This window comes from uncultured Roseobacter sp., from assembly GCF_947496515.1.
GTDB lineage: Bacteria > Pseudomonadota > Alphaproteobacteria > Rhodobacterales > Rhodobacteraceae > Roseobacter.
Genome location: NZ_CANMDB010000014.1, coordinates 1 through 55,130, shown reverse-complemented (window position 1 = coordinate 55,130; position 55,130 = coordinate 1). Strand labels below are relative to the sequence as shown.

The following is a 55,130-nucleotide window of genomic DNA, read 5'->3' as shown; positions in this document are numbered from 1 at the left end:
TGTCGCTCTTGTCACCGGAGGCAGCCGAGGCATCGGCGCGTCGATCTCAAATGCGTTGAAAGACGCAGGCTACAGCGTCGCCGCAACCTATGCGGGCAATGACGAAGCCGCCGCGAAATTCACGGACGAAAGCGGCATAAAAACCTACAAGTGGAATGTCTCGGACTACGGCGCCTGCAAGGACGGAATCGCATCGGTTGAAGCGGACTTGGGCCCTATCGACGTCGTCGTCGCAAACGCGGGCATCACCCGGGACGCGCCCTTCCACAAGATGACGCCGGAGCAGTGGCAGGAAGTGATCGACACCAACCTGACCGGCGTTTTCAATACCGTGCACCCGATCTGGCCCGGCATGCGGGAGCGCAAGTTCGGGCGTGTGATCGTCATCAGCTCGATCAACGGCCAAAAGGGACAATTCGCGCAGGTGAACTATGCGGCAACAAAGGCAGGCGATCTGGGCATCGTGAAATCCCTGGCTCAGGAAGGTGCGCGCGCGGGGATCACCGCCAACGCGATCTGCCCCGGCTACATCGCGACCGAAATGGTCATGGCTGTTCCAGAAAAAGTCCGCGAGTCGATCATCGGTCAGATCCCTGCGGGCCGTCTGGGCGAGCCGGAAGAAATCGCGCGCTGCGTGGTGTTTCTGGCCTCCGATGACGCCGGTTTCATCAACGGTTCCACTATTTCCGCCAATGGGGCACAGTTCTTCGTCTGATCACAAAAGGGCCGGTGATACGCGCCGGCCCTTTTCTACAGGCTTGCATCAGGTTTGGCGTGCCGCGGGGAACAGCCAAGCCCAAGCATCCTTGAAGACTTCGCCGCGGACCTCATGGGCACGCTGCATGGCATCCCGGGTACGGCTATCTGTGGTTGCTTCAAACATCTTGTCTCTCCTCAGATGATCTGTTCTGAACCCAAGATGGCAACTCCCAACCATCCTGACAAACGAGACTTCTCATCGCTTCAGATAAGCTGTACTTAACTGAACATGGCAGACCGGCTACCCCCCCTCACCGCCTTGCGCGCCTTTGATGCTGCTGCGCGACACATGTCTTTTGCGAAGGCGGCAGAGGAATTGTCTGTCACACCGGCAGCGCTCAGTTTTCAGATCAAGTCGCTGGAAGAGCATCTGGGCACAGCGCTGTTCAGGCGCCTGAACCGTGCGGTGGAGTTGACCGAAGCGGGTGCTGCCCTAGCCCCGGGAGCCGCTGACGCTTTTCAAACGCTGGCCAACGCCTGGCGTCGGGTCCAGCGGCTGCAAGATGACCAATCGCTCACGATCACCGCAGGGCCTGCGTTTACCGCCAAATGGCTTGCGCCGCGGCTGTATGAATTTGCGCAGGCACACCCGGAGATTGAGCTGCGCTTTTCCGCGTCGCTGCGGATCATGGACTTCGGGCGCGACGCCATCGACGTGGCAATCCGCTTTGGTCGGCGTAGTGATGATCAGCTTTACAGTCTGCCGCTTGCGGATGAATGGTTGGCGCCGGTTATGACCCCCGCGCTGGCCGCGCAATTCCCGGATCCTCAAAGCCTGACCAAGGCGCCGCTCATCTTTGACGATTCGATCAAGTTTCTGGATCCACCCTGTGATTGGAAAGCCTGGTTTGCGGCCGTGGGCGTCGATCATGATCCGGACCACGGCCCCCGTTTCAGCCAGGCCGACCATGCGGTGGACGCAGCTCTTGCCGGTGTGGGCGTGGTGCTGGGGCGGCGGGCTCTGGTGGTCAAGGACATCGACGAAGGCCGGTTGGTGAGCCCCTATGGTGTGGCCATCGCAACCGGGGCACGGTTCCGGTTCCTCTGCCCCAAGGGCACCGAGAACCGCCCACATGTCAGAGCCTTCCGCGACTGGATTTGTGCGGAGATCGAAAAGATGGCCCATATCACAGCGGGGCTGACGATCATCGACCCGGCGGACACGGCCCCATGACCCAGGCCCGAGCGACCGGTATCGGATTTGGCGCGGTCATCCTCTGGGCGCTACTGGCGCTCTTGACCGTAAAATCCGCACCGACGCCGCCGCTCCTGCTCAACACGCTGTGCTTTGCCATCGGGGGCAGTTGCGGCTTGGTCTGGATGCTCTGGACAGGGGGGCTATCGCGACTGCGCGCTGTGCCGCTGAGAGTCTATCTCTTTGGTACATTGGGACTTTTCGGGTACCACGCGCTCTATTTCTCGGCCCTACGTCTCGCACCCGCGGCCGAGGCCGGGTTGATCGCCTATCTTTGGCCATTGCTCATCGTCGTGATGTCAGGGCTGCTTCCCGGTGAACGGGTCCGTCCCGGTCATCTGCTGGGTGCGCTGATCGGGTTCGCCGGGGCGGCACTGATCATCGCGGGAGACAGTGGCGGCCTGTCCGCGGGGCATCTGCCGGGGTATGCCCTTGCGCTCATCTGCGCGCTGACATGGTCCAGCTACTCCGTCCTCTCACGATACGTCGGTGCCGCCCCCACCGAGACGGTGGCGATTTTCTGCATCGGGTCAGCAGCGCTGTCGCTTCCGCTTCACCTGATGTTCGAACAGACAATCTGGCCGCCCTCGCTCACCGCATGGGTCGCGACGATCCTGCTGGGTCTGGGGCCGGTCGGCTTTGCCTTCTTCATATGGGACATCGGCATGAAGAAAGGCGACATTCAACTGCTAGGCGCCGCATCTTACGCGGCTCCCCTGCTGTCAACGCTGGTACTGATACTGGCAGGCACCGCCGCATTTTCGCCCCAGCTGAGCGTTGCGGCTGTTCTAATCACCGGCGGCGCGGCCATTGCCGCACGCGCCAGCTTTCGGTCTCCTGACTAGATCGAAGGGCTGTTACAACAACACGGACGCAGAGCAGCCCCGTCGGTCGGCGCAGGGTCGTCTGGGTTGTCTAACTCGACAACCGCGTGATTTCTTCTTTGAGACGTAACTTCTGCTTTTTCAGGTCGGCGATGGCGAGGCGATCGGATCCGGGGGCGCGCTGCGCCTCTTCTACGGCTTCGCTCAGGGTCTGGTGCTTTTTCTTCAGCTGGTCGACATGCGCAGTAACGCTCATTCATTCCTCCTGTTTGCAAGCTAGACGTTCAGTTGAGCACACCTCGTGCGCCGAGTCACGCCTCTACCGTGAGTTGGCCACCCCACCCGTTAAAATTGTATTAACATGCCTCAGAATTCCAACGCAGCCCCGTCACGCAGCACCGCCCGCACCTCCGCGACATAGCTTTCCGCGTCCGAGACGTGATCCGCGCCCTCGTGCATGATCAATGGGCTGTGCAACGTGAACGCAGCCCGACCATTCTTTCGGGCACGCAGGATGATGCGGTCCGCGGACCGCCCGGTTCGTGCAGCGATCGGCAGCACCTCTACACTGCCCATCCCGGACGGCAGCGCATCGAGGATGTCGGGCAGACGTTCAGCCAGATGGATAAGGTGCAGATAACCCTTTGGCCTGAGACGTTTGCACGCGGCTTTGACCCAGAACGACAACGGCGTCGTCTCGCCAAGAGCGCACTCACGCTCGGTGCCAAGGGCTGACCGGCTCGCCCTGCGGTCATAGTAGGGTGGATTGGTCAGGACGTGATCGAACTGCCGTTGCAAAAGCGTCGGGGGCAGCGCGGCGATATCCGCGGTGATGACTTCGAACGCGGGACCGCCGTTGCGCCTGGCAAGTGCTGCATCGCGCGGCTGGATCTCGACCCCCGTCAGCCGGAGCCCCGGCACACGCGCGCGCAAGCACAAAGCCGCCGCCCCCACCCCGCACCCCAGATCCAGCACCGTCTGACCCTGGCTCGCCGAGACACTGGCGGCCAGCAGCACCGAATCGTTCCCTGCCCGAAAGCCATCGCGCGGCTGCCACAGCTGCACGCGGCCGCCCAGAAAGGCATCCCGCGTGACCTCTTCCGTCATCGTCCCAGAGGAATGTCGTTATCGGTCATCACGCGGCTCGCGGCATCGTGATCTTCGGTGCGCACCATCAGCCTGCGCGGGAAGATTCCGATGCCTCCCTCCAGCACGCTCATATTTACGTCCAACTCAAAGCAGTCTATATCCTCCCCTTGGAGAAGGGCGGTGGCAAAGGCGATGATCGTGGGATCCGTGCTGCGCAAAAGTTCCTTCATATCAGGGATCTAAGGGCAAGCCGATCTGGATGTCGAGCCTGCATACGGGAAGTTGATGCTACACACCGAGAATTCCCAGAAACCACATGATCGCATGGCAGAATACCTCACCGAGGAAATGGCTGCGGTCAATCGTCTCATCCGCGAGCGCATGGCGTCCGAGCATGCGCCCCGCATCCCCGAAGTAACCGCCCATCTGGTGGATGCAGGCGGCAAACGGTTGCGCCCGATGCTGACGCTGGCGGCAGCACGGCTCTGTGGCTACGACGGGCCTTTTCACATCAACCTCGCCGCCACGGTGGAGTTTATCCACACGGCGACACTGCTGCACGATGATGTGGTGGACGAAAGCGGCCAGCGTCGCGGGCGGCCGACGGCGAACCTGCTCTGGGACAACAAATCATCGGTACTGGTCGGCGATTACCTTTTTTCCCGCAGCTTTCAGCTGATGGTGGAAACGGGTTCGCTGCGCGTGCTCGATATTCTATCAAACGCATCTGCCACCATTGCTGAAGGAGAGGTTCTCCAACTGACGGCAAGCCAGGATCTGGCAACCACCGAAGCGATCTACCTGCAGGTGGTGCGCGGCAAGACCGCCGCACTATTTTCGGCTGCGACAGAGGTCGGCGGGGTCATCGCGGGCGCGCCAGAGGCGCACGTCCGCGCGCTATATGCCTATGGGGACGCACTTGGCATCGCCTTCCAGATCGTGGATGATCTTCTGGATTTCCAAGGTGATAGCGGCGCGACCGGCAAGAACCTCGGGGATGACTTCCGCGAACGCAAGCTGACCCTGCCGCTGATCAAGGCCGTGGCCAGGGCAGATACGGAAGAGCGCGCGTTCTGGCAGCGCACCATCGAAAAGGGACAGCAGACGGACGCGGATCTGGCGACCGCACAGGCCCTGTTGCGCAAGCACGGTGCGCTGACGGATACCGCTGCCGCGGCCCGCGCCTGGGCCGCCAAGGCGCGCACCGCGTTGGACCCTCTCCCATCCCATCCGATCAAGGCGATGTTGAGCGATCTGGCCGATTACGTCGTCGAACGCCTCAACTGAGCGTCGTCGGGACCACCCACCAAGCGGGATGGCTGGCAGACAAGGCGTGCGCCGCCGATCTGGCCGCGGCCAAAGTTGGATAGAGACCGAAGCATGTGGAGCCTGAGCCCGACATGCGTGCGAGCAACACATCTTTCGTGCCACCCAACGTCTCAAGCACATCCGCAATGACAGGGCTCAGCGCGCAAGCGGGCTCTTCGAGATCATTGCGCTGCGCGCGGAGCCATGACAGCCAATAAGCCCCGCCAGCCCCTTTTGGCGGCAGGTTATCCATCGGCGGATTGGACTTCCGAGCAAGAAGCGAGAACACCGCTGGCGTGGCGCAATGGGCACCGGGGTTCACCAAAACAACGAAAAGAGGCATGACGTCAACGCCGTCCACCCGGTCGCCGATCCCCGAGATCTGTGCTGCCCGACCGAAGCGGCACACCGGCACATCAGCCCCCAACGACAGCCCACTTTCGTCGCATTGCAGCGCCCGCAGCACGGCACCTGCGTCCGACGATCCGCCGCCGATCCCCGCGCCGTGGGGCAGGTTCTTCTGCACCGTGATGTGACCGGACCACCCGGCAAGTGCCGCGGCACGCCATGCCAGATTTCGGGTATCATCCGGGACATCGGCTGCGAAAGGGCCCGTTACGTCGAGCATCATCTCGGGCCCTGCCGTCAGCTCCAGCACGTCGCCCAGATCCGCGAACATGACCAGACTGTCGAGCAGGTGATACCCATCGGGACGCTGTCCCGTGACATGGAGCGTAAGGTTGACCTTGGCCGGCGCAAAAACCCGCAGACGCGTGTCGGCGACCTCAGTCTTGCGCAACTTGCAGTGGCTCCGCACCTTCTTCGGCCAGAACGACGTCCAGTCCCACCTGCAGCTTGCGGCGGATCCGGTCCGGGTCGGCCTCGCCCAGCGGGTCGTCCTTATCGACGAATGACAGCGCTCGCGCCCACTGGAATTCCGCCTCACGCTTACGACCAACTGCCCAGTACACATCGCCCAGATGGTCGTTGACGACAGGATCTACTGCCATCAGCTCTACGGCGCGCTCCATATGTGGCACCGCTTCCTCGTAGCGCCCCAACCGGTAGAGTGCCCAGCCCAGCGAGTCGATGATATAACCGCTGTCGGGGCTCGCCGCGACGGCGCGCTCGATCATTTCCAGCGCTTCTTCCAGCTTGGTTTGCTTTTCAACCAGGGAATAGCCCAGGTAGTTCAAGACTTGCGGCTGACCGGGATTGATCTCCAGCGCGGCCCGAAAGTCAGCCTCTGCAGCCTCCCAATTGTCCTGCCGTTCGTGCGAAATCGCGCGCGCGTAGTGCAGAAACCAGCTCGGCCCGTTGCTCTCCCGTGCAAGATCCACCGCACGGTCGTATGCCGTCACCGCCTCGCCGAAGCGGTCCTGCTCGCGCAAGGCATCCCCGAGTGCCGAGTGGACGGACGGAAGGTGACCATGGCTGCGCGTCAACTGCTCCAACACCTCAATGGCCGCGTCGGTGCGGTCTGACTGGCGCAGCGCGGCGGCACGGCCCAGCTCGGCGACGTTGTAGGCCGGGTCATTCGGCGGGACCCGTTTGTAGACCGCGATGGCTTGATCGAACTGATCCAGTTCTTCGAAAAGCTCTGCAGCCACCAACAAACCATCCACATGGTCCGGCCGCAAAGAGAGCGCGGTTTGCATGTAGAGAAGCGTGAATTCGGGGCCTGCCTCGCTCCGCAGCGCGGCGGCGACCGAATAGAACACCTCCGCAAAGCCGTCACGCACGGAGGTGATATGACGAAACGGCACGGGCGTGTCATCGTTCAACGCGTCGATCACCAGATCAATCTCGGAATCCGTGGCACCTCTGAAGCTGCGCTGCAGTAGCGCGAGCGCCTCATCGTCACGGCCCAGCTGTGAGAGGATCTCGGCCCGGGCCAGCACTGCGCGGCGGGTCTGGACGACCACGCCCTCGGTGTCGGCACTGAAGATCGCCTCCGCCCCCTCGAAATCACCGACGGTCGCCAGCGCCATCGCCTTGTGATACAAGGCAAATCCGCGCAGGCCCTGACGCGACGCGATATCATCAAAGGCGGCCAGCGCATCCTTGGCGCGACCGTCCCCGAGCAGCGCCCAGGCCTTTACCAGATCATCCACCAAAGGGCCGATGCCCTGTTGCTCAGCTGAGGTTTTTGCCTGCAGCGCGGCGTAGTCTTCTTCTTCAATCGCACGCGCCATCAGGACCAGATCCGCAATCTGGGTCGTCTGTCCCCGGGCGGCCATCACTTCGGCCACTGGTAATGCACGGTCCAGACGACCCAGCGCCACCTGTGACATCAACAGGCTCTCCATCAACGCAGGATTGCCTGGATCACGCGCCAGCGCCTGCGTGAAATACCGGACCGACTGATCAAAATCGCTCTGCATGGCGGCGGAGCGCGCGGCGAGGTAAGGCCCGGCGATCGATTGCGCCGTCGCGGGCACGGCAAGGGACAGCGACAACAGGATGGCGGCGGGAGAGAGCAGTCTGGCGAACACGGAAAGCTACAACCTTTTCCAGCTAAAAGAACAACGACGTTCTCCGCAGGCTAGCAGCTTCACCCGCAAGCGCAATGCCGCCACAGTCTCATTGCGGACAATTGATCGGCCACCTGTGCAGGTCGCTGCCTACATATTCGGATAATTCGGCCCGTCCCCGCCCTGCGGTGTCGTCCAGACGATGTTCTGGGACGGATCCTTGATGTCGCAAGTCTTGCAGTGAACACAGTTCTGAAAATTGATCAGGAAGCGCGCGTCTTTTCCGGCCTCTTCCACGAACTCATAGACCCCGGCGGGACAATAGCGTGCCGATGGGCCCGCGTATTTCGGCAAGTTGATCTTCACCGGCACATCGGCCTCTTTCAGCGTCAGGTGCGCGGGCTGGCTTTCCTCGTGATTGGTGAAAGAAAACGCCACGTTTGTCAGCCGGTCGAAAGACAGCTTCCCGTCGGGCTTGGGGTAGTTGATGGGTTTGTGCGTGCTGGCTTCTTCGGTTGCGTCCGCATCGCTCTTGCCGTGGCCAATGGTACCGAATAGCGAAAACCCAGCCGTATTGGTCCACATATCCACACCACCCAGCACCAGACTTGCCGTCAGCCCGTATTTCGACCAAAGCGGTTTGACATTACGTACCTTGCGCAGATCCTGACCGATGGACCCGGTGCGAACCTCGGTTTCGTAGGTGTCGAGTTCATCGCCACTGCGACCGGCGGCAATGGCATCCATGGCGGCTTCTGCCGCGGCAATGCCTGACAGCATCGCGTTGTGATTGCCCTTGATCCGCGGCACGTTCACCATGCCCACCGAGCAGCCCAGCAGCGCCACGCCGGGGGCGACCATCTTGGGCATCGACTGGAACCCACCTTCTGAAATCGCCCGCGCCCCGTAAGCCACGCGCTTGCCACCCTTTAGCAGGTCCGCCACCATTGGATGATGCTTGAACCGCTGGAATTCCATGTAGGGAAAAAGATGCGGGTTTTTGTAATTCAGGTGAACGACAAAACCCACGTAAACCTGATTGTTCTCTAGGTGGTAGATGAACGATCCGCCGCCTGCGTTCTTGTTCAACGGCCAGCCCATGGTATGAGTGACGGTACCTTCGCGGTGCTTGTCGGGATCAATCTCCCAGATCTCCTTCATGCCCAGCCCGTATTTCTGCGGCTCGTGCCCGTCGGAGAGGTTGTATTTGGCGATCACCTGCTTGGAGAGAGAGCCCCGCACGCCTTCGCCAAGAAAGACGTATTTGCCGTGCAACTCCATCCCGGGCTCATAGCCATCGCCGTGGCTGCCATCGGGGTTCTTGCCGAATTCGCCCGCAACAACACCTTTTATCCCGCCGTTTTCATCGTAAACCAGCTCGGAACATGACATCCCTGGGAAGATCTCCACACCCAGTTCTTCAGCCTGCTCTGCCATCCAGCGGCACACATTACCCATGGAAACGATGTAGTTGCCGTGGTTGTTCATCAGCGGCGGCATCGGAAAGTTGGGGATCTTTAGTTGCCCCGCCTCGCCCAGCATATAGAAGTTATCTTCCCTGACGGGCACGTTCAGCGGCGCGCCCTTGGCTTTCCAATCCGGTACCAGCGCATCAAGACCAACGGGATCCAATACGGCACCAGAGAGGATATGCGCGCCCACTTCGGAACCCTTTTCAAGGAGGACGACGTTGCAATCGGGGTCGAGCTGCTTCAGCCGGATCGCCGCAGACAGGCCCGCAGGCCCTGCACCGACGATCACCACGTCATATTCCATTGTTTCACGCATTGCGTCCGACATCCCCACGGCTCCCTTTCACTTGGGCAGGCTTCCCCCACAGTCGCATTTGGCTAGCTTACGTCATGCCCCAATGCAATCGGAACTGAGCGTCAGATGCGCACAATACTGCGGTGAAGCGTCACGGCGCGGGCTTCTCGCCCAACAAATAGCGTGGACCGACCCCGTTTTCGCCCGCTCTGTCCCGCGGATTGTAGAGCGCACAATGAGGCAGGCTGAGGCAACCACACCCGATACATCCATCCAGCTTGTCCCGCAGTTGGGTCAGGGTCTCGATCTTCTCACTCAACCGTGCGCGAAAGCCCGCGCTGATCAGAGCCCAATCCGCTTTGGTGGGCGTCCGTCCCCCCGGCAACCGGTCGAGCTCCGCCCGGATCTCCGGCAGGGTAAAGCCGAACTGCTGCGCGATCATCACAAAGCTCAAGCGCCGCAGGTCGGCGCGCTCAAACCGGCGCTGGCCACCGGCATTGCGCCAGGGCCGGATCAGCCCCTGCGCCTCGTAGTACCGGATCGCGGATACGGCGAGACCGGTGCGCGCCGCCAATGCGCCGATGGACAGGCCTTCACGAGGTGCCATCAGAAATTCCTTGACCTAAAGTTAGCTTCAGGAATTAGCTTACATGTCATCTGTCGAATCCCTCAAGGAGAAAATGATGATGACAACGCTCGAGCACGCAAACCTGACGGTCTCTGACGCCGCCAAAACGGCCAGTTGGATGAGCACGCTGTTCGGCTGGCATATCCGCTGGCAAGGTGCGGCCAAGAACGGCGGGCACACCATCCACATCGGATCAGACGCCCAGTATCTGGCCCTTTACACCCCCAAGACCGATACCACCCCGGGACCGGACAGCTATAACATGCGCGGTGGGCTTAACCACCTCGCAGTCGTGACCAACGACATCGAGGCCATGGAAACAGCCGTTCTCGCCGCCGGTTTCACCCCGGAAAACCACGCAGATTACGAACCGGGCCGGCGCTTCTATTTCCACGATGACGACGGCATCGAATACGAGGTTGTGCAATACGACTGACCCCGGTCCCAAGCCAATCCAGACCCAACCCCCTTGCATTTCGTCCGCGCTTTGGGTCTGTTGGTGCGTGATTTACACCAGCGGCCCCCGGCAGATATCCCGGTGGGCCGCCTCATTTCGTGGACCGCCGAGATGGACAAGATACCGATGACCCCCAAGGGCCACACCGCACTGGAAGCCGAGCTCAAGCAGCTCAAATCCGTCGAGCGCCCCGCCATCATCAAGGCCATTGCCGAAGCGCGAGAGCATGGCGATCTGTCGGAGAATGCGGAATATCACTCCGCACGTGAGAAGCAGTCCTTTATCGAAGGACGCATCAAGGAACTTGAAGGGGTGCTCGGTCTGGCCGAGGTCATTGATCCGGCAAAGATGTCGGGCACGATCAAATTTGGTGCCACTGTCACCCTCGTCGATGAGGATACCGACGAGGAAAAGACCTGGCAGATCGTCGGCGAGCATGAGGCCAATATCGAAAAAGGGCTGCTGAACATAAAATCGCCGATTGCCCGGGCCTTGATTGGCAAGGACGAAGGCGACAGCGTAGAAGTGCGCACACCCGGTGGCGAAAAAGCCTATGAGGTGCTGAAAATCGTCTATGCCTGACGGGAGCTGCGGCGATGGCTGATACATCCGACACGACGGACAGCGCGCAGGCGCGGGCCAGACCAACGCCGCTGGGCATCTACGACCAGCCCCGTGGCGAGGGGATCACCAGTGTCGAAATAGGGGCCATCGCGCTGTCAGTCCTGTGGATCGCGGGAACGGGGTTCCTGCTGATGAGGACCCCAACGGGGGACGATCCGTTACCGCTGGTGATGACACTTCTCGCATTGTGCCTGCCTGTTGGCATGATCTGGGTCGCCGCCACGGCCATTCGATCCAGCCGCAACATCCGCGCCGAAAGCCAGCGCTTGCAGGCGGCCATAGACGCGATCCGCCAGGCCTATATCGCCCAAAACCAAAGCGGGATCCTCGGGCCCGAGCCTGCAACGGTCGCCCGCAAACTGGACGAGATCGCCGCAGCCGCCCGCAAGACGGAAACCGCGCTCGCCACATTCGCCACGCGCCGCGACCCGGAGCCCGCGACGACACCCACAGCACCCGTCGCCACTCCCGCAGAGGATCAGCCAGCGCTGGCGCTCGGGACACAGGCCGCTGACCTCGCGCCACCCCTGCCGGTGTCTGATTTCGTGCGGGCACTGAATTTCCCCGAGACCGCCGAAGATACCGAGGGCTTTGCGGCGCTACGCCGGGCGCTTCAGGACCGGAATGCGGCCCAGCTGATCCAGGCGGCGCAGGATGTGCTGACCCTGCTCAGCCAGGACGGCATCTACATGGACGATCTGGTGCCCGATCGCGCCCGACCCGAGATCTGGCGTCAATTCGGTCAGGGCGCGCGGGGGCGGCCCATCGCGGCACTTGGCGGTGTGCGCGACCGGTCCTCTTTGGCACTTACGGCAGGCCGGATGAAACAGGATCCGATCTTTCGCGATGCCGCGCATCATTTCCTGCGGCTTTTCGACAAAACCTTTGCCGTGTTCGAGCGCACCGCAAGCGATGCGGAGATTTCGGCACTGGCCGAGACGCGCACATCGCGCGCCTTCATGCTGCTGGGTCGGGTCGCGGGCACCTTTGACTGACGGTGGTAGCTACAGCCCAAAACTGCCAAAGGGAATGTAGTGCACCGGTGTGCCAGGCGTCACCTCCACCGCCTCGTGGGGCAGCTCCACCAAACCATCAGCCCAGCTGAGCCCGGAGATCCGCCCCGATCCCTCGGAGGCGAAGACCTCCGCACGCCCCCTGCGGATCCTGGCGCGCAGGTATTCCGTCCGGCCCGGTTTCTTGTGCTTCGAGAAAGCGGCGGGCACCTGAAATCCCTGCGGCTCGGGCCACTCCGCGCCGGCCAACAGCGCCATCGCTGGTCCGGCAAAGACCAGTGCACAGACCATCGCTGCCACCGGATTGCCCGGCAGACCAAAGACCGGCATGCCCGACCAGACGCCGAGCGCCAGCGGGCGGCCCGGCTTTACCGCAATCCGCCAAAGCGTCATCGCCCCCGCCGCGGTCAGCAGGGCCGAGACATGGTCCTCGTCTCCCGCGGAGGCTCCGCCACTGGTGATCAGCACATCCGCTTGCCGGGCGGCGGCGTCAAAGCGCGCTGCGACGGCATCGCGCGCATCGGCCACCTGGCCCAGATCAACCGGCTGGTGCCCCAGGCGGCGGATGATTTCCAGCAGCATGGGACGGTTGGCGTCGTATATGCGGTCCGGCGGGGCGGGCTGCCCCGCTTCGATCAACTCCGTTCCGGTGGACAGAACGGCGACCCGCAAAGGAGCATGGACGGCGACCTCTGCTGCGCCAACGGCGGCGAGAAGGGCCAGCTCCGCCGGGCCAACCCGTGTCCCTTTTGGCAGCGCAACGTCACCGGCAGCCACGTCTTCGCCCGCCTGCCGGGTGTTCGCGCCGGGTTTGATTGGCCCACGAAAGGCAATCTGACCTTCGTGGAGTGTGACATCCTCCTGCAGTACGACCGTATCGACCCCCTGCGGCAAGGCGGCACCCGTGAGGATGCGCACCGCGTGGCCTTCCGGCACGATGCCCGGCGCGTCGCCCGCAGCGGCCCGGCCCCCCAGAGCCGGCAACCGATGCAGCCCCGGACCGCGCGCCCCGGCAAAGCCGTAGCCATCGACCGCAGTGTTGGGCAAGGGCGGGCTCGCACGGGGGGCCTCAACATCTGAGGCGAGGATGTGCCCAGCTGCCTGCCCAACCGGCAAACGCAGGGTGCTTGTTACCGGTCGTAGCCGCTCTTTCAGCAGCGCCAGTGCGTCATTCACCGGGGTCCAAGTCACCCCCGGTGGCAGAGCAAAGCAATCATTGTTCAAACATGGTGGCAGGCCTGCTGCAGCCTGCAAAACCGCCTCGTGACCGATTCCAAAAATCCAACCTTCAGGCGTCCTCGGCACAGCCAGTATAGCGTTCAAGGTATCAGTCTCCAACGCGGATACACTGCGTGCAACCTCAGAGACTTGCCAGGCGTCCTTGATCATATCTTTGGGCGCCGCACCCAACGTGAGCGATGGCCAGATCTCAACGAGAACCAAAGGTTTATCCACAGGTTCAAAGGGCCATGCCGCGGCTCCGAACCGGCGGCGCAAACGGGCCAGAACAGGCAGACCCATGAGCGTTTGGGACCCCACCGAACCAACACCGCCCAACTGCCAGCAAGAGGATGTGCCGGAGGTTTCACGCTCTGCCTTGCGCCATTCCGCAAAGGGATTGTGATAATTTTCCCGGCGCCGGGGAAGCCCATCAATGTCACGCTGTAAGCCGTTGAACCAGAAAGGACCTCGCCCACCAAACTGACGGTTGATCCGGGCTGCCACGTCAAATCGATTGTTACTGCGGGGGGCATCCTCAATCCGGTCCTCCAGCCAATCCCAGAGCGCCAGAGGATCCGCCTGACCGGTGATCTGCTCTGCAAAACCCTCAGGGTAGCCAAAGGGTAAATCAAACCCCGCCAGAACCCGCCGGTTGGCGCCGGCTTCTGCCTCAAAGAGTGTGGAGAGCCATACTTCTGCCTCCGCCCTGTTGCGCAGGTAGACCGGTGTCTCGCTGCGCCCACCCCGAGCGATGCAGGCCCAGATCGCATCCTGGCGCGGGCGGGGGCCTGTGTCATTCCCCCCCGACCAGTCCACCATGACAACCGTATCAAAGGCGCTCACAATCCGACCTCGGACAGGATGAAATCCGCAATGGCTCTGGTGTCGTTCAGATCGAACACGGGCCGGTCCAACTCCAGAGCAACATCGCTGGCCACCGCCCGCACGGTCGCATCCTCGGGTGCTATCAGCGGGTTGCCGGTCTCGGCCCGGTGCGCTTCGATCTTGGGGTGGGCATCGCGCTTGTAGCCTTCGATCAGCACCAGATCGACCGGCGACAACCGTGAGAGCAGCGCCTCCAGCGTCGGCTCCGCCACACCCCGCAGTTCGTGCATGAGGGCGACGCGCTTGCGCGAGGCCAGCAACACCTCGCGCGCACCCGCCTCGCGGTGGCGATAGCTGTCCTTGCCCGGCTGATCCACGTCAAAGACATGATGCGCGTGTTTGACGGTCGAGACGGAAATGCCGCGCCCGCAGATCTCCGCCACCAACCGCTCCATCAGACCGGTCTTGCCTGCGTTCTTCCATCCCACCACACCATAAAGCCTCACAACAGGGCCTCCGCCCGGGTGAGATCCCCGGGCGTATTGACGTTGAAAAACGGATCAAACCCGACGACCGGGAACGTCGCCGTTCGCGCGTTATGGGCATCGGTCCAGAGCACCACCTTGCGCAAGCCGCCTGCCAGTGCGGTGCGCAGATCCTCCCGCAATGCGACCGGCCACAGCCCGAATGTCGGGTGCCGTGCCGTGCCTCGCGCCGGGTCCGGCGTCGCGGCGAGCGCGAGAGGCGCGGCCATCCCTTCACTCGCCAGCAACAGCTGCGGTACCAGATCCTGTGGGAAAAACGGCGTATCAGCCGCGGCGGTCACGATGGTATCGGCCCCCTGCTCCGCGGCCCAGTCGAGCCCGGCCAGCACGCCCGCCAGAGGCCCCGGGAACCCTGCAACACGATCGGCCAGAACGGGCAGTCCGGTTGCGGCGAACCGCGCGGGATCACCATTTGCGTTCAGTGCCACCCCGGCGACCTGCGGCTCCAACCGCGCCACGACACGCGCCAGTAGCGTCTGTCCACCCAGCCGTAGCAGCCCCTTGTCGCCACCGCCCATGCGCGTGGCTTGCCCCCCCGCGAGGATCACACCGAGAGGCTGTTTCACTCCGCGCCCTTCCGCCCGGCGCGCCGCGGCTCCTCCGCGATGCGCGCAGGGTCAGCGTCCCGGATCAGCCGGTCCTCCCCGGACAGGCAGACGAAACGCTGCCCTTTCAACCGACCGATCAGGGTAAGCCCGACCTCGCGCGCAATCTCCACCCCCCAGGCCGTGAAGCCGGAGCGGGACGCGAGCGCCGGAATCCCCATCAGTGCCGTCTTGATCACCATCTCGGACGTCAGCCTGCCGGTTGTGTAGAGGATCTTGTCCGCTGGCGCGATATTGTCGGAAAGCATCCATCCCGCGATCTTATCCACAGCATTATGCCGCCCCACATCCTCCATGTAGACCAACGGCCGGTCCTTTACACACAGAACCGTGCCATGGATCGCACCGGCCTCCAGGTAGAGCGATGGGGTCCGGTTGATCCGCGCGCTCAGGCCATAAAGCCAGGAAGTCCGCAGCGGTGTATCCGGCAGCACGACGTCCTCCAGCCCCGCCATCATGTCGCCAAAGACCGTGCCGACGGCACAGCCGCTGGTGCGGGTCTTCTTGCGCATCTTCTGCTCGAAATCCGTCTCGCGCGCGGTGCGCACCACCACGGTTTCGAGCTCTTCGTCATAGTCGACCTTGAGGATATCGTCATCCGCGCGCAACATCCCCTGATTGCGCAGAAACCCGAGCGCAAGATAATCGGGATAGTCGCCGATGGTCATGGCCGTCACGATCTCCTGGCCGTTGAGAAAGATCGTCAAGGGCCGCTCCTCCACGACCCTGGTCGAGACCTCGGCGCCCGTGTGATTTGTTCCCGTAACCGGACGCGTCAACCGGGCGGCCCCCGGGTCGGGTGCGATCAGATAGTCGTCGATCTCCTGCAGTCTGGCCAATTGCATCCTCCCCCGCGGTCGTCTACCGATTGGGCGTCATAGTAGAAGCATCTCATGCCCTCCACCACACCGAAAACACGCACCCGGGCGTCCGCCTATTGGAAAGGTCTGGCCGATGGTGCGCCCTTTCTGCTGGTGGTGATGCCCTTTGCCACGCTCTTCGGCGTGCTGGCGACCGAAGCCGGGCTCAACGTGCTGGAGACGCTGCTCTTCTCGGCAATGGTCTTTGCGGGTGCGGCGCAGTTCACCGCCCTGCAGCTCATGCAGGAGAATGCGCCGACACTCGTGGTGCTGGCCTCGGCGCTCGCCGTCAACCTGCGGGTGGCGATGTATTCCGCAGCACTTACCCCGTGGATCGGCGCGGCCCCGCTCTGGCAGCGGGCAATCGCCGCCTATTTCATCGTCGATCAGTCCTATGCCTGCTCTGTCATGCAGTTCGAAAAAGAGCCCGGGATGACGATCCCGCAGCGCATGGCCTATTTTATCGGGGTGCTGACCTTCATCGTGCCGCTATGGTACATTTGCACAGGCTTTGGGGCCGTCGTCGGCACGCAGATCCCCGACAGCTGGGCGCTGGATTTCGCGCTGCCGATCACCTTTCTGGCCATGGTCGCGCCGATGCTGCGCAGCGCGCCGCATGTGATCGCCGCCTTGGTGGGCATCGTGGTCAGCCTGCTGGCCGCTGGCGTGCCTTATTCGCTGGGGCTCATCATCGCGGGCACACTGGGCATGATCACCGGTGCCCGGGCGGAGCAGTGGTTCGAGGCACGAAAGGTCCCGCGATGATCGACCCTGTCACCCTCTGGACCGTCATGATCGGCCTCGGCCTGGGCAGTTTTGCACTGCGCTTTGCGTTTCTCGGGATCGTGGGCGACCGACCCATGCCCGCCTGGTTGCTGCGGCATCTGCGCTATACCGCTGTCGCGATCCTCCCCGCCATGGTCGCCCCTCTGGTGGTCTGGCCTGCCGCAACGGGTGGAGAGCCTGATCTCGCGCGTATGGCCGCGGCAGCGGTAACGCTGGTGGTGGGGCTGATGTGGAAAAACGTGCTCACCGCGATCCTGTCGGGCGCCACGACGCTCTTTGTCCTGCTGTGGCTGACGGCGGTCTGACGCGTTTTACACACCTCAGATCACCACGCAAGTTTACCCGGCGTTTGAACGCCCCGCCCGCGGTACCTATTCCTGCGCGGCGCGGATCCCATCGCGCACATCGCCCGCGTCGTTTTCATAGTAGCGATCCGTGACCACATCCGGTCTTTGCTCCAGCTGCCGCATCAGGCGCACCGGGTAAAAGGTCGTCTCAATCCCCTCAAACCCCGGCACCTGCCGCAGAATCGATGCGGTCGAATGGGCACAGAACGCACTGCCCACGGCCCCGTTCTGCTGCACCAGTTGCAACGCGCGCGCCGCTTGCGCATGCGTTACCGCTATCTCCTGACTGACCACGTGATAGGTGCTGCGGGCATGCGCGCTCTTGTAAGCCTGGACCCAGGCCGGGCTCATCCCGTAGAGCACGTCGCCCCGCTCAGCGACCAGCGGATGCTGGAAAGACCCCGCGGGATCAAAGATGACCTGCTGGCTCCCCGACACCATCAGCGCCGTATGCCCACCCTGGCCGGTGGTGTTATTGATCACCGTGAACAGTGTCAGTTTCGGCGGACCAGCGGGGACGTAGGCGCGCGCCGCAGCTTCCTCAACCGTGACCTCATTGGGCGACGTTGTCGCACAACCTGCGAGCAGGATCAGCAGGCCCAGCGTCACAAGGGCTTTCATCTATGGTGCCTCCGACGGCCGGGCTTGGGGGTTCGTCAGGTGATGAAGATCGCCATCAGCACAATGATCGCGATGATCACGATGACCGTGCGCGTTGTCCATTGCATGAAACCATCAAAGGTCTTTTCCTGGGTCTCGACGTTCATCTCGCCGTGCTTGTGATCTGCCATTGCCGCAGTCCTTCTTGCCGTGATGGCACAGCCCTACTGGATTCGAACCGGCCTGTCACCTGCCACCGCCGGTCCCATTGCTAAAATGCCGCAGGGTTGATGCGGCTCACGCCTCGTCTGCGATGTCCTGTGCCAGACGAAACCCGATCCGGCGCGCTTGCGGCTTCTCGGCGGGCTTGGGCAGGGCGCGCAGCATCACGTTGAGCTGGCTGACGTGCTGGATGAGCTGGGTTCGCCCGCCAGCCCCGTCAGAGCCGTAGAAGGTCACCATATCGGGGTCGAAATACCCCATCCCCTCGATTCGCAGGACACCCGCGTCGCCACCCGTGAATCCAATCGCGACTTCCTGCGTGTTATCAAGCTGTTCTTCGAACTTCTTGATGTAAAGGATGAGCCTCTCATACGCCCATTGCGCGGGTGATTTCTGTGCCGCCGGTTTCGCCGCCACCTTTTTCGGCACGTCGATCTTGGCAGGCGTCGGCGTCGCGTCGTCGCAGTGCACCTCGTGGCAGCGCGGCAGAGCATCGGCCTCTGCCGCCTCGGCGCTTGTCTTTATCTGGTCTTCCAAGCGGATCAATCCTTGCGCTGGTACACCCAGGCATCATCGTCGCGCAGGCTGCGTGTGGCAAGCCCGGTCTGATGCAGGTGGCTGAGATGCGCCACAGCCTCGACCAGCGCCAACCCGTATTCGCCCGCCCCGATGCTGCGTTTGAACAACGGCGCGAAACACTCCCCCGCCGCCTTCGGCGTCTCAAGATACTCCAGCAGCCGCGCCAGCGCGCCGTGGTGGTTCCCGATCAACTGCTGCATCCGCAGCGGCAGTCCTGTGAAGGGCAGCTTGTGCCCCCCCAGCACCAGATGGTCGGGCCGCGCCAGCTCTGCCAGACGCTCGCACGCCTCCAGCCAGTCGGCGATGGGGTCGGCCATAGGCTCCGTCGGGTAGACGCCGATGTTCGGGCTGATCGAGGACAGGATCTGATCGCCCGCCAGCACCGATGCGTCATCCCGGCTCCAGAAGGTGGCGTGTTCGGGCGCGTGCCCGTTGCCGATGTGCACGTCCCAGCTGCGTCCGCCCATCTCGATCCGGTCATCCTGCTGGATCCGCGTGTACCCCAGCGGCAGGGGCGATACGACATCGGCAAAGTTGAAAGGCCGTTCCGTCGCGCGGGCGTCGTAGATGTCCGTGGCCATGCCCGCCCGGCGATAGAATGTCAGCGTTTCTGCCGGTGGCAATGCCTGCTCGTCCAGCGTCAGCATCCGCGCCATCAGCCACGCGGTCCGGGTCATCACCAACTCGGCGCCCGTTTCCGCCATCAGCCACCCGGCCATCCCGATGTGATCAGGATGATGGTGCGTCACCACCACCCGCCGCAGCGCCCGCCCCGCCAGAGGCCCCTCCAGCAGCGCCCGCCAGATCGCCTTGCCCCGCTTGGACGCCATGCCTGTGTCCACCACCGTCCAGCCATCGCCATCGTCCAGCGCGTAGACGTTCACGTGATCCAGCTTCATGGGCAGCGGCAGCCGCATCCACAACACACCGGGTGCCACTTCGATGGCCTCGCCTTCTTTGGGCGGCTCTTCCCACGGGGTGCGGATACCGTCGCCCGGATGATCTTTCATCAGGCCGCGAACTCCTGCGGGGTCAGTGAGTAGAGATCGGTATCGCCCGCCTGCGCCTGTGCCAGCAGGCTCGCATGTTCCGGCAGCAGCCGACCGATGTAGAACCGCGCCAGCTTTTCCCGCGCGCCGCCCCGGTCATGCAGGGCCGAGGCGAGATGGATGTGCCCGCCCAGCACCCGGGCGAAGGCGCGCAGGTAGGGCACTGCACCCGCGAAACGCACCCGGTGGTTCTGCGCGATCATCCAGTCGGTGGTCTCGCGCAGGCTCTCGCTGGCCTGCCAGACCGCTTCCGCGAGGCGCGGGAAGACTTCGCGCGCGGCCTCGGCGCTCGCCTCGACCTCGTCAAAGAGCCGGTGCGCCGCTTCGCCCCCGTCCATCATCTTGCGGGCCACCAGATCCATCGCCTGAATGCCGTTGGTGCCTTCGTAGATCGTTGTCACCCGCACGTCACGGGCGAATTGCGCCGCCCCGGTCTCCTCGACAAACCCCATGCCGCCGTGAACCTGAATGCCCATGCCCGCAACCTCATTGCCGATGTCCGTGCCAAAGGCTTTGGCAATCGGCGTCAGGAGTGCCGCCCGTGCCTTCCACTCCGCCGCACCTGTGGCCTGACCCATGTCTATCGCCACGGCACAGGCCAGCGCGATACCCCGCGCGGCCGTGGTCTCGGCGCGCATGGTCATCAGCATCCGCCGCACATCCGCATGGTCGATGATCGCCCCGGTCTCGCCCTCGGTGCGGCCCTGCTTGCGGTCCGTCGCATAATCGAGCGCGTGCTGATAGGCGGCCTCGGCCACGCCGATGCCCTGCCCGCCAACGCCGAGACGTGCGTTGTTCATCATCGTGAACATGGCCGCCATGCCGCCCTGCTCCGGCCCCACCAGCCAGCCGGTGGCACCGTCGTACTGCATCACGGCAGTGGGTGAGCCGTGCAGACCCAGCTTATGTTCCAGGCTGACGACCTTGAGGCCGTTGGCCATGCCGACGCGCCCCTCCTCATCTGGGATGTATTTCGGTACCAGAAAGAGGCTGATCCCCTTGGTGCCCGCTGGGGCGCCCGGCAGCCGCGCCAGCACCAGATGGCAGACGTTCTCTGCAAGATCGTGATCGCCCCAGCTGATGTAGATCTTTTGCCCCGTTACCGCGTAGGTCCCGTCGCCGTTGTCTTCTGCCTTCGTGGTCAGCGCGCCCACGTCCGATCCCGCCTGCGGCTCGGTCAGGTTCATGGTGCCCGTCCACTCCCCCGCGATGAGCTTGGGCAGGTACAGTTCCTTGATCGCATCGCTCGCGTGGTGTTCCAGCGCCTCGATCTGCCCCTGGCTCATCAGCGGTGCAAGCTGCAGCGACAGGCACGCGCCCGCCATCATCTCGTTGACAGCGGAGGTCAGCGTCATCGGCAGCCCCATGCCGCCGTAAGCAGTGTCAGCCGACATACCGACCCAGCCGCCTTCCGCGATCGCCTGCCACCCTTCGGCATAACCCGGCGAGGTCCGCACAACGCCGTTCTCCAGCCGCGCGGGATGCAGATCCCCCGCCCGTTGCAGCGGTGCCAGAACATCGGTGCAGATCTTGCCTGCCTCCGTCAGGATCGCCTGGGTCAGATCCGCGCTCGCCTCCGCGAACAGATCCGTTGCCTGAACCCGGGCGAAATCCACCACATGATCGAGCAAAAAGGTAAACTCATCTGCGGGCGCGCGGTAGGGCATCTGGGGTCTCCATCTCAAGGCGCGGCTTGGCAAGGCCCGCCGGGCGCGGTAAGGCTCATGCCGTTGAACATGAGCCGCATCGCCCGACCCGGCAACCGAAACGCGGCGTCACGGAGCCGTGATGACCGATCCCTCGCGCACCCGCATTGACACGACCCTCGCCCGACCAGAGCGGCTGAGCCCGGATGCAGGGGGCATCGCCCGGGCCGCAACCCTGTTGGAGCAGGGAGCGCTCGTGGCCTGGCCGACGGAAACGGTGTACGGCCTCGGCGCCGACGCCCGAAATGGCGCGGCAGTGGCAGCGATCTACGCCGCCAAGGGACGTCCCAGCTTCAACCCGCTGATCGTGCATCTGCCGGAGGCGCAGGCCGCTTTCACCTATGCCGAATGGACCGCCGACGCCGCCCGTCTGGCGGCGGCCTTCTGGCCCGGCCCCCTGACGCTGGTACTGCCGCTGCGCGCGGATCACGGGCTGTCCGAATTGGTCACGGCGGGCCTGCCTAGCGTGGCGCTACGCGTCCCCGCCCAACCCACGGCCCGCGCGCTGCTGCGGGCTTTTGGCGGGCCAGTCGCGGCCCCTTCGGCCAACCCCTCCGGGCGGATCAGCCCGACCAGCGCGGACCATGTGCTGGAGGGTCTGGGCGGCAGGATCGCCGCTGTGCTGGATGATGGCGCCTGCCCGGTAGGTGTGGAGAGCACCATCGTCGGGCTCACCGGAACGCCTGCCTTGCTGCGCCCCGGTGGCCTGCCGGTCGAAGCGCTCGAGGCTGCTCTGGGCGCGCCCTTGCTCCGGCCCGGCCCGCCCGATGCCCACTCGGTCACGGCACCGGGCCAGCTCGCGTCGCACTATGCACCCCGCGCACCACTGCGCATGAATGCGGATGCGGCCCGCCCGGGCGAGCTGATGCTGGGCTTCGGGCCCATGGCCTGCGATGCCAATCTCTCCGACCGCGGTGACCTGCAGGAGGCCGCGGCAAACCTCTTTGCGCTTCTACACCGCCTTGACGCCAGCGGGCAGCCTATCGCCGTGGCACCGGTGCCGATGGCAGGCCTCGGTCGGGCCATCAACGACCGTCTTGCACGCGCCGCGGCTCCCCGCCCCGACGATCCACCTGAAACCTGATCCTAGGCCCGCCCCGACACCGAGGACAGCCCGAGCGGATCAATCCCGAGACTGCCCAGCGCTTTGGACCATTTCCGCGCGGGATCAGCCTCAAAAACCAGCGCGGGGGCCGCGTCCGCCGTCAGCCAGCCGTTGCGCGCGATCTCGCTCTCCAACTGCCCCGGCCCCCAGCCCGCGTAACCTAGCATCATGAGCGCCTGCCGCGGCCCCGCGTCGCGCGCGATGTCCTCCAGAATGTCGAGCGTGGCGGTCATGCCGTAACCGCCCGGGACCTTTTGGGTGTGCAGGCTCGACTGGTAGTCATCCGAATGCAGCACGAACCCGCGGCCTGTCTCGACCGGCCCCCCGAAATGCACCGGCATGGCCGCGGCCCGGGCGGACGGCCCGATCTCCAGCTGATCGAGCACATCGCTCATGCGCACGTCCCGGCTCGGCTTGTTGAGGATGAGCCCCATAGCCCCCTTGGACGAATAGGCGCACAGCAGCACAACCGCATGCTCGAACCGGGCATCGCCCATACCGGGCATGGCCACCAGCAGCTTTCCGGTCAGATCCAGCCTGTCATCTGAATTGGTCTTGCGCGCCATGGGCAAAGCATGGGCCCTGCCCCGCTCGCGTGCAAGTCCAATTGGTCCGGCATCGCCGAAACATGGCTGACCGGATCGTGACTTGGCATTTCACTGGCGGCCACGCATATCTGTTCCCATGAAATCACTACGCCTCGCCCTCGCCCTCGCCGGTTTAACCGCCCTGCCCGCCACCGCACAGGACAGCTTTGAGCTGCCCGTATCGGCACAGGTCCTGCCCGGATGGACGCAGGCGGATGGCACCCGTGTGGCGGCCCTCCACCTGTCGCTCGACCCGGGCTGGAAGACCTACTGGCGCGCGCCCGGTGATGCCGGTATCCCGCCCAGTTTTGACTGGAAGGGCTCTCGCAACGTTGAAACGGTTGCGGTTTCCTGGCCCACGCCCATCGTCTTTCGCGAAAACGGCATGCGTTCCATCGGCTATGCCGGCGAGCTGGTCATTCCGCTGCACATGCGGACCCGCGACGCGGATGCCCCCGTTCACGTGCAGCTGACCATGGATCTGGGGATCTGCTCGGACATCTGCATTCCGCACCGGCTGACCTTTGACGAAACGCTTGCCCCACCCGATACGAGGCCAACCCCCGCCATCGCCGCGGCCCTGGCGCAAAGCCCGTTTTCCGCCCGCGAGGCAGGGGTGACCGCCGCCACCTGCCGGGTGCAACCAACGCAGGACGGTCTGCAGATCGAGGCGCGCGTGACCGTGCCACCGGCGGGCGGCGAGGAGGTCATGGTGATCGAGCCGGGCCTGCCGGATATCTGGGTTAGCGAGCCGGATACACGGCGCAGTGGCGGCGAGTTGATCGCCGTCTCCGAGATGATCCATGTGGACGGCGGACCCATTGCACTGGACCGCTCAGCTGTGCGCCTGACCGTTCTGGGCAGCGAGCACGCGGTGGACATACGCGGCTGCGATCGCGGCTGAGCCTGAGCACCCGATCCGTGGCTTGACCCGGTGACAGCCGCCCGCCCGGCGGGACGCCGGGCAGCGCCCGACCCCCTTCGACGGGGGCGAGGGCGCTTTCCCCCGCCCCGGCTCCCTACGGCGCCAGCTCACAGATCCGTCACCACACAGCGCGTCGCTGCCCCACCAGCAGCACCAGTGCGGCGGCCCCGTAGGCCAGCAGCACCAGCCCCGCGACACCCACCACGAACAGCATCAGCGCCGCTGGCATCACGGGCCAGGCGCCCAAACCAAAGCCGGTCAAGACCGGCGTCGGCACCCCCGTCCAGATCGCCCAGCCCAGCGTGAGCGCCCCCCAGACGCCCACAGCAGCCCACAGCAGTCCGAACCACAGCCGCACAGCCCGCATCCGCACACCGCGGCGCATCGCCGCCATCTGCCGCGCCAGATCATGCTGAATCGCCACCAGTGCAGGCACCAGCAACAACACGATCACCGTGCCGAACCCCAACCCGTAGATCAGGGTGATCACCGTGGGTTTGAGAAACTGCGCCTGTCGGCTGGTCTCATAGAGCATCGGCATCATGCCCAGCACGGTTGTCAGGGTGGTCAGGATCACCGGGCGCAGCCTGTCCGCCGCACCGTCGATGATGGACGGGATCAGCCCGCGCAGCGCCGCGCGCTCGTCAATGGTCCGGATCAGCACAATGGAATCGTTGATGATGATCCCCGTCATCCCCAAGAGCCCCACCACCGTGAACATGCTCAGCGCCATGTCATGGGCCATATGACCGTAGACCACGCCTACCAGACCAAAGGGCACGATGGACATCACCAGCAAGGGCCGTGTCCAGCTGCCGAACACCCAGGCCAGCACCAGATAGATGCCCAGCAGGCACAGGATCAGCCCGTTGGCCGCCTCGCTCAGAAACCGGTCCTCTTCCTCCGCAAGCCCGGTCAGCACCCATTCGACCCCGTGGCGCGCGGCAAGCTGCGGCAGGATCTCTGCCTCCAGCGCCTGCTGCACCTCCGCGGCATCCGCCGGATCATCCGACGTGATATCCCCCGAGACGGAGATCACCCGCACCCCGTTCACCCGGTTCACTGTGCGAAAGCCCAGCCGGCTCTCGACCGTCACGATATCCGCCAAGGGGACGTAGACACCCTCGCCCGTGCGCACCTGCGTGCGGTCCAGAAAATCCGCCGTCAGCTCGCCCTCGGGCAGTTCCACCCGAATGGCGGCACTGCGGGTGCCGAGCGGATAGGTGGCCGCCTCGATCCCGCCCAGACGGTTGCGCAGCACCTGCCCCAGCCCCTCAATGGTCACGCCAAGGGCCTGACCGCGCGGCGTCAGATCCAGGATCAGCTCCTCGCGGTCGTAGGCCAGATTGTCCTGCACGGCGAGCACCTGGGGGTAGCGCAAAAGCTGCGCCTGAAGATCGAGGCTCGCCGCCTTCAGCGCATCGGTCCCCAGACCCGACAGCTCCACACTGACCGCATCGCCGCCGCTGCCGGTGCGCTGCCCGCGAAACACCAGCACCTCGATCAGCGGATGCCGCTCAACCCGCTCGCGCAGCTCCCGCGCAAAGGCAAAGCTGGAATAGGGCCGCAAATCGGGATCGATCAGCGTGATGGTGATGCCGCCCAGCAACTCCGCCTCCTTGGCCTCGACACCGGACAACCCGCGCCCGGTATTGCCACCGACCTCCGCCAACACATACTCGACCGGGTTGGTGCCATGCTCGGCCTCGTACTCTGCCGCCAGTACCTCGGTCGCGCGTTGCAGCTCGCGCATCATCGCCAGCGTGTCCGAACGGTCCGCCCCGTTGACCATGGCGAAATTGGCGGTGATCACGCTGCGCTCCGGCCCGTCGAAAAACCGCCAGTTCACATCGCCGCGCACGAACGCCGCCGCCTGCACCGCCAGCAACAGCACCAGCCCCGCCACCACCGCATAGCGCGCCGCAATCACGCCTGCCATCAGCGGCTTGAACAGCCGCTCGCGCACCCAGACAAAGCCACGGTTGACCTGGCGGCTCGGCCAGTCGTACCAGCGCTCGCGCACCTGCGCGCTCAGCGCATGCGCCATGTGGTTGGGCAGCACCAGAAAGCACTCCACCAGCGACGCCACCAGCACCGCAATCACCGTCAGCGGAATGTCCCGCACGATGGCACCGAACCACCCCCCCACCACCGTCAAGCCCAGAAAGGCAATGATCGTCGTCAGGCTCGCCGCAAAGACCGGCATCGCCATTCGGTTTGCCGCCCGCTCCGCCGCCTGAAAGGGATTTTCGCCCAGATGCCGCACCCTATGATCGGCGTGCTCCGCCACCACGATGGCATCATCCACTACGATCCCCAACGTGATGATCAGCCCGAAGAGCGAGATCAGGTTGAGCGTCAGACCGCCCGCATACATCAGCGCCACCGCCGCCAACAGCGCTGCCGGAATGCCCGCGGCCACCCAAAGGGCCGTGCGCATGTTCAGAAACAGGAACAACAGACACACGACCAGACCCAGCCCCGCCAGCGCGTTGTTGAGCAATGTGGACAACCGCGCGCTGATCGCCTCCGCCCGGGTGCGGATCAGCTCGACCGTCACCCCCGGCGGCAGCGTCGCCATCATCTGCGCCGCGACCTCTTCGACCTGCCGCTGCACCGCAATGGAATCGCCCCCCTCGGGCCGGTCCACGCGGATCGAAATCGCCGGATCCTCCCCCACGAAATAGACGCGCTCGCGGTCCGGTGCCTCGCGGATCACCCGCGCCACGTCCCCGATCCGCAGCTTGCCACCCCCGGGCTCGGAGCGCAGCACAATGCCCGCGATCTGCTCCGGACCACGCTTGGCCGTCCCCGTGCGCACCCGTGCGCCGCCGTTGCTCACATTGCCGGCAGGGTCGGTATCCACCTCTGCCGCGATGGCCGCGGCGATCTCGGCCAGGCTGATGTCATTGGCAAGCAACTGCGTCGAGGGCACCTCGACCGTGATCTGGGGATCCGCATAACCGCGGATCTGCGTCCGCGTCACCCCCACGTCATACAGCCGTCGCAGAAATTCATCGCCGTATTGACCCAGCTGCTCGGGCGTGACGGCACCGCTGATGATCACATCGGTCACCCGGTCGGGCCGCTGGTTGCGCTGCACCAGCGGATCATCGGCATCGGGCGGCAGCTCGCTCAGCCCGTCGAGCACGTCCTGCACCTCATCCATGGCGCGCGCCATGTCCCAGCCCGGCTCGAACTCCAGCGACACGGCACCAAGCCCCGGGCGCGCATTGGCGGTGGACCGCACAACGCCCTCAACCTGCATCAGCGCGGGCCCCATGGCCTGGACAATCGCCTCATCCACATCATCCGAACCCGCCTGATCCCAGCGGATGGTGACGTCGATCTCCTCGCGCGGGACATCGGGAAAGAACTGCGCGCGCAGGTTGGGAATGGTAAAAAGCCCCGCCGCGATCATCGCGATAAAGACCAGATTGGCCAGCGTCCGGTGCCGGGTGAAATAGGACAGAACACCGCCTGCGCCGGGCTGCGTCGGACGCACCACCGCGCCGCTAGCCTTCCTGCGGCACGGGATCACCCGCCGCCTGCCACAGCCGCGCCTGTTGCTGCGTTGGCTGCACGGCCACACCGGGGCCCAGCAGCGGCGTGCGCACCTCGACCACATCGCGCCCGACCAGACCGTCCGCGCTCAGCAGCACCCGGTTGCCCTGCCGCCGCATCAGCGTGACGTTAACGGCAGCCAGCCGGTCCTCCCCTTCCAGCACCAGCACGGTGCCATCGGGGCCAAGCGCTGTCGCGGGCAGTTCCACCACATTCTCCAACGGGTTTTCCCGGATCTCGACCGTGACGAAATCACCCGGGCGAAATCCCGGCGCCGCCCCCAGACGGGCAAAGACGCGCCGCCCCGTCTGTCCGTCCCTGGCACCGGCACTCACCCGCGCCAGCGCACCGCTGGCCTGCAACCCCGTGCCCGATCCCTCCAGCGTGGCCAGAACCGGTGCCTTGATCAGCGCACCGCCGGGCGTCAACAGCCGGGCGTATTGCGCGGTGGACAGGTTAAAGGAAATCTCCAGATCAGACGGATCGACCAGATCGGCCACCCGCTCGTTGACCGCCACGAGCCCGCCCTCGACCACCGCCGTCTCGCTCAGCGTCCCGTCGAAAGGCGCGCGCAACTCGGTGTCCGCCAGATCGCGCCGGGCCTCGGCCAGCGCGATCTCCGCTCGGGCGATGCGGGTGGCGGCCTGATCGATCCGCGCCTCCGCGCGCGCCACCTCCTGCCGCCGGGCCAGCACCGTGGCCTGTGCCGCCGAGACCGCAATCTCGGCCGTCTCTATGGCGGCAGCGGTGCCCACGCCACGCTCGGCCAGATCCACCTGCCGCCGGAATGCCGTCTCGCGCAAGCTCACCTGCGCCGCGGCTGCCTCCCGTTCGGCGCGCGCCAGATCCAGCGCGCGGGCGCTGTCGCGTGCTTCGGCTTGCGCATCCGCAAGATCGGCGCGCAGGCGGTCCACGGCGGCCTGAGTCTGAGCCGGGTCAATCCGCAGCAGCACATCACCCGCAGCCACGCTGCCTGCATCCTCGAAATTCTCGTGCAGCGCCACCACCCGCCCGGCAACCGCCGCCCGCACCTCCAGTGTCCGCCGGGCGGAAACCTCACCAAAGGTTTGCAGAACCGGCACAATGGTCACCGCCTCCGCCCGCTGCAGATCCACCGTAAAGACCCGTTCGCGCACCGGCGGCGGGGTGCTCTGCGCGCTCAGCCGCGTCTGTACGGCGGCCTGCACCACATAGGCAGCATAGACCAGCAGCCCGAGGCTGAGAGCCGCCAGAAACAGCCCAATCATGCTTTGGCGCAGAAAACGCATTGGTCCAGAACCCCGTGGGCGACGATTATTCCGTCAGATATAGCGGATCTATCGGCAAAAACCCACTCACGCAGCCGCGATGCGCCGGATTGTCTCTATTTTCGGCGCCGGTGCTCGTCCAGCCGCGGCAAAATCTCGACGAAATTGCAGGGCCGGTGCCGGTAATCGAGCTGCTTGGCGAGGATCTCGTCCCAGGCATCCTTGCAGGCCCCGGGGCTGCCCGGCAGCGCAAAGAGATACGTCCCCTGTGCCACACCGCCCGTGGCCCGGCTCTGAACAGCGCTGGTGCCGATCTTCTGTATCGAGACGATGGTGAAAACCGTACCGAAGGCATCAATCTCCTTTTCGTAGACGTCCCGGTGCGCCTCGACGGTCACATCCCGCCCTGTCAGCCCCGTGCCCCCGGTCGAGATAACCACATCCACACCGCTGTCCTTGCACCATGCCCTCAGCTGGCCCGCGATCTGCGCGCGCTCGTCTGGCAGGATGCGGCGGTCGGCCAGCTCGTGCCCCGCCTCCGTTAACCGCGACACCAGAACATCGCCCGACCGGTCCTCGCCCAGCCCCCGGCTGTCCGACACGGTCAGCACCGCGATGCGGACGGGAATGAACTCCTGGCTTTCGTCAATCCGGCTCATGATCTCCCCTTATCCCGTTCCCAGCCGTGCCTTCAGGCTCAGCAGATCCGACCAGGCGTCGCGTTTGGCGGCTGGCTGCCGCAGCAGATAGGCCGGATGGAACATCGGCAAGGCCGGTCGGCCCTGCGCCTCTGTCCAGCTGCCCCTCAGCCGCGTGATCCCGCGCTTGCCCAACAGCGCCTGCGCAGAGATATTTCCCATGATCACAATCACTTGCGGATTTGCCAGCGCAATGTGCCGCTCCAGAAAGGGCCGCATCATCGCGATTTCCTCCGGTTGCGGATCGCGGTTGCGCGGGGGCCGCCAGGGCAGCACATTGGTGATGTAGACGGGTGCCTCCGCCGTCGCCCGCCCCATGTCAATCGCCGCCAGCATCCGGTCGAGCAGCTGCCCCGCGCGTCCCACAAAGGGCTTGCCCGCCAGATCCTCGTCGCGCCCCGGCGCCTCGCCCACGATCATGACCCGCGCGCCGGGCGTCCCGTCGGAAAAGACCAGATTGCTGGCCCCGCGCTTCAGCGCGCAATGCTCGAACACACCCAAAGCCGCCGCCAGCCCCGGCAGATCCACCGCCGCCGCTGCCGCCGCGCGCGCCTCCGCGACCGGATCGACCTCCGCCCGCGCGGGTGTCGCCGCCGCAACCGCCGCCGTTGCCTTGGGCTTGCCCAGCGTCGCGGGCAACGCATAGCAGTCGACAGGCGCGTCGCCGATCGCCTCGGTCGCCCCCAGTTCCACCTGCCACTCCAAAAGCGCCAGCGCTGTGTCAAAATCCGCTGATTCCATGCACCCACCCTACGCGCGCGCCCCCCCGAGATGAACCGCAATCGCGCCGCAGTTGCCCTTCCCCTCCGCCGCGAAATCACGTAGATGGCGATCATGAGTTTTCCGCACCGCCACCTGCTGGGGATCGAGGCCCTGCGCCAGGAAGAGATCACCACGCTGCTCGATCTGGCGGACAGCTATGCCGCCCTCAACCGACAGCCCGACAAACACGCCGACGCGCTGGCGGGCCTCACCCAGATCAACATGTTCTTCGAGAATTCGACCCGCACCCAGGCGAGCTTCGAGATCGCGGGAAAGCGGCTGGGCGCCGACGTCATGAACATGGCCATGCAGGCCAGTTCCGTCAAAAAGGGCGAGACGCTGATCGACACGGCGCTGACGCTGAACGCCATGCACCCCGATCTGCTGGTGGTGCGCCATCCGCATTCGGGTGCCGTGAACCTGCTGGCGGAAAAGGTCAACTGCGCCGTGCTCAACGCGGGCGACGGCCGGCACGAACACCCCACGCAGGCGCTGCTCGATGCGCTCACGATCCGGCGCGCCAAAGGGCGGCTGCACCGGCTTTCCATCGCCATCTGCGGCGATATCGCACACAGCCGCGTGGCCCGCTCCAACATCATGCTCCTGGGCAAGATGGAGAACAGGCTGCGCCTGATCGGCCCGCCGACGCTGCTGCCCTCGGGTATCGCGGAATTCGGCGTGGAAGTCTTCGAAGACATGGCCGAAGGGCTGCGCGACGTTGATGTGGTGATGATGTTGCGCTTGCAAAAAGAGCGCATGGATGGCGGGTTTATCCCCAGCGAGCGGGAGTATTATCACCGATATGGTCTGGACGCCGCAAAGTTATCCCACGCCAAACCGGACGCCATCGTCATGCACCCCGGCCCCATGAACCGCGGGGTGGAGATCGACGGCACGCTGGCGGACGACATCAACCGCAGCGTCATTCAGGATCAGGTGGAGATGGGCGTGGCCGTGCGCATGGCCGCCATGGATCTGCTCGCGCGCAACCTCAAACTGACCCGGGGCACAGCCGCGTGAGCGCGCCGCTCCATATCCCCGCGGGCGAGCGCGGGCAGATCCGCGTCTTCGCGATCAACCGACCGCCGGGTGACATGGCGACAGCCCTCGCCAGCACGCCCAAACCGGACCTAGCACGCGAGCTTCTGGGCGCGCCGCATCTCGACACCACCAGCACGGAGATCTTTCCCGTCTCCGATCTCGCGGGCGTGGGTCTCGCCGCCTATCTCGCCGAAGGCTACGCCGTCCCCGATGACGCGCTGGCCGCGGACCGCGCCCGGCTCGATGCGCTGGAGGGCTACGTGCTGCTCTTTTTCTCCGACAGCCTCGCGGGCAGCGATGTCACGCTGACCCCCGGCGATGCGCTCACGCTCATTGGCACCTACGCCGAGCCCCGGCCCAAACCGGTCAGTGGCCCGCCGCTCGATGCCGACAGCGCCAAACCCTACAGCGGTGCACCCCAGATGACGCCGCCCACCCCCGTCCGGGGCCGTCCCGGCAGTGTCATGGTCGTGGCGGCGATCATCGTGCTGCTGGGCCTTGGTCTCTGGGCGCTTTTCACATGACAGCCGCGAGCCACAGCCCATGAAAGAGCCCAAAGACCCCAGGATGTCCGGTCGCATCGCCACCATCGCGCTGCTTTTGATCTTTGCGCTGGTGGGCCTGATGCTCTGGGTCGGCGCATGACCAAGCTCACCTTTCTCAACGCCCGGCTGGTGGACCCCGACCGCGACGAGGTCGTCACCGGCGGTCTGGTGGTCGAGGACGGGCGCATCACGCGCCATCTGCCCCGCGACGCGCCAAGGCTGACCTCCGGCCGCGTGATCGACTGCGGTCTGAAATACCTCGCCCCCGGCATCGTCGATCTGGGCGTCAAGGTCTGCGAACCCGGCGACCGGCACAAGGAAAGCTACCGGTCCGCGGGGCTGGCGGCAGCGGCGGGCGGCGTGACAACGATGATCACCCGACCCGACACCGACCCTGCCATCGACAGCCCCGAAGCGCTGGAGTTTGTGGCCCGCCGCGCCGCCGAGGCCGCCCCCGTCAACGTCCTGCCCATGGCAGCACTCACCAAGGGGCGCGCGGGCCGCGAGATGACCGAGATCGGCTTTCTGATGGACGCGGGCGCCGTGGCCTTCACCGATTGCGACCGGGTGGTCACCGACACCAAGGTGCTTGCCCGGGCCTTGTCCTACGCGCGCGGTCTCGGCGCGCTGGTCGTGGGCCATCCCCAGGATCCCGGGCTCAGCCGCGGTGCCGCTGTCACCTCCGGCAAATTCGCCTCGCTGCGCGGGCTGCCCGGTGTCTCGCCCATGGCCGAGCGCATGGGGCTTGACCGCGACATTGCCCTCATCGAGATGACGAACGCGCGCTATCACGCCGATCAGATCACCTGCGCCCGGGCCCTGCCCGCGCTCGCGCGCGCCAAGGCCAACGGGCTCGACATCACCGCGGGCACCTCGATCCACCATTTGACGCTCAACGCGCTCGACGTGGCCGACTACCGCACCTTCTTCAAGCTGAAGCCGCCCCTGCGCGACGAGCAGGACAGGCTCGCCGTGGCTGAGGCCGTGGCCAGCGGGCTGATCGACGTGATCAGCTCCATGCACACACCGCAGGACGAGGAAAGCAAACGCCTGCCCTTTGAGGAGGCCGCCTCGGGTGCTGTCGCGTTGGAGGCATTTCTGCCCGCGGCCATGCGCCTCTACCACGCAGGGCTGGTGGATCTGCCCACACTCTGGCGCGCCATGGCGCGCAACCCGGCGGACAGGCTGGGGCTGGCGGCCGGGCGGCTCAGCCTCGGTGCGCCCGCCGATCTGGTGCTCTTCGATCCCGACGCGCCCTTCCTGATGGACCGCGCGACGCTGCGCTCCAAATCCCGCAACACCCCCTTTGACGGCGCCCGAATGCAGGGCCGCGTGCTGGCCACCTATGTGGCCGGTGCTCAAGTGTTCGAGGCCGACTGATGGGAACGCTCCTGCTCTGGGCCGCTGCGGGCTACCTGCTGGGCTCGATCCCCTACGGTCTGCTGCTCGCGCGGCTCATGGGTCTTGGCAACCTGCGCGACATCGGCTCCGGCAATATCGGCGCCACGAATGTCCTGCGCACCGGCAACAAGCTGGCGGCGGCCCTGACCTTGCTGCTTGATGCGGGCAAAGGAGCGGTGGCCGTGCTGCTCGCCCGCTATATCGCTGGTGAAAGTGCCGCACTGATTGCCGGGCTCGCCGCGATGATCGGCCATTGCTACCCGGTCTGGCTGCGGTTCAACGGCGGCAAAGGTGTGGCGACCTTCCTCGGCATCGTGCTGGCGCTCGCCTGGCCCGTTGGTCTGGGCTGTTGTCTCGCGTGGCTCGCCGGGGCCGCTGCCAGCCGGATCTCCTCCATGGGTGCCCTCGTCTCCGCCGCCGCCGCACCGCTCCTGATGCTGCTCATGGACCTGCCCGCGGGCGCGATCCTCGCGCTGGCCCTGGCAGCGCTGGTCTTCTGGCGGCACCGCGGCAACATCGCCCGCATCCGCGCAGGCACAGAACCCCGCATCGGCAGATAGGCGGAAACGCTCCGGTGATCACACCGGTCGCGACCGCCGCCGCTGGGCGCTGGCAAGGCGCTTGCAAGCGCCTTCGCCCCGCCCCCAGGGGCCGCGCAGAGACCACCGACAGACCTACGGTGACCGTCCGGGCCCCGCAGTATTGCCACCCGGCGCGCACCGTGCCACTTCTGTGCCCATGACCAAGATCCTCACCAGCCCCGACGGCACCCCCGCCAGCCGCCTCGCCTTTGGCACCATGCAGTTCGGCGGGCGCGCCGGCGCCACCGCCTCGCGCGAGATGTTCGAGGCCTGTCTCGCCGCAGGCATCACCCATTTCGACACTGCCCACGTCTACAACGACGGCGCCTCAGAAGAGTTGCTGGGCGGGATGCTGGGCGACCGCCGCGATGGCCTGATCATCGCGACCAAGGCCGCCTACGAGGGCGGCGGCTCGAAATCCAATATCCAGAAGACCTTCGACGTGTCGCGCAAGCGCCTCGGCCTCGACATGGTCGACGTGCTCTATATGCACCGCTTCGATCCGCACACCGACCTGCACGAAAGCATGGAGGCTCTGGCCGAGCTCAAGGCCAAAGGCCAGATCCGCTACGTGGGCGTCTCCAATTTTGCCGCCTGGCAGGTGGTCAAGGCGCTCACCATCGCGGCGAAATTCGAGATCACGGTCGACATCCTGCAGCCGATGTACAACCTCGTGAAACGGCAGGCGGAGGTCGAGATCCTGCCCATGTGCGCGGATCAGAACGTCGCCTGCGCGCCCTACTCGCCGCTGGGTGGTGGGCTGCTAACGGGCAAATACGGCGGTGGCGGCGCGGGTCGGCTCACGGAGGACGACCGCTATGCAGCGCGCTACGGCCAGGACTGGATGCATGACGCGGCCACGGGCCTTGCCACCGTCGCCACCGAGCTGGGCACAGACCCCGCGACGCTCGCCGTGGCCTGGGCCGCAGCCCACCCCATGGGCCCGACGCCCATCATCTCCGCGCGCAGCACCGCACAGCTTGCCCCCTCCCTCGCCGCCCTCGATTACCGGATGGATAAGAGCCTCTACGCGCGTCTGGCGGCCCTCAGCCCCACGCCGCCACCCGCCACCGACCGGCTGGAAGAGCAGGGCTGACCGCCGACATCTCGGCGGCACGGGAAAAGCCGCGACCTGCCGCAACCACACCGGGCAGCTTTGCACGGTGCGACCGACCGCCCCCAGGGCGGTCCAAGCGCCTTAGCGCCCGCATACCTCGGAAATCGAGGTCTCGCCCAGACGCTGCACCAGGCTCTGCTCGATCTCGTCCAGCACGCCCGACACCCGCTCGTGCAGCGCATGTTCCACCGAACAGGCCGGGGTCTCGGCGGTATCGTCACTGGCCACCAGCCGCTCATCCAGCGCAAGATACACATCCGCCAGCGTGATCGCCTCGGGCAGCCGCGCCAGTCGCCAGCCGCCCGCGTGCCCCTTCTCGGAGGTCAGCAACCCCGCCTCGCGCAACCGCCCCAGCACCCGCCGCACCACAACCGGGTTCGTGCCCGCATGGGCGGCAATGTCGGCAGAGGTACGGATGCGGCCCGGATCCCCCGCCATGTGGCTGAGCGTATGCAGGGCAAGGGACAGTCGACTGTTTCGCTTCAAGGTAGGTCTCCGCGGATCATTGCCCTTACGTAACATTTCGTGTTGCGTGGCTCCAGTAACTTCGCTAGTTGCGAGATGTATCTCAACCAGCCCGGCGCTCAGGATGTCAGCACAACACCCCCGCAATATCGGACAAACCAGCCTGCGCAGCAAGCGCCGACGCGGCGATCCCATGCAGGCCTACGACGCCCTGCCAGCCCCCCTGCGGCAATGGCTGGGTCAGGCGGCCCTGCCCTGGTCGCCCGTCTCCGCCCGGCGCCTCTGGCAGCGGGCCCATGCACAGGGTCTCAGCGTGGAGCAGACGCTTGCCTCCCTCTCGCAGGCCGAAGCCAGAACGCTCGCCCGCGATCTGCACAGCACCAAGACACCCCCATCGCCCCAAGCCTGAAGGATTGCGCCCCATGACCCTCATGACACGACTGGCCCTTGTCACCGCCCTCACCCTCGGCGCGGCCCAGATCACAGCCGCACAAGACCGCACGTTCACCATCGCGGGCTCCGCCCCGACCGCCGAGGTGCCGGACCCCCGCGCGGGCTACAACGGCTGGCTGTCGAACCAGAGCGGCGTGACCGAAACGCTGATGGGCATCGACTATGACCTGAGCCTCGTTCCGCGGCTGGCCAGCGGGATCGAGCAGGCAGCACCCACTCTCTGGCGCGTCACCCTGCGCGAGGGGCTGGTGTTCCACGATGGCACCGCGGTCACAGCGCAGCATGTGGTAGACGCCATCGACCCGATCATGGACGAAACACACCCGGGTCATAACAAGCGCATCGCCAACCTGCTGGATCTGGCCTCGCTGGCCACGGATGGCGACCGTGTGGTGGTGTTCGAGACCAACAGCCCCAACGCCGCCTTTCCGTGGAGCCTGTCCGAGCCGGGCCTCGCAGTGCTCGGCCCCGCCTCCGAGGACTACCCGATCAACGCCACTGGCCCTTATGTCTTTCGCGACGCCATCCCCGACCAGCTCTACCGGGTTGAGGCCAACGCAAACTACCGCCTCGGCACCCCCGGCTTCGACGAGGTCCGCGTCGTGGGCATCCCCGATCCCGGCGCCGCGGCACTGGCCTTTGAGGCAGGCGAAGTCGATATGGTGATCAACTACCCCGAAACCGATTTCGCCCGCATTCAGGAAACCGGCGCGCTCGGCTTTGCGGCCCCCACGGCGCGGCTCTATTTCTACACGATGAACGCGGCCAGCGGCCCCATGACAAACCCGCTGATCCGGCGTGCGGTCGCGGCGGCGATTGACCGGCAGGGCATCGTCGATGCAGCACTGTCGGGCGTTGGCGGCGTGCCCGCGGGCACCGTCTTTCCCGCCCGCATGGGATGGGCCGCGGACATCGACCCGGTCTATGACCCAGCCTTGGCAGAGGAACTGCTGGCCGAGGCCGGGGCCGTCAAGGAGGGTGGCATCTGGATGCTGGACGGCGCCCCGCTGGAGATCGACATCGTCACCTATTCCTCCCGCGCAGCACTGCCCCCCACCGCCGAGCTTACACAGGCCTTCCTGCAGGCCATCGGGGTGACGGCCAACGTGCGCGTCGGCGAATATGGCGCCAGCAATGACGCGATTGCAGCGGGCACCGCCGACATGTTCCTGCAGGCCTGGGTGACCACACCGCAAGGCGATCCCGCCGCGGTGCTCGAAGCGCTGTTGAAATCCACCGGCGGGTCCAACGCGGGCGGCTATAACAATGCCGAACTGGACAAGCTGCTCACCGATGGCCGGACCACCTTCGATCCCGAAGCGCGCGCAGCGATCTACGACCGCGTGCAGCAGATCATCGCTGAGGAGGCCGCCATGATCCCGGTCTTTCACGTGAGCCAGACCAATGTGGCGCGCGCGGGGCTGACCGGCTACGCTGTGCATCCGACAGAAACCTACTGGCTCACCCATGAGACTGCCATGACCGAATGACCATCACCGCCACGGGTCTGAGCGCATGTCGCGCGGGCCGCGCGATCCTGCACCCCACGGACATGCAGATCGGACCCGGCGAATGCGTCGGCCTCGTGGGGTCGTCCGGTTCCGGCAAATCGACCCTCGGCCACGCGCTGATCGACGCCCTGCGTGCCGGCGGGCAGTCTGTTGCGCATGTGCCGCAAAGCCCCGATGAGGCGCTCGACCCGCTCCGGTCCATGGGGTTTCACTGGCGCGAGGCGGAGCGCGCGCTGTCACTCGCCCCGGATCCGGACAGGCAGGGTGCGCTCTTTGAGGCGTTGCACATCGCGGGCGGTGATCTGGGCACGCGCCCCTGGGGATGGAGCCGCGGCATGCAGCAGCGCTTCGTCATCGCCATGGCACTGATCGGCACACCGGATCTGCTGGTGATGGACGAGCCGACCTCCGCGCTCGACCCGGTCGTGGCCGCAGACACCATGGATCTGCTCGATCGCTACCTGGCGGACCGCAGCACGGCCCTGCTGCTGATCACCCATGACCTCGGGCTCGCCGCCCGGCGGGTTCAGCGGCTGATGGTCATGGACGCGGGCCGGGTGGTGGAGGATGCCCCCACAGCACAGGTCCTCTCCGCCCCCGCGACGGCTGCCGGGCGGAGCTTATGCGCCCATCGCAACTGGCTGGAACTGCCGTGCTGAGCGTCGAGCGTGTCTGCGTCCGGCGCGGCAACTCAGCCACCCTGCAGGATGTGTCCCTGTCCCTCGCGCCCGGTCGGACCCTCGCGGTTGTCGGGGAAAGCGGCGCGGGCAAATCCACCCTGATCGGCGCCGTGCTGGGGCTGGTGCCCTGCACCTCCGGCGCGGTCAGCTGGAACGGCGCGCCCGTGCGCCACTGCCGCCCCGCGTTGGTGATGCAGGAGCCGCGCAGCGCGTTTAACCCCGCCCTCAGCCTGCACTGCTCGGTGATGGAGCCCCTGACAGCGACAGGCACGCGCGCGGATCCCGACCGGCTGGCCGCTCTGTGTCAGGGGCTGGAAATTACGCCCGACCTCTTGGCACGCCGCCCGGGCCAGGTCTCCGTCGGTCAGGCCCAGCGCGTGGGCATCCTGCGCGCCCTCATCGCGGCCCCGCCTCTGGTGCTCTTTGACGAGCCGCTCTCCGCCCTCGATGCGGTCACCCAGAAACACACCGCCCGGCTGATCGCCGCCCTGCAGCGCGAGGCGGGCTTCGCCGCGCTCATCGTCACCCACGATCTGGGCTATGCCGCGGCCTTCGCCGATGACATCGCGGTGCTGCGGGCCGGACGCATCGAAGAGCTGACGCCTGCGCGCGCCTTCGTGGAGGCCCCGCAAACCGACTATGGCCGCCGCCTGCGCGATGCCGCCTTCGCGCTCGGCGCGCTGGAACGGGTCGCGTGATGCGAACGGTCGCCGGGCTGGTGCTGCGCGCGGTGGTCGTGCTGACCGGCACGGCACTGGCCACGTTTTCGCTGCTCTGGCACGCGCCCGGCGATCCCGCCCTGGCCATCGCGGAGGCCCGCTACGCCGCGATCCCGCCCGCCGAAGTGGTCGAGCTGATCCGCGCGGAAGCAGGCCTCGATGCAGGCTTCTGGCCCGCCTTTCTGGGCTGGATCACACCGCTGCTGCAGGGGGACTTCGGGCAATCCATGGTCACCGGGCGCGACATCTGGCCCGAGCTGCTGACAGCCTTTTCCTACACCGTACCACTGGCCCTGGCCGGGCTGATGATCGGCCTCGGCCTCTCCCTGCCGCTGGCCTATGCCGCGACCCGCCGCCCGGGTGGCTGGCGCGACCGCAGCGCCGTCGCACTCGCTTCCATCGGGGCGGCGATCCCGGCCTACTGGCTGGGGCTGCTGCTCATCCTGCTCTTTGCGGTCCAGCTGGGCTGGCTGCCCGCCATGGGCGCCCGCAGCCCCGCCCATGTCATCCTGCCGGCGCTGACCCTCGGCCTCGGTGTTGCGGCCGCGCTCACCCGCATCCTGCGCTCGGGCATTCTGGAGGCCCGCAACCAGCCGTTCCTGCCCGCGATCCAGCGCCGCGGCGTGGCATCGCGCGACATCGCCCGCGACCACATCGCCCCCCATGCGGCGATCCCGGTGGTGACCGTCTTTGGCCTGGAACTGGCGTTCCTGCTCGAAGGCGCCGTCATGGTCGAGGTGATCTTTGCCCGTCCCGGTCTGGGCAGCTTTCTCGTCAGCGCGATCGAGACCCGCGACTTTCCCAAGGTGCAGGCGGTGGTGATGCTAACCGCAGTGCTCTTCGTCACCGTGAACCTCGTCACGGATCTCATCTACCGCAGGCTGGACCCCCGGATCGCGGACCGTCATGCGTAGCGTCGGCTGCCTTGCCCTGATACTCATGGCGCTGGCACTCCTGGGGCCGGTGCTGGCACCCCATGATCCGACACAGATCAACATCCCCCAGCGCCTCAGCCCGCCCGGGCCTGACTGGTGGCTGGGCACCGATGCCATGGGGCGGGACATCCTGTCACGGCTGCTGCATGGGGCGCGCTGGTCGCTGGGGCTGGCGTTCCTGATCTCGGTCGCGGGGCTGCTCATCGGCACGCTCGCAGGTCTTGTCGCTGCCCTGGGCGGCAAGCTGGCCGACTGGGTGGTGATGCGCACCACCGATACGTTTCTGGCCTTTCCCGAACTGGTGGCCGCCGTCGTCATCGCGGGGCTGCTGGGTGCGGGCACCGGCAGCCTGATCTTTGCCCTGACCGTCACCGGCTGGATGCGCTATGCACGGGTGGCGCGCGCCATCGGTCTGTCGCTGGGCACACGCGGCTATGTGGTGCAGGGCCGGCTGGCGGGCCTGTCGCCGCTGGCCATCGCGCGCTGGCACTACCTGCCGTCGCTGATGCCCTCGCTCGCCGTTGTCTGGACCGGCATGTTCGCGCGCGCCATCCTCGGCATCTCCGCGCTCGGTTTTCTGGGGTTCGGCGTGCAGCCGCCCCTGCCCGAATGGGGCACCATGCTGCTGGATGCGCGCATCCACATGCGCTCCACTCCGCTGCAGATGATCTGGCCCGGGCTGGCGGTGGTGGTCTGCGTCCTCGCCATCAACCTGGCCGGAGACGCCCTGCGCGACGCGCTCGGCGGCGAGGACGTGCACAGATGACCCACACCGACCGTCCTGCCCTGGGCATCGCGCTCCGGATCCTGTCGGGCGTGCTGCTGGCGGGCATGTTCATCTGCGTCAAGGCCGTCAGCCAGGACGTCCCGCTGGGCGAGATTGTCTTTTTCCGCTCCGCCTTCGCCATCATCCCGCTCGTGGTGTTCCTGTGGCTGCGGCAGGAATTCCCGCAAGGGCTGGCCACCCGGCGACCCGGTGGCCACCTGCTGCGCGCCAGCTTCGGGGCCATGGCGCTCTTCGCCTCCTTCGCCGCCATCGCACGGCTCAACATCGCCGAAGCCATCCTGATCGCGCAGCTCTCCCCCATCCTGATGGCCATCGCCGCGGTGGGCCTGCTGGGCGAACGATTGACCCTCTGGCGGGGCGGCGCGCTCGCGCTCGGCTTTGCGGGCGTGATCGTGATGCTCTGGCCGGAACTGGGCACACAGGGCGGGAGCGACGCGCGCCTGACGGGGGTTTTGCTGGCGCTGCTCTCTGCCACATTGTCCGCCTTGGCCATGATCATGGTCCGCAGCCTCAACCGAACCGAAAGCCCGGGCGCCATCGCGCTTTACTTTGTGCTGGCCTCGATGATTGGGGCGCTGGCCACCCTGCCCTCCGGTTGGGTCATGCCGGGCGGCTGGACGTTGCTCGCACTGGTGGGCGCCGGGCTCTTGGGCGGCTTTGGGCATATCGCAATGACGCTCGCTTTTCGCTACGCCGAGGCGACGCGGCTCGCCCCGTTTGAATACATCGCCCTAATTTGGCCGATCCTCGCCGATCTTGTGATCTTCCGGCTGCCGCTTTCCAGCAGCTTTGTGCTCGCCCTGCCGCTCGTCCTGATAGGCGCGGCCCTCGCCGCCGCCGAAAGACCGCGCGCGGCCGAAAACGCACCCGCGCCGCGCCGGTAACCATCCGGCGGACTGCCCCGGTTCCCTGTCCCCGCCGTCTGCCACCCGCGCCCACGCGGCGCGCGCCGCGTGCGCCCCGGCTCAACCCGATGCGTCAGCGACCCCCCGGCAGGTTCGGAGCCACCCCGGCCAGCGGCCCCCTGTCCTGTCCCATGCCATCCCGCGCCCACGCAGCGCGCGCTGCGTGCCCTCGCCCGGAGTTAACGGTTTGTCAGGGTTTCACCCGCGCACGGCGTCTTAACCCCCCCAAACCCCACCGGCACCGACAAAAGCACCGACGCAATACCGACGTGATACCGACGTCGTACAGACATCGGAAATCCCCTGCAGGCCTGCCGATCAGACCGCAGAGGCCCGAGCTGCCCGGAACGCCTCTGCCCCGTTGCGCGACCTGCGCGTTAACCCCCGGCGTGCGGTGCTCAGCCGTCCTGCCGGATGCGTGCATTGGCCGGATCATAGGGGCTGTCCTCGACCACCTCCGCGGGCCACAGGCGGTCGAACATCTTGATCTCCAGCCGGGTCCCCGGCACCGCCAGATCCGGCGTCACATAGCCCATGCCGATGCTCTTGCCAAAAGCCACGGAATACCCCCCCGAGGTCAACCGCCCGACGCGGTTGTCCCCCTGATAGAGCGCCTCGCGCCCCCAGGGGTCGGCGTCCTCGGGCCCGTCGATCAGCAGCGTCACGCATGTGGACCGGATGCCCTTGTCGGCCATGGCGACCTTGCCGTGAAAGTCCTTGTCCAGATGCACAAATCGCGCCAGATCCGCCTCCAGCGGCGTCGCGTCCCGCCCCAGTTCCGTGCCAAAAGCGCGATAGCTCTTCTCCTGCCGCAACCAGTTCTGAGCCCGTGCGCCCACCAGCCTAAGCCCATGTTTTTCCCCGGCCTTTTCCAGCAGATCAAAGAGATGGTTCTGCATCTCGATGGGGTGATGCAGCTCCCAGCCCAGCTCGCCCGTATAGGCCACGCGGATCGCCCGCACAGGTACCATCCCAAGCTCGATGTCCCGGCACGACAACCACGGAAACCGCGCGTTGGACAGCGCCGTCGCCGGATCCGCATCCCGGACAAGCTCCGCCAGCACATCGCGCGACTTCGGCCCGGCAAGCGCAAAGACACCCCATTGCGTGGTCACGTCCTGTTCGTTGATGCGCCCGAACTCGGGCTCCTTTTCCATTACTGCCTTGTAGAGGAAATCCTGATCATAGGCGTGCCAGGCGCCCGAAGACACGAGGTAATAGTCGTTCTCCGCCAGTCGCACGATGGTGTACTCAGTGCGCGTGGTGCCATGATCCGTCAGCGCATAGGTCAGGTTGATCCGCCCCACTTTGGGCAGCCTGTTGGTCGTTAGCCAGTCCAGAAAACCCGTGGCCCCCGGCCCCGAAATCCGGTGCTTGGCAAAGGCCGTGGCATCGATGAGCCCCACGCCCTGCCGGATCGCACGGGCCTCCTCCACCGCGTATTGCCACCAGCCGCCGCGCCGGAACGAGCGCGCACCTTCATCGCTAAACCCTTGCGTTGCATAGTAATTCGGGCGCTCCCATCCGTTGACAGCCCCAAACTGCGCGCCCCGCGCCGCCTGCCGGTCGTAGGCCGGCGAGGTCCGCAAGGGTCGGCACGCGGGCCGTTCCTCATCGGGATGATGCAGGATGTAGACGTGGTTGTAGGCCTCCTCGTTCTTGCGCGCGGCGTACTCCGTGGTCATCCATGGCCCATAGCGCTTGGGGTCGAGCGAGGCCATGTCGATCTCTGCCTCGCCTTCCACCATCATCTGAGCGAGGTAATGCCCCGTGCCACCCGCCGCGGTGATGCCAAAGGAAAAGCCCTCGGCCAGCCACATGTTCTGCAACCCGGGCGCCGGCCCGACCAGGGGATTGCCGTCGGGCGTGTAGCAAATCGGCCCGTTGAAATCATCCTTCAGCCCGCAGTCCTCGCAGGACGGAATGCGGTGGTTCATCGCCATATACTGATCCTCGATCCGGTCCAGATCGAGCTGAAAAAGATCCGCGCGAAAGCTGTCCGGCACCCCGTATTCAAACCGCGCGGGCGCCCCTTTTTCATACACCCCGAGGATCCAGCCGCCGCGCTCCTCGCGCACGTAGGATTGCGCATCGGCGTCACGGATCACAGGGTGCTCGACGTTGCCTTCACCGCGGAACGTCACCAGAGCAGGATCCTGATCCATCACGATAAACTGGTGCTCAACGGGGATGGCGGGGATCTTGATCCCCAGCATCCGCGCGGTCCGCTGCGCGTGATTGCCCGAGGCGGTGACCACATGGTCCGCGGTGATCACAACCTGCTCGTCCGTCGGCACCAGGTTGCCGCCCCGTTCGGTCATCTTGGTAGCCGTGACCTCCCAGGCGTCACCGGTCCAGTGAAACCCGTCCGCCTGCCATTTCCGTTCGATCATCACGCCCCGTTGCCGCGCGCCCTTTGCCATCGCCATGGTCACATCGGCAGGGTTGATGTAGCCATCCGTGTGGTGATAGAGCGCACCCTTCAGATCCTCTGTGCGGATCAGCGGCCAACGCTCTTTGATCTGCTCCGGCGTCATCCACTGGTAAGGCACACCGCAGGTCTCGGCGGTAGAGGCATAGAGCATGTATTCATCCATGCGCGCCTGCGTCTGCGCCATGCGCAGGTTGCCGACAACCGCAAAGCCAGCGTTCAGACCGGTTTCCGCCTCCAATGTCTTGTAAAAACGAATGGAGTGGTCGTGGATGTGGGTGGTTGCAAAGGACATGTTGAAATACGGCAAGAGCCCCGCGGCATGCCATGTGGAACCAGAGGTCAGTTCGTCCCGCTCCAGCAACATCACATCTTCCCAGCCCGCGCGTGCGAGATGATACGCAATGGAGGTGCCAACAGCACCTCCCCCGACCACAAGCGCTTTGACCGTTGTTTTCATGAGCCTGGCTCCCGACGTAATGACCTGTCGCCAGCTTTATCCATCACCGGGCGGCGCGGCAAAACACCCCCGACCCGTCATGGCGGGAAAGCGACATCACCCTGCGGCAGTGTCGCACGGCTCCCCTGTCATCTTGCCAAAAAAACTCCCGCCGGAGGCGTGCCGACGCATGTCAGGGGCGCTGACACTCCCCATCTCTCACCAACCACGCCAATCTTCAGAGGATCTTGCCCGGATTGAGGATATCCAGCGGGTCGAGCGCGCGTTTGATCTGCTTCATGACCACCGTTGCCTCGCCCAGCTCGTCGACCAGATATGGCCGCTTGCCCTGCCCGATCCCGTGCTCCCCCGTGCAGGTGCCCCCCATTGAAATCGCGAGCCCGTTCAGCCACGTGACAAAATCTGCCGCCCGCGCGACCTCGCCCGCGTCCGACATGTCGATCAGCGGTGAGATGTGGAAATTGCCATCACCCGCATGGCCGACCACCGGCGCGACAAGCCCAAGTTCCGCGGCACGCTCCTGCGCCGCGGTGACACAATCCGCCAGCCGCGAGATCGGCACGCAGGCGTCCGTCGCAATGCCCTGCGCCCCGGGCCGGTACTGCAGCATCGCAGGATAGGCATCGTGGCGGGCCTGCCAGATCCGGTTGCGCTCTTCGGTGGTGGCAGTCGCGTGATAGCCAAAACCCTCGTGCTCTGAGGCCAGGTCGTCGAAAACCGCCGCCTGCTCGCGCACATAGGCGTCCGTTCCGTGGAACTCCAGCAGCAGCAACGGCGTCTCCGGCAGGTCGAGCTTTGAATAGGCGTTGAGCGCGGTGACCATCACCGCGTCCAGCAATTCGATCCGCGCCACCGGCAGCCCGTACTGGATCACCGCGATCACCGTACGGCAGGCGGCATCCACGGTCGGAAAGGAACACCACGCCGCACTGATCGCCTCCGGTATGCCATGCAGCTTGAGCGTCACCTCCGTGATTACCGCCAGGGTTCCTTCGGAGCCCACCAGCAACCGGGTCAGATCGTAACCGGCTGAGGATTTGCGCGCCCGGGTGCCGGTTCGGATGATCCGCCCGTCAGCCATCACGGCCTCCACCGCCAGCACATTGTCCTTCATGGTCCCGTAGCGCACGGCGTTGGTGCCCGAAGCATTCGTGGCCGTCATGCCGCCCAGCGAGGCATTGGCACCGGGATCGATGGGAAAGAACAGCCCCCGGTCCCGCAGATGCGTATTGAGCGCCTCGCGCGTGACCCCCGGCTGCACCCGGCAATCGAGATCGCCCGCGTTCACCTCCAGCACCCTGTCCATCTGGCTCACGTCGATGGAGATCCCGCCCGCCGGTGCGTTGAGGTGCCCTTCGAGCGAGGTCCCGGTGCCGAAAGGAATGACCGGCACGCGGTACTGGGCGCACAGCCCCACAATCTCGGACACCTCTTGCGTCGAGGTGGCAAAGACCACGCCATCGGGGGGCTGGTTCTCGATCCAGGTGGTGGTGTGGCCGTGCTGTTCACGCAACGCCTGACCGGTCTGAAACCGGTCGCCAAAGCGTTGTTTGAGCACGCCCGCGACCGTGGCGATCCCGTCTTCGTTACGCGGTAAGGTCTCGTGTTTCATTGTCTCATCCCCTGCCCGGAGCCCCTAGCGGCCAAGGGCGATGCCCTCGCGCCGCGGGTCCGCGCCGCCGCGCAGCCCGTCGCCGATCTCGATGGCGTGGAGGCCGGAGGTCAGTGCCCGGGTGTTCACCTCATAGCCAAGCTCTGTCAGCGCCGGCGCCAGCGCCTCGGCCGACGTACCCTCTTCCACATCATATGTGCCGAAACGATTGACCGCATGCGGTACCGACAAGGCCTGCTGTACGTCCATGTCCCAGTCCAGATAGGCAATGATGCTCTGCGCCACATAGCCGATGATGCGGCTGCCGCCCGGGCTGCCGATGGCCAGCACAGGTGCGCCGTCCTGCATCACGATGGTGGGCGACATCGAGGACCGCGGGCGCTTGCCGGGCTCCACCCGGTTGGCGATGGGCACCCCGTCCTCGTGGGATCTAAAGGAGAAATCCGTCAGCTCATTGTTGAGCAGAAACCCCCGCACCATGAGCCGACTGCCAAAGCCGTTCTCGATCGTCGTGGTCATGGAGGCGACGTTGCCTGCACCATCGACAATCACGAAATGGGAGGTCGAGGGCAGTTCCAGCGAGGCATCATCGGCCCAGTTCAGCGCATGGTCGAAGGCGGGCGCGCCCGGTGCCACTTCGGGCAGCGCGTCATCGCCCGACAGCAGCGCCGCGCGCTCCGCCAGATAGGCCGGATCCACCAGACCGTCGGTGGGCACGGGCACGAAATCGCTGTCGGCCATGTACCGCCCCCGGTCCGCGAAAGCGAGCCGCGAGGCGTCACCGATCAGCCGCCGTACCTCATCATCCGCAGGCCCGGCAGAAAGGTCATAGCTCTCCAGCATCCCGAGGATCTGCCCCACGGTCAGCGCGCCGCTGGACGGTGGCCCCATGCCGCAGACATCATGCGCCCGGTAGGTAACGCAGACGGGGGCTCGTTCCTTGACCTGATAAAGGCTCAGATCCACCTCCGACAGCACACCGGGGTTGCCTTCGGCCCCTTGAACGGTCGCGACAATGTCCTGCGCAATGGGGCCGGTGTAGAAGGCCTCGACCCCGCCTGTCGCTATCGCGCGCAACGTCTCCGCATAGGCCGCGTTCTGTAGCAAATCTCCAGCCACCAAAGGCGTGCCGCCGGGTAGAAAATAGTCAGCGGTGCTCTGGAACCGGCCCAGCCGCTCTGCATCGGCAGCGATCAGACCCGCAAGGCGCGGTGAGACCTCAAAGCCCTCCTCGGCCCGGGTGATCGCAGGCGCCAACAGCGCCGACCAGTCCAACGCGCCCCACCGGGCGTGCGCGTCTGCCATCAACGCAGGCGTGCCGGGCGTGCCCACTGACAACCCGCCGACCACCGCATCGAAGAACCCCAGCGGCTCGCCCGCCGCGTCCTGAAAGAGCCGCGGCGTCGCGGCCTGCGGTGCCGTCTCGCGCCCGTCGAGGGTCGTCAGTGTCGCCGTCGCCGCATCGTAGTAAACAAGGAACGCCCCGCCGCCCAGCCCGGAGGACTGCGGCTCCACCAGCCCCAGCATGGCCTGCACGGCGACCAGCGCATCGGCAGCGGTGCCGCCCGCGGCCAGCACATCGGCACCAGCCTGCACGGCCCAGGGGTTGGCCGCAGCGACCATCCAATTGTCCGCTGTCACCGGGGTCCCTGCGAATTTGGCCTCCAGCGCTTCGGCGACCTCGGGCGAGATCGCCTCGAAAGCACCCTGCGTTGCGGCCTCGGGCTGAACCGCATCCGCTGCCTGTTGCGCCTGAGCGGATGTGGCGGCAAGCAGCGCGAGACCGGTCAAAAACGTTCGCATGGCGTCTCCTCCTTGATTGATGCCCTAGAGCATGGCTGGCACGACCTGATCGGGCGGGCGGTGGCCATCATCGAAGGTCTTGATGTTGATGATCACCTTCTCACCCATCTCCATCCGCCCTTCGCGGGTGGCCGACCCCATATGCGGCAAGAGTACCACATTGCCCAGCTGTCGCAGCCGCGGGTTGACCTCGACCCCGTGCTCGTAGACGTCCAGCCCCGCGCCGGAGATCTCGCCCGCGCGCAGCATCCGGGTCAGCGCCGCCTCGTCGATCACCTCCCCTCGGGAGGTATTCACGATGACAGCCTCGGGTTTCATCAGCTTGAGCCTGCGGGCGTTCATCAAATGAAAGGTCGAAGGCGTCGCCGGGCAATTGACGGAGATCACGTCCATCCGCGCGACCATCTGGTCGAGACTTTCCCACCATGTGGCCTCCAGCGCGGTTTCCACCTCGCTGCGCAGACGGCGGCGGTTGTGATAATGCACCTGCATGCCAAAGGCCGCAGCGCGGCGCGCGACCGCCTGCCCGATACGTCCCATGCCGAGGATGCCCAGACGGCGACCCGCCACGCGCCCGCCAAGATAGGCCGTCGGCGCCCAGCCCTCCCAGTCGCCCGACTGCATCACGCTGAGCCCTTCGGGGATCCGCCGCAGCACCGCCAGCATCAGCGCCATGGTCATATCAGCGGTATCGTCCGTCAGTACGCCGGGAGTGTTGGAGACCAGCACCCCGCGCTGCCGGGCGGTGGCCACGTCGATATGGTCTACCCCCGCACCGTAGTTGGCAATCAGCTTGAGCTGGTCTCCGGCCTGGCTGATCAAGCCTGCGTCGATCTCATCCGTCACCGTTGGCACCAGCACATCCGCGCCCTGAAGCGCTGCGATCAGGTCGGCCCGGCTCATCGGCGTATCATCGGTCCGGAGCGTCACATCGAAAAGCTCCGACAGGCGGGTTTCCACCGCCTCGGGCAAGCGTCGCGTCACGACCACACTCAGCTTCGGCTTTGCCATTTCCACCCTTCTCACCCTTGGCGCAACAGCGCATTCCATGGCATGGTGACCCAGAAGGCGGGTGCGCACAAGAACCTCGCCACGACAAACGAGCGAATTACCACGAACGGGCCGTGTCATGACCAGATTGCTTTTGTTGGCGCTTGCGTGCGCCTTGTGCCTCCCAGCTGGGGGAGGCGTGGGTGCGCGCGATACCGGGCCAGTCACCAACCTGCAGCTGCCGCGCTATGTGTCGATGAAGGCTGCGGAGGGCAATGCACGGCGGGGGCCGTCGCTGACCCACCGCATCGACTGGGTGTTCAAGCGCCGCGACATGCCGCTGCAGATCACCGCCGAACACGGTCACTGGCGCCGGGTCGAGGACCGCGAGGGCCAGGGCGGCTGGGTGCATTATTCCCTGCTGTCAGGCGTGCGCACAGTGATCGTGGAACAGGACAGGCTCGGGTTGCACATGCGGCCAGACGCGGAGGCCCCCGTGACCGCAGAGCTGGAAAGCGGCGTCGTCGCGCGCCTGGGAAAATGCGGGCCGGAGTGGTGCCAGCTGCGATCGGGTGGCTACCGTGGCTGGGCGCCCAAGGCCCGGCTCTGGGGTGTCGGTGCCGAGGAGTTACGCGACTAGGGTCGCGCATGGGCGCTTCGCGTCTCAGGATCAGATGGGCCGCCGGGTGGGGTGTCATGGCGCGGTGACGCGAGACATCACGGGAGCATGCGATGACAGAGATACGGACAAAGGCGGTCAGCTACGATGCCTTCGGCCCCGCGGCCGAGGTCTTGCGATCCGGTGAGCATGTCTTGCCTGCCCCCGAAGCCGGCGAAGTGTGTGTCGAGCTTGCATTCTCCGGCGTGAACCCATCGGACGTCAAAGCACGGGCCGGATCACGCCCCGGGGTAACCCGGCCGCCTTTCGCGCAGATCATCCCGCACAGCGACGGAGCAGGGGTGATCTGCCGCGTCGGAGAAGGGGTCGATCCGGCCCGGTTGGGCGAAAGAGTTTGGATCTGGAATGGCCAGTGGCAGCGCGCGTTCGGCACCGCCGCCAGCCATATCGTGTTGCCCGCCACGCAGGCCGTCCCGCTGCCGGATGGTATCAGCGCGGAGGTTGGCGCGGCGCTCGGCATCCCCGGTCTGACCGCAGCGCACACGGTTTTTGCCGGTGGCGACATCTCAGGCCAGACGGTGCTGGTTCAGGGAGGCGCGGGCACGGTGGGGTATCTCGCCGTGCAATTGGCCAAATCCGCAGGCGCGCGTGTCATTGCAACGGCCCAAGGCTCGGGTCTGGCCCGGGCAGAGGCGGCAGGTGCGGGCGCCGTGGTCGACTACAACGCGGATACCATCGTGGATCAGATCTTGGCCGCCAATGACGGTCAGTTGGTCGACCGGATTATCGAAGTTGAATTCGGGCGCAACATCGCCACGGATACGGCGGTGATCGCACCCAACGGCACCATCGCGGCCTATGGTTCCGCGAAAGATATGACACCTATCCTGCCCTTCTACCCGTTGCTTTTCAAGGCGGTGACCATCGACATCGCGTTGATCTACCTGCTCCACGAGCAAGAACGGCAGCGCGCTATCCAGCACCTGCACGATGCGCTGAACCGCGGTGCCCTTGAGATACCCGTAGCGGAGATCTTTCCGCTGGATGCGACCCATGCTGCCCATGAGGCCGTCGAACGCGGGGGGCGCGCCGGAACGATCCTGATCGACGTCAAAGGCTGAGCGTGGGCGGTGACCAGATTGCACTTGATTTTATTCAAGAGAACCCTTGCGCGCCCCGCCCGCTCGGCCTATTTAACGGCCCACGTTGGGATGTAGCCAAGTGGTAAGGCAACTGTTTTTGGTACAGTGTACCGTAGGTTCGAATCCTACCATCCCAGCCAAACACTTCTCTAAAAGCAGACGATACGACTGTCCGTCCTGATAGTCGCCTTATTTTAATGGGTTACCGGGATATACACCGGATGCAGAATGTCCGTACCCCGCAGATAACTCGCAATATGCCCCAAAGTCTGAGGTTGGGTTTTGCGCGATACGAGTGTCCGCGAAGTTGTGTTTAGAGAGTCGCGATCAGACCGCGTTGGTCCTGCCAGCTGCCCGGCAGCGTGTGCCGCACGCACCAGTCGGACGTGAAGCCCAAGGGCTGTTTGCCGTCAAGCACATCCCGGACGATGTCAGGGGCGAGGAAGGCCAGATCGATCAGCTGGTAAATCCTGCCATTTGTTGTGCCTTCGGCTTTTGCAATCTCAGACAGCGTTCTGCCTGCTTTGATCTGCCCGAACCAGAGATGCGCGTTGGCGATGTTCCGGATCAGGGCTTCGTCGACGCCGCCGGACGCATCAGCAAGGACCAGCTTGGTCTCAACGCCGCACTTCCTGAGTTGGAAGGGCGCCGTGATCATCTGCAGCTCCTCGTCGATCTCGTCAGCGCCAGCTTTGATTATTGAAGCAAGCTGAACGGGGTCAATTGTGATGGTCAGCTCACCGGGGCTGAGATCGATCCGCTCAACGAGATTGAGCACGTGACTGATGTCCTTGTCGGCACACAGCTTTTGCAGGATGCTATGATGAGTCTTTATTTCTTCTGCGGAGCAGTTCAGAACCAACCTGCTAACGAAGGCCGTATCGCTTAGCCGCTGAAACATCAAATACACGACCTTTGCCTCCAGTTCCCGGGCGGGCAAGCGCCAGCCATCAAGGTTCGCCTCGCCGCTTTTCTTAATCAGGCGATGTGACACATAGTACCGCAGCCGAACCCCAGCCCGCGTCCTGGAATGCGACGGGGTCAGCCGATCGCCGGTTTCATCAAAGAGCTTGCCGCGAAGCAGCGATCGCTGCTTCGCCGTCTTGCGAGCCCTGCCTTTTGCAGCACCCTCCTGCAGCTGCTGCTGGATGCGGTCCCAACGATCCGGATCGATGATCGCATCATGCTGCCCGTCAAAGACCTTTTCCTTGTGGCGGATGCGTCCTGAATAAACCGGGTTGATCAGGATGTGGTGAATATGGCCGCGATCAAATGCCCCGCCACCCGTTAGCTTTCCATCGGCTGTCGATCTTTGCCTCGTTTGTAAACCTTGCTGATCCGCAGCCACCTTTACTTCCCGGACAGTGCCATGCTGTTCGTAGAGTTCGTAGAGCGCGCGGATCGTCGTTGCTTCCTTGTCATTTATCTTCAGCGTCCTGCCATCGGCATCGTATCCCAGCGGCACATTCCCACCCATCCAGAGACCCCGGCGCTTTGAGGCTGCGATTTTGTCGCGGATGCGCTCTGCCGTGACTTCGCGCTCAAACTGCGCAAACGACAGCAGCATGTTCAGGGTGAGACGCCCCATGCTGGTCGCTGTGTTGAACGACTGCGTGACTGAGACGAAGGACGCCCCTGCTGCATCCAGCGTATCGACGATCCGGGAGAAATCCGCGAGGGATCGTGTCAGACGGTCGATTTTGTAGACGACAATCTGATCGACGAGCCCGTCCGCGATATCCTGCAGCAGTTTTTGCAGCGCAGGCCGGTCCAGCGAGCCTCCCGACAGGCCACCGTCATCATAGTTCTGCGGCAGCAGCACCCAACCCTCATGCTTCTGGCTGGTGATGTAAGCCGCGCAGGCTTCGCGCTGAGCGTCGAGCGAGTTGAACTCCTGCTCAAGGCCGTCTTCCGAGGATTTCCGGGTGTAGATAGCGCATCGGAGTTTCTTCATGATCGTCCCGCTGCCCGGGCCGTCAGTCCGAAGAAACGCGGGCCAGACCAGTCCGTACCGGTGATGTGTTTCGCAATGCCGGATAGCGATTTCCACGCTTTGCCGTCCATCTCGAAGCCACCATCAATAACGTGAACTTGGTAGGTTCTCCCGTTCCACTCCCGAACCAGCTGCGCGCCCGGCCGCAGGCTGCTGCTGCTCGACGTGGCGACCGTCTCGCCTTTCGCAATGCGTTTCAGCGCGCGTTTTGTTCCTGCCGACAATCCGCCCGACGCTTTACACTGTGCTTCATATGCCAACGCCTTCTGCATGAACGGCACGGACAGATACGGCGGCGGAGGTGATCCGAAGACGGCCTCCCATTGCGCGAGCGCCGCCGGACGCTTGGGGTTCGGATCACGCCCCATTGGTCTCGGCCGCAGCTTTTGTGCCCTGCTGTGATTCTGGCGCAGACAGGATGCGGTATCTTGAAACGCCGCCGGACACAGGCTTTTCACTGGCAACCTCGTACCCGGCTTTCCGCAGACCGCTCAGCGCCGCCCTTGTCGTATGCTGTTGCCAGCCAAGCTTTGTGCTCAGTGATCTGATATCGCTGCCGGACTTCGTGCCGAGCAGCCTGATCAGCTGGTCTTTCTTGGTGGCGCGTTTCTTGGGTGAATAGGTCATGGCCGTCTCCTCAGATGATCAGCGGAAAGATCTCGCTGCTACTGAGCAGAACCCGGAAGTTCCAGGCGAGCCATGCGAATACTTATCGCGCGCACTGACACTACCGCTCCGCCAGCCGTTGAAGTCCAGTCAGTTTATGAGAAAACCCTGCACAAGGGGCAGAAAGCGGACCTTCGTTGTGCGCAGGGTAGGACGTTCTCACCCCGGTAAGCAGACACATCTCAAATGTGCACTCGTGACGCCCATGCCCCGTTGGGTATTGAGTTCACTCCACTCCCAGTCGATTTTTTAATTCTGTTACGAAAGGCGACGGACGCGATTCGGAATGCATGATGTGAACTTCCGATTTCGCCCGCGTGAAGCCCACGTAGAAGAGACGTCGCGCTTCTAACGCCTGCGAGTCAGTGCTGTTTTTTCTTGGGATGCTCCCCTGATCAATGCCGAACATGATGACTATCGGAAACTCTCGACCTTTGGCACTGTGAAGTGTCGACAGGTGCAGGCTTTCGTTCCCTTCGCCTTGGCCAGCGAACTGGGCGAGAGTCATATCTGCACAGTCCTTGCCTGCTTGGGTGCGCGCGATGAAAGTGTCTAACGTTTCGCCCTCGTCTTTCATCGTGCGGCACTTGGCAATCAGGTCGATGATGATGGCGGCGCGAACATCTGTAAGCCATTGTCTCAGTGGTAAGGCGCTATCGCGTCGCGACCATAGAAGGTCCATTAGTGAACGTTGGAAGTCCAAGCGCGACTCTGGTGTGTTGATCTCTCCGGCGAACAATCGCGCGCCCTCGTTGACCAGCTGGCTGAAGCGCGGAGTTCCTGTCTGCCATCCGCCGGTGCACCACTGCGCGCAACGTTCAAGCCACCGCATCAGGCGGCTGGTACGAGGGTAGATTGCATTCGTGTCAGTTCTGATGACTGACAGGCCGACCTGCTGCGCCACTTCGGCAACCTTGTCGCCCAGCCAAGCGGCGGGGTAAAGAATGGCGATGTCTCCGGGTTCCAAATGTGGATGTTGCTTGGCGATGTCAGCAATGATTGTCCTAAATGCCTCTGCGGCCTGGTGTTCGTAGCTGCCTTGCTGAGGGTGAAAATAGACCGTGCCTTCCTCCGCACCGTCAGCCGCCTCATAGTCTCGCGCTTCGCCAAGCGCAAAATTTGACGCCTCCACAATCTTCAAGCCGGATCGGTAGTTCAGCCGCAATCGCACACACTCAACTTCTTTACGAGCCGCCAGCTCGCGAAGAAGCTGAGGGTTCGCCCCGTTGAATTCATAGATGGACTGGTCGGCATCTCCGACCGCGAACAGCCGCATCCCCGTGCTGAAGCATAGCCCCATGACCATACGATGGAGCGCTCGCCCGAGGTCTTGGTATTCGTCAACCACGAGGACGGGGTACTTGGCGAGAATTGCGCGTTGCAGCCATTCATGCTCGCGTAGGGCCCTAACGGCGAGAAGCGGCATATCGTCAAAGTCAATTCGGCCCATCGCCCTGAGCTCGGCTTCGAAGGCCTCCACTAATGAAGCCATCTCTGAATCGGCTTCGCGCCACTCCGCGCTGTTCCTATTGAGAATGGATCGACGGTATGTACCCATCCGGAAATCGATCTGTTGTGGATTTTCGCGTCCGCCGATCACCTTGTTGTACGCGGTCTCTAATGCGCGACTACGTTCAGCGCGGGTTGCGACGCAGAACTCATCGGGAAGCCCCATATCGGCGGCTTTGGCATAGGGAAGGACAATCTGCGTCAGGGAGAATGAGTGGACCGTTCCGATGAAGGCTCTTCGTCCTGGTTCTATGCCGAGTGCGGCGAGCCTTGTTTCCAGCTCCCTTGCGCATTCATTATTGTATGTAATGCAGGCATGATCAGCCCCACCTGAGTGGTCCAATTTGATTGTTAGTGCATGATTGGCGTTTGGTCCATCTGGACGATGGTTTCT

55 protein-coding genes and 1 tRNA gene (1 of these 56 running past the window's edge) are annotated in these 55,130 nt (G+C 64.9%); 26 read left to right on the top strand and 30 right to left on the bottom strand.

Features of this window, described 5'->3' with window-relative positions:
• The 3 genes from phbB to Q1A53_RS19870 all read left to right on the top strand — a co-directional run.
• Window positions 1-715, top strand: the 3' portion of a protein-coding gene (phbB, locus tag Q1A53_RS19880) for an acetoacetyl-CoA reductase (protein WP_299969907.1). It extends 8 nt beyond the left edge of the window; the window shows 715 of its 723 coding nt (coding positions 9-723); its start codon lies off the left edge, out of view; its stop codon occupies window positions 713-715.
• 273 nt (window positions 716-988) lie between these two features.
• Entirely contained in the window at window positions 989-1,933 is a 945-nt protein-coding gene (locus Q1A53_RS19875; RefSeq protein WP_299969905.1) for a transcriptional regulator GcvA, read from the top strand.
• Window positions 1,930-2,799 carry an EamA family transporter gene (locus Q1A53_RS19870; RefSeq protein WP_299969904.1) on the top strand — a complete coding sequence of 290 codons (870 nt, stop codon included), beginning with the start codon at window positions 1,930-1,932 and terminating at the stop codon, window positions 2,797-2,799. The genes Q1A53_RS19875 and Q1A53_RS19870 overlap by 4 nt, the downstream gene beginning before the upstream one ends.
• A gap of 70 nt (window positions 2,800-2,869) precedes the next feature.
• Here Q1A53_RS19870 and Q1A53_RS19865 read toward each other — a convergent pair whose 3' ends face one another.
• From Q1A53_RS19865 to Q1A53_RS19855, 3 genes are all read right to left on the bottom strand, one after another.
• A complete protein-coding gene (locus tag Q1A53_RS19865) occupies window positions 2,870-3,034 on the bottom strand; it encodes a DUF465 domain-containing protein (protein WP_299969902.1) in 165 nt (54 codons plus the stop codon).
• A 110-nt stretch (window positions 3,035-3,144) separates the two neighbouring features.
• Window positions 3,145-3,885, bottom strand: a complete 741-nt coding sequence (locus tag Q1A53_RS19860; protein ID WP_299969900.1) for a methyltransferase — start codon at window positions 3,883-3,885, stop codon at window positions 3,145-3,147.
• Window positions 3,882-4,097, bottom strand: coding sequence for a DUF2007 domain-containing protein (locus Q1A53_RS19855; protein ID WP_299969898.1), 216 nt, complete (start codon window positions 4,095-4,097; stop codon window positions 3,882-3,884). The genes Q1A53_RS19860 and Q1A53_RS19855 overlap by 4 nt, the downstream gene beginning before the upstream one ends.
• A gap of 55 nt (window positions 4,098-4,152) precedes the next feature.
• On the opposite strand from Q1A53_RS19855, the gene Q1A53_RS19850 reads away from it, so the two are divergent.
• On the top strand, window positions 4,153-5,154 hold the full coding sequence (locus tag Q1A53_RS19850; protein ID WP_299969896.1) for a polyprenyl synthetase family protein: 1,002 nt from the start codon (window positions 4,153-4,155) through the stop codon (window positions 5,152-5,154).
• On the opposite strand, the gene Q1A53_RS19845 is transcribed toward Q1A53_RS19850, so the two are convergent.
• From Q1A53_RS19845 to soxR, 4 genes are all read right to left on the bottom strand, one after another.
• Window positions 5,147-5,974 carry a 4-(cytidine 5'-diphospho)-2-C-methyl-D-erythritol kinase gene (locus Q1A53_RS19845; protein WP_299969894.1) on the bottom strand — a complete coding sequence of 276 codons (828 nt, stop codon included), beginning with the start codon at window positions 5,972-5,974 and terminating at the stop codon, window positions 5,147-5,149. The genes Q1A53_RS19850 and Q1A53_RS19845 overlap by 8 nt on opposite strands.
• Entirely contained in the window at window positions 5,961-7,670 is a 1,710-nt protein-coding gene (locus Q1A53_RS19840) for a tetratricopeptide repeat protein (protein ID WP_299969877.1), read from the bottom strand. Before Q1A53_RS19840 ends, Q1A53_RS19845 begins: the two co-directional genes overlap by 14 nt.
• Before the next feature lie 129 nt (window positions 7,671-7,799).
• The gene (locus Q1A53_RS19835; protein WP_299969874.1) at window positions 7,800-9,449 is read right to left on the bottom strand and encodes an electron transfer flavoprotein-ubiquinone oxidoreductase; all 1,650 of its coding nucleotides are present in this window, start codon (window positions 9,447-9,449) and stop codon (window positions 7,800-7,802) included.
• A 118-nt stretch (window positions 9,450-9,567) separates the two neighbouring features.
• Window positions 9,568-10,023: a redox-sensitive transcriptional activator SoxR gene (gene soxR / locus Q1A53_RS19830; RefSeq protein WP_299969871.1), complete on the bottom strand. Its 456-nt coding sequence runs from the start codon at window positions 10,021-10,023 to the stop codon at window positions 9,568-9,570.
• A 76-nt stretch (window positions 10,024-10,099) separates the two neighbouring features.
• Here soxR and Q1A53_RS19825 point away from each other — a divergent pair, with 76 nt between their 5' ends.
• The 3 genes from Q1A53_RS19825 (at window position 10,100) to Q1A53_RS19815 (ending at window position 12,120) form a co-directional block, all read left to right on the top strand.
• Complete coding sequence (locus Q1A53_RS19825; RefSeq protein ID WP_299969868.1) at window positions 10,100-10,480, top strand: VOC family protein; 381 nt, start codon at window positions 10,100-10,102, stop codon at window positions 10,478-10,480.
• Window positions 10,481-10,612: 132 nt separating this feature from the next.
• Window positions 10,613-11,083, top strand: a complete 471-nt coding sequence (greA, locus tag Q1A53_RS19820; RefSeq protein WP_299969865.1) for a transcription elongation factor GreA — start codon at window positions 10,613-10,615, stop codon at window positions 11,081-11,083.
• 14 nt (window positions 11,084-11,097) lie between these two features.
• Window positions 11,098-12,120, top strand: coding sequence for a hypothetical protein (locus Q1A53_RS19815; RefSeq protein WP_299969862.1), 1,023 nt, complete (start codon window positions 11,098-11,100; stop codon window positions 12,118-12,120).
• A 9-nt stretch (window positions 12,121-12,129) separates the two neighbouring features.
• Here Q1A53_RS19815 and glp read toward each other — a convergent pair whose 3' ends face one another.
• The 4 genes from glp to Q1A53_RS19795 are packed head-to-tail and all read right to left on the bottom strand — an operon-like array spanning window position 12,130 to window position 16,179.
• Window positions 12,130-14,202 carry a gephyrin-like molybdotransferase Glp gene (gene glp / locus Q1A53_RS19810; protein ID WP_299969860.1) on the bottom strand — a complete coding sequence of 691 codons (2,073 nt, stop codon included), beginning with the start codon at window positions 14,200-14,202 and terminating at the stop codon, window positions 12,130-12,132.
• On the bottom strand, window positions 14,199-14,690 hold the full coding sequence (gene mobB, locus Q1A53_RS19805; protein WP_299969858.1) for a molybdopterin-guanine dinucleotide biosynthesis protein B: 492 nt from the start codon (window positions 14,688-14,690) through the stop codon (window positions 14,199-14,201). The genes glp and mobB overlap by 4 nt, the downstream gene beginning before the upstream one ends.
• Entirely contained in the window at window positions 14,687-15,295 is a 609-nt protein-coding gene (gene mobA, locus Q1A53_RS19800; protein WP_299969855.1) for a molybdenum cofactor guanylyltransferase MobA, read from the bottom strand. The genes mobB and mobA overlap by 4 nt, the downstream gene beginning before the upstream one ends.
• Window positions 15,292-16,179, bottom strand: a complete 888-nt coding sequence (locus Q1A53_RS19795) for a formate dehydrogenase accessory sulfurtransferase FdhD (RefSeq protein ID WP_299969852.1) — start codon at window positions 16,177-16,179, stop codon at window positions 15,292-15,294. The genes mobA and Q1A53_RS19795 overlap by 4 nt, the downstream gene beginning before the upstream one ends.
• A 48-nt stretch (window positions 16,180-16,227) precedes the next feature.
• On the opposite strand from Q1A53_RS19795, the gene Q1A53_RS19790 reads away from it, so the two are divergent.
• Both Q1A53_RS19790 and Q1A53_RS19785 read left to right on the top strand, forming a co-directional pair.
• Window positions 16,228-16,959 carry an AzlC family ABC transporter permease gene (locus Q1A53_RS19790; RefSeq protein ID WP_299969849.1) on the top strand — a complete coding sequence of 244 codons (732 nt, stop codon included), beginning with the start codon at window positions 16,228-16,230 and terminating at the stop codon, window positions 16,957-16,959.
• Complete coding sequence (locus Q1A53_RS19785) at window positions 16,956-17,285, top strand: AzlD domain-containing protein (RefSeq protein ID WP_299969846.1); 330 nt, start codon at window positions 16,956-16,958, stop codon at window positions 17,283-17,285. Before Q1A53_RS19790 ends, Q1A53_RS19785 begins: the two co-directional genes overlap by 4 nt.
• Before the next feature lie 66 nt (window positions 17,286-17,351).
• On the opposite strand, the gene Q1A53_RS19780 is transcribed toward Q1A53_RS19785, so the two are convergent.
• The 5 genes from Q1A53_RS19780 to Q1A53_RS19760 form a co-directional block, all read right to left on the bottom strand.
• Entirely contained in the window at window positions 17,352-17,948 is a 597-nt protein-coding gene (locus Q1A53_RS19780; protein ID WP_299969843.1) for a hypothetical protein, read from the bottom strand.
• Window positions 17,949-17,983: 35 nt separating this feature from the next.
• Window positions 17,984-18,118, bottom strand: coding sequence for an aa3-type cytochrome c oxidase subunit IV (locus tag Q1A53_RS19775; protein WP_299969840.1), 135 nt, complete (start codon window positions 18,116-18,118; stop codon window positions 17,984-17,986).
• Between the two features lie 106 nt (window positions 18,119-18,224).
• A complete protein-coding gene (locus tag Q1A53_RS19770) occupies window positions 18,225-18,686 on the bottom strand; it encodes a DUF6173 family protein (protein ID WP_299969838.1) in 462 nt (153 codons plus the stop codon).
• A gap of 5 nt (window positions 18,687-18,691) precedes the next feature.
• Window positions 18,692-19,738, bottom strand: a complete 1,047-nt coding sequence (locus Q1A53_RS19765; protein ID WP_299969835.1) for an MBL fold metallo-hydrolase — start codon at window positions 19,736-19,738, stop codon at window positions 18,692-18,694.
• Window positions 19,738-21,444 carry an acyl-CoA dehydrogenase gene (locus Q1A53_RS19760; RefSeq protein ID WP_299969832.1) on the bottom strand — a complete coding sequence of 569 codons (1,707 nt, stop codon included), beginning with the start codon at window positions 21,442-21,444 and terminating at the stop codon, window positions 19,738-19,740. The genes Q1A53_RS19765 and Q1A53_RS19760 overlap by 1 nt, the downstream gene beginning before the upstream one ends.
• Window positions 21,445-21,565: 121 nt before the next feature.
• Here Q1A53_RS19760 and Q1A53_RS19755 point away from each other — a divergent pair, with 121 nt between their 5' ends.
• A complete protein-coding gene (locus Q1A53_RS19755; protein ID WP_299969827.1) occupies window positions 21,566-22,567 on the top strand; it encodes an L-threonylcarbamoyladenylate synthase in 1,002 nt (333 codons plus the stop codon).
• A 2-nt stretch (window positions 22,568-22,569) separates the two neighbouring features.
• Here the strand turns inward: Q1A53_RS19755 and Q1A53_RS19750 are convergent, their stop codons facing one another.
• Entirely contained in the window at window positions 22,570-23,154 is a 585-nt protein-coding gene (locus Q1A53_RS19750) for a YqgE/AlgH family protein (protein ID WP_299969824.1), read from the bottom strand.
• A gap of 118 nt (window positions 23,155-23,272) precedes the next feature.
• On the opposite strand from Q1A53_RS19750, the gene Q1A53_RS19745 reads away from it, so the two are divergent.
• Window positions 23,273-24,079, top strand: a complete 807-nt coding sequence (locus Q1A53_RS19745) for a protein-disulfide reductase DsbD domain-containing protein (protein ID WP_299969821.1) — start codon at window positions 23,273-23,275, stop codon at window positions 24,077-24,079.
• Between the two features lie 139 nt (window positions 24,080-24,218).
• On the opposite strand, the gene Q1A53_RS19740 is transcribed toward Q1A53_RS19745, so the two are convergent.
• From Q1A53_RS19740 to Q1A53_RS19725, 4 genes are all read right to left on the bottom strand, one after another.
• Entirely contained in the window at window positions 24,219-27,608 is a 3,390-nt protein-coding gene (locus Q1A53_RS19740) for an efflux RND transporter permease subunit (protein WP_299969819.1), read from the bottom strand.
• Window positions 27,609-27,615: 7 nt separating this feature from the next.
• Window positions 27,616-28,911, bottom strand: coding sequence for an HlyD family efflux transporter periplasmic adaptor subunit (locus Q1A53_RS19735; RefSeq protein ID WP_299969816.1), 1,296 nt, complete (start codon window positions 28,909-28,911; stop codon window positions 27,616-27,618).
• 116 nt (window positions 28,912-29,027) lie between these two features.
• Window positions 29,028-29,570, bottom strand: coding sequence for a molybdenum cofactor biosynthesis protein B (moaB, locus tag Q1A53_RS19730; protein WP_299969813.1), 543 nt, complete (start codon window positions 29,568-29,570; stop codon window positions 29,028-29,030).
• Between the two features lie 9 nt (window positions 29,571-29,579).
• Window positions 29,580-30,350 carry a uracil-DNA glycosylase gene (locus tag Q1A53_RS19725; RefSeq protein ID WP_299969810.1) on the bottom strand — a complete coding sequence of 257 codons (771 nt, stop codon included), beginning with the start codon at window positions 30,348-30,350 and terminating at the stop codon, window positions 29,580-29,582.
• A gap of 93 nt (window positions 30,351-30,443) precedes the next feature.
• Here Q1A53_RS19725 and Q1A53_RS19720 point away from each other — a divergent pair, with 93 nt between their 5' ends.
• The 5 genes from Q1A53_RS19720 (at window position 30,444) to Q1A53_RS19700 (ending at window position 35,035) form a co-directional block, all read left to right on the top strand.
• Window positions 30,444-31,391 (top strand): aspartate carbamoyltransferase catalytic subunit, encoded by a 948-nt coding sequence (locus tag Q1A53_RS19720; protein ID WP_299969808.1) that lies wholly within the window; start codon window positions 30,444-30,446, stop codon window positions 31,389-31,391.
• A complete protein-coding gene (locus tag Q1A53_RS19715; protein WP_299969805.1) occupies window positions 31,388-31,936 on the top strand; it encodes a hypothetical protein in 549 nt (182 codons plus the stop codon). Before Q1A53_RS19720 ends, Q1A53_RS19715 begins: the two co-directional genes overlap by 4 nt.
• A 117-nt stretch (window positions 31,937-32,053) precedes the next feature.
• Entirely contained in the window at window positions 32,054-33,337 is a 1,284-nt protein-coding gene (gene pyrC / locus Q1A53_RS19710) for a dihydroorotase (RefSeq protein ID WP_299969803.1), read from the top strand.
• A complete protein-coding gene (gene plsY / locus Q1A53_RS19705) occupies window positions 33,337-33,918 on the top strand; it encodes a glycerol-3-phosphate 1-O-acyltransferase PlsY (protein ID WP_299969801.1) in 582 nt (193 codons plus the stop codon). Before pyrC ends, plsY begins: the two co-directional genes overlap by 1 nt.
• Before the next feature lie 178 nt (window positions 33,919-34,096).
• Entirely contained in the window at window positions 34,097-35,035 is a 939-nt protein-coding gene (locus Q1A53_RS19700) for an aldo/keto reductase (protein WP_299969798.1), read from the top strand.
• A gap of 102 nt (window positions 35,036-35,137) precedes the next feature.
• On the opposite strand, the gene Q1A53_RS19695 is transcribed toward Q1A53_RS19700, so the two are convergent.
• Entirely contained in the window at window positions 35,138-35,542 is a 405-nt protein-coding gene (locus tag Q1A53_RS19695) for an Rrf2 family transcriptional regulator (RefSeq protein WP_299969796.1), read from the bottom strand.
• Window positions 35,543-35,645: 103 nt separating this feature from the next.
• Between Q1A53_RS19695 and Q1A53_RS19690 the strand changes: the two genes are divergently transcribed.
• Genes Q1A53_RS19690 through Q1A53_RS19660 form a run of 7 tightly spaced genes read left to right on the top strand, consistent with a single transcriptional unit; the run spans window position 35,646 to window position 41,490 of the window.
• Entirely contained in the window at window positions 35,646-35,930 is a 285-nt protein-coding gene (locus Q1A53_RS19690; RefSeq protein WP_299969794.1) for a DUF6525 family protein, read from the top strand.
• Between the two features lie 13 nt (window positions 35,931-35,943).
• Window positions 35,944-37,464: an ABC transporter substrate-binding protein gene (locus Q1A53_RS19685; protein ID WP_299969791.1), complete on the top strand. Its 1,521-nt coding sequence runs from the start codon at window positions 35,944-35,946 to the stop codon at window positions 37,462-37,464.
• A complete protein-coding gene (locus Q1A53_RS19680; RefSeq protein ID WP_299969788.1) occupies window positions 37,461-38,144 on the top strand; it encodes an ATP-binding cassette domain-containing protein in 684 nt (227 codons plus the stop codon). The genes Q1A53_RS19685 and Q1A53_RS19680 overlap by 4 nt, the downstream gene beginning before the upstream one ends.
• On the top strand, window positions 38,108-38,863 hold the full coding sequence (locus Q1A53_RS19675) for an ATP-binding cassette domain-containing protein (protein WP_299969785.1): 756 nt from the start codon (window positions 38,108-38,110) through the stop codon (window positions 38,861-38,863). Before Q1A53_RS19680 ends, Q1A53_RS19675 begins: the two co-directional genes overlap by 37 nt.
• The gene (locus tag Q1A53_RS19670; RefSeq protein ID WP_299969782.1) at window positions 38,863-39,798 is read left to right on the top strand and encodes an ABC transporter permease; all 936 of its coding nucleotides are present in this window, start codon (window positions 38,863-38,865) and stop codon (window positions 39,796-39,798) included. The genes Q1A53_RS19675 and Q1A53_RS19670 overlap by 1 nt, the downstream gene beginning before the upstream one ends.
• On the top strand, window positions 39,791-40,585 hold the full coding sequence (locus Q1A53_RS19665; RefSeq protein ID WP_366872969.1) for an ABC transporter permease: 795 nt from the start codon (window positions 39,791-39,793) through the stop codon (window positions 40,583-40,585). The genes Q1A53_RS19670 and Q1A53_RS19665 overlap by 8 nt, the downstream gene beginning before the upstream one ends.
• Window positions 40,582-41,490 carry a DMT family transporter gene (locus tag Q1A53_RS19660; RefSeq protein ID WP_299969776.1) on the top strand — a complete coding sequence of 303 codons (909 nt, stop codon included), beginning with the start codon at window positions 40,582-40,584 and terminating at the stop codon, window positions 41,488-41,490. The genes Q1A53_RS19665 and Q1A53_RS19660 overlap by 4 nt, the downstream gene beginning before the upstream one ends.
• A 419-nt stretch (window positions 41,491-41,909) precedes the next feature.
• On the opposite strand, the gene Q1A53_RS19655 is transcribed toward Q1A53_RS19660, so the two are convergent.
• From Q1A53_RS19655 to Q1A53_RS19640, 4 genes are all read right to left on the bottom strand, one after another.
• Window positions 41,910-44,402, bottom strand: a complete 2,493-nt coding sequence (locus Q1A53_RS19655) for an FAD-dependent oxidoreductase (RefSeq protein WP_299969773.1) — start codon at window positions 44,400-44,402, stop codon at window positions 41,910-41,912.
• 217 nt (window positions 44,403-44,619) lie between these two features.
• Window positions 44,620-46,014 carry an FAD-linked oxidase C-terminal domain-containing protein gene (locus Q1A53_RS19650; RefSeq protein WP_299969771.1) on the bottom strand — a complete coding sequence of 465 codons (1,395 nt, stop codon included), beginning with the start codon at window positions 46,012-46,014 and terminating at the stop codon, window positions 44,620-44,622.
• Window positions 46,015-46,038: 24 nt separating this feature from the next.
• Window positions 46,039-47,817: a gamma-glutamyltransferase gene (gene ggt / locus Q1A53_RS19645; RefSeq protein ID WP_299969767.1), complete on the bottom strand. Its 1,779-nt coding sequence runs from the start codon at window positions 47,815-47,817 to the stop codon at window positions 46,039-46,041.
• A 24-nt stretch (window positions 47,818-47,841) separates the two neighbouring features.
• Window positions 47,842-48,828, bottom strand: coding sequence for a D-glycerate dehydrogenase (locus tag Q1A53_RS19640; RefSeq protein WP_299969763.1), 987 nt, complete (start codon window positions 48,826-48,828; stop codon window positions 47,842-47,844).
• A 235-nt stretch (window positions 48,829-49,063) separates the two neighbouring features.
• Here Q1A53_RS19640 and Q1A53_RS19635 point away from each other — a divergent pair, with 235 nt between their 5' ends.
• The 3 genes from Q1A53_RS19635 (at window position 49,064) to Q1A53_RS19625 (ending at window position 50,708) form a co-directional block, all read left to right on the top strand.
• The gene (locus tag Q1A53_RS19635) at window positions 49,064-49,447 is read left to right on the top strand and encodes an SH3 domain-containing protein (RefSeq protein WP_299970034.1); all 384 of its coding nucleotides are present in this window, start codon (window positions 49,064-49,066) and stop codon (window positions 49,445-49,447) included.
• A 92-nt stretch (window positions 49,448-49,539) separates the two neighbouring features.
• Window positions 49,540-50,547, top strand: coding sequence for an NADPH:quinone reductase (locus Q1A53_RS19630; protein ID WP_299969761.1), 1,008 nt, complete (start codon window positions 49,540-49,542; stop codon window positions 50,545-50,547).
• Window positions 50,548-50,633: 86 nt separating this feature from the next.
• Window positions 50,634-50,708 (top strand) — tRNA-Gln (locus tag Q1A53_RS19625).
• Window positions 50,709-50,881: 173 nt separating this feature from the next.
• On the opposite strand, the gene Q1A53_RS19620 is transcribed toward Q1A53_RS19625, so the two are convergent.
• The 4 genes from Q1A53_RS19620 to Q1A53_RS19605 form a co-directional block, all read right to left on the bottom strand.
• Window positions 50,882-52,522 carry a recombinase family protein gene (locus Q1A53_RS19620; protein ID WP_299969759.1) on the bottom strand — a complete coding sequence of 547 codons (1,641 nt, stop codon included), beginning with the start codon at window positions 52,520-52,522 and terminating at the stop codon, window positions 50,882-50,884.
• Complete coding sequence (locus tag Q1A53_RS19615) at window positions 52,519-52,929, bottom strand: DUF2924 domain-containing protein (protein WP_299969756.1); 411 nt, start codon at window positions 52,927-52,929, stop codon at window positions 52,519-52,521. The genes Q1A53_RS19620 and Q1A53_RS19615 overlap by 4 nt, the downstream gene beginning before the upstream one ends.
• On the bottom strand, window positions 52,919-53,188 hold the full coding sequence (locus Q1A53_RS19610) for a DUF3489 domain-containing protein (protein WP_299969752.1): 270 nt from the start codon (window positions 53,186-53,188) through the stop codon (window positions 52,919-52,921). The genes Q1A53_RS19615 and Q1A53_RS19610 overlap by 11 nt, the downstream gene beginning before the upstream one ends.
• Window positions 53,189-53,453: 265 nt before the next feature.
• Window positions 53,454-55,130 (bottom strand): ATP-dependent helicase (locus tag Q1A53_RS19605; protein WP_299969749.1); only part of this gene is annotated, 1,677 nt, incomplete at its 5' end.

What these genes read in the sequence shown, in the direction of transcription:
- Q1A53_RS19875 (WP_299969905.1), top strand. Translation starts at nt 989, where the DNA reads ATGGCAGACCGGCTACCCCCCCTCACCGCCTTGCGCGCCTTTGATGCT.
- Q1A53_RS19870 (WP_299969904.1), top strand. Translation starts at nt 1,930, where the DNA reads ATGACCCAGGCCCGAGCGACCGGTATCGGATTTGGCGCGGTCATCCTC.
- Q1A53_RS19865 (WP_299969902.1), bottom strand. Translation starts at nt 3,034, where the DNA reads ATGAGCGTTACTGCGCATGTCGACCAGCTGAAGAAAAAGCACCAGACC.
- Q1A53_RS19860 (WP_299969900.1), bottom strand. Translation starts at nt 3,885, where the DNA reads ATGACGGAAGAGGTCACGCGGGATGCCTTTCTGGGCGGCCGCGTGCAG.
- Q1A53_RS19855 (WP_299969898.1), bottom strand. Translation starts at nt 4,097, where the DNA reads ATGAAGGAACTTTTGCGCAGCACGGATCCCACGATCATCGCCTTTGCC.
- Q1A53_RS19850 (WP_299969896.1), top strand. Translation starts at nt 4,153, where the DNA reads ATGCTACACACCGAGAATTCCCAGAAACCACATGATCGCATGGCAGAA.
- Q1A53_RS19835 (WP_299969874.1), bottom strand. Translation starts at nt 9,449, where the DNA reads ATGTCGGACGCAATGCGTGAAACAATGGAATATGACGTGGTGATCGTC.
- soxR (WP_299969871.1), bottom strand. Translation starts at nt 10,023, where the DNA reads ATGGCACCTCGTGAAGGCCTGTCCATCGGCGCATTGGCGGCGCGCACC.
- Q1A53_RS19825 (WP_299969868.1), top strand. Translation starts at nt 10,100, where the DNA reads ATGATGACAACGCTCGAGCACGCAAACCTGACGGTCTCTGACGCCGCC.
- greA (WP_299969865.1), top strand. Translation starts at nt 10,613, where the DNA reads ATGGACAAGATACCGATGACCCCCAAGGGCCACACCGCACTGGAAGCC.
- Q1A53_RS19815 (WP_299969862.1), top strand. Translation starts at nt 11,098, where the DNA reads ATGGCTGATACATCCGACACGACGGACAGCGCGCAGGCGCGGGCCAGA.
- Q1A53_RS19795 (WP_299969852.1), bottom strand. Translation starts at nt 16,179, where the DNA reads ATGCAATTGGCCAGACTGCAGGAGATCGACGACTATCTGATCGCACCC.
- Q1A53_RS19790 (WP_299969849.1), top strand. Translation starts at nt 16,228, where the DNA reads ATGCCCTCCACCACACCGAAAACACGCACCCGGGCGTCCGCCTATTGG.
- Q1A53_RS19785 (WP_299969846.1), top strand. Translation starts at nt 16,956, where the DNA reads ATGATCGACCCTGTCACCCTCTGGACCGTCATGATCGGCCTCGGCCTG.
- Q1A53_RS19780 (WP_299969843.1), bottom strand. Translation starts at nt 17,948, where the DNA reads ATGAAAGCCCTTGTGACGCTGGGCCTGCTGATCCTGCTCGCAGGTTGT.
- Q1A53_RS19775 (WP_299969840.1), bottom strand. Translation starts at nt 18,118, where the DNA reads ATGGCAGATCACAAGCACGGCGAGATGAACGTCGAGACCCAGGAAAAG.
- Q1A53_RS19765 (WP_299969835.1), bottom strand. Translation starts at nt 19,738, where the DNA reads ATGAAAGATCATCCGGGCGACGGTATCCGCACCCCGTGGGAAGAGCCG.
- Q1A53_RS19760 (WP_299969832.1), bottom strand. Translation starts at nt 21,444, where the DNA reads ATGCCCTACCGCGCGCCCGCAGATGAGTTTACCTTTTTGCTCGATCAT.
- Q1A53_RS19755 (WP_299969827.1), top strand. Translation starts at nt 21,566, where the DNA reads ATGACCGATCCCTCGCGCACCCGCATTGACACGACCCTCGCCCGACCA.
- Q1A53_RS19750 (WP_299969824.1), bottom strand. Translation starts at nt 23,154, where the DNA reads ATGGCGCGCAAGACCAATTCAGATGACAGGCTGGATCTGACCGGAAAG.
- Q1A53_RS19745 (WP_299969821.1), top strand. Translation starts at nt 23,273, where the DNA reads ATGAAATCACTACGCCTCGCCCTCGCCCTCGCCGGTTTAACCGCCCTG.
- Q1A53_RS19735 (WP_299969816.1), bottom strand. Translation starts at nt 28,911, where the DNA reads ATGATTGGGCTGTTTCTGGCGGCTCTCAGCCTCGGGCTGCTGGTCTAT.
- moaB (WP_299969813.1), bottom strand. Translation starts at nt 29,570, where the DNA reads ATGAGCCGGATTGACGAAAGCCAGGAGTTCATTCCCGTCCGCATCGCG.
- Q1A53_RS19725 (WP_299969810.1), bottom strand. Translation starts at nt 30,350, where the DNA reads ATGGAATCAGCGGATTTTGACACAGCGCTGGCGCTTTTGGAGTGGCAG.
- Q1A53_RS19720 (WP_299969808.1), top strand. Translation starts at nt 30,444, where the DNA reads ATGAGTTTTCCGCACCGCCACCTGCTGGGGATCGAGGCCCTGCGCCAG.
- pyrC (WP_299969803.1), top strand. Translation starts at nt 32,054, where the DNA reads ATGACCAAGCTCACCTTTCTCAACGCCCGGCTGGTGGACCCCGACCGC.
- plsY (WP_299969801.1), top strand. Translation starts at nt 33,337, where the DNA reads ATGGGAACGCTCCTGCTCTGGGCCGCTGCGGGCTACCTGCTGGGCTCG.
- Q1A53_RS19700 (WP_299969798.1), top strand. Translation starts at nt 34,097, where the DNA reads ATGACCAAGATCCTCACCAGCCCCGACGGCACCCCCGCCAGCCGCCTC.
- Q1A53_RS19690 (WP_299969794.1), top strand. Translation starts at nt 35,646, where the DNA reads ATGTCAGCACAACACCCCCGCAATATCGGACAAACCAGCCTGCGCAGC.
- Q1A53_RS19685 (WP_299969791.1), top strand. Translation starts at nt 35,944, where the DNA reads ATGACCCTCATGACACGACTGGCCCTTGTCACCGCCCTCACCCTCGGC.
- Q1A53_RS19680 (WP_299969788.1), top strand. Translation starts at nt 37,461, where the DNA reads ATGACCATCACCGCCACGGGTCTGAGCGCATGTCGCGCGGGCCGCGCG.
- Q1A53_RS19675 (WP_299969785.1), top strand. Translation starts at nt 38,108, where the DNA reads ATGCGCCCATCGCAACTGGCTGGAACTGCCGTGCTGAGCGTCGAGCGT.
- Q1A53_RS19670 (WP_299969782.1), top strand. Translation starts at nt 38,863, where the DNA reads ATGCGAACGGTCGCCGGGCTGGTGCTGCGCGCGGTGGTCGTGCTGACC.
- Q1A53_RS19665 (WP_366872969.1), top strand. Translation starts at nt 39,791, where the DNA reads ATGCGTAGCGTCGGCTGCCTTGCCCTGATACTCATGGCGCTGGCACTC.
- Q1A53_RS19660 (WP_299969776.1), top strand. Translation starts at nt 40,582, where the DNA reads ATGACCCACACCGACCGTCCTGCCCTGGGCATCGCGCTCCGGATCCTG.
- Q1A53_RS19655 (WP_299969773.1), bottom strand. Translation starts at nt 44,402, where the DNA reads ATGAAAACAACGGTCAAAGCGCTTGTGGTCGGGGGAGGTGCTGTTGGC.
- Q1A53_RS19650 (WP_299969771.1), bottom strand. Translation starts at nt 46,014, where the DNA reads ATGAAACACGAGACCTTACCGCGTAACGAAGACGGGATCGCCACGGTC.
- ggt (WP_299969767.1), bottom strand. Translation starts at nt 47,817, where the DNA reads ATGCGAACGTTTTTGACCGGTCTCGCGCTGCTTGCCGCCACATCCGCT.
- Q1A53_RS19640 (WP_299969763.1), bottom strand. Translation starts at nt 48,828, where the DNA reads ATGGCAAAGCCGAAGCTGAGTGTGGTCGTGACGCGACGCTTGCCCGAG.
- Q1A53_RS19635 (WP_299970034.1), top strand. Translation starts at nt 49,064, where the DNA reads ATGAAGGCTGCGGAGGGCAATGCACGGCGGGGGCCGTCGCTGACCCAC.
- Q1A53_RS19630 (WP_299969761.1), top strand. Translation starts at nt 49,540, where the DNA reads ATGACAGAGATACGGACAAAGGCGGTCAGCTACGATGCCTTCGGCCCC.
- Q1A53_RS19620 (WP_299969759.1), bottom strand. Translation starts at nt 52,522, where the DNA reads ATGAAGAAACTCCGATGCGCTATCTACACCCGGAAATCCTCGGAAGAC.
- Q1A53_RS19615 (WP_299969756.1), bottom strand. Translation starts at nt 52,929, where the DNA reads ATGGGGCGTGATCCGAACCCCAAGCGTCCGGCGGCGCTCGCGCAATGG.
- Q1A53_RS19610 (WP_299969752.1), bottom strand. Translation starts at nt 53,188, where the DNA reads ATGACCTATTCACCCAAGAAACGCGCCACCAAGAAAGACCAGCTGATC.